Source organism: Halomonas sp. GD1P12 (genome assembly GCF_025725645.1).
Lineage (GTDB): Bacteria > Pseudomonadota > Gammaproteobacteria > Pseudomonadales > Halomonadaceae > Vreelandella.
Window position 1 is genome coordinate 171,592 of the sequence record NZ_CP107007.1, and the last position, 54,979, is coordinate 226,570.

The 54,979-nt window shown below is 59.6% G+C and carries 65 protein-coding genes and 1 riboswitch (2 of these 66 running past the window's edge); of the genes, 45 read left to right on the forward strand and 20 right to left on the reverse strand.

Annotated elements, in window-relative coordinates:
• From rplL to OCT39_RS00985, 37 genes are all read left to right on the forward strand, one after another.
• Positions 1-27: the 3' end of a 50S ribosomal protein L7/L12 gene (rplL, locus tag OCT39_RS00805; protein ID WP_263585834.1), read on the forward strand. Its footprint begins 345 nt before the window's first position; only the last 27 of its 372 coding nucleotides appear in the window; the start codon falls outside the window, past its left edge; its stop codon occupies positions 25-27.
• A 329-nt stretch (positions 28-356) separates the two neighbouring features.
• Positions 357-4,433 carry a DNA-directed RNA polymerase subunit beta gene (gene rpoB, locus OCT39_RS00810; protein ID WP_263585835.1) on the forward strand — a complete coding sequence of 1,359 codons (4,077 nt, stop codon included), beginning with the start codon at positions 357-359 and terminating at the stop codon, positions 4,431-4,433.
• A 10-nt stretch (positions 4,434-4,443) separates the two neighbouring features.
• A complete protein-coding gene (gene rpoC, locus OCT39_RS00815; RefSeq protein ID WP_263585836.1) occupies positions 4,444-8,658 on the forward strand; it encodes a DNA-directed RNA polymerase subunit beta' in 4,215 nt (1,404 codons plus the stop codon).
• 199 nt (positions 8,659-8,857) lie between these two features.
• Positions 8,858-9,232, forward strand: a complete 375-nt coding sequence (rpsL, locus tag OCT39_RS00820; protein ID WP_263585837.1) for a 30S ribosomal protein S12 — start codon at positions 8,858-8,860, stop codon at positions 9,230-9,232.
• Between the two features lie 116 nt (positions 9,233-9,348).
• On the forward strand, positions 9,349-9,819 hold the full coding sequence (rpsG, locus tag OCT39_RS00825; protein ID WP_252105857.1) for a 30S ribosomal protein S7: 471 nt from the start codon (positions 9,349-9,351) through the stop codon (positions 9,817-9,819).
• Positions 9,820-9,970: 151 nt separating this feature from the next.
• Positions 9,971-12,094: an elongation factor G gene (gene fusA / locus OCT39_RS00830; protein ID WP_263585838.1), complete on the forward strand. Its 2,124-nt coding sequence runs from the start codon at positions 9,971-9,973 to the stop codon at positions 12,092-12,094.
• 29 nt (positions 12,095-12,123) lie between these two features.
• Positions 12,124-13,317: an elongation factor Tu gene (gene tuf, locus OCT39_RS00835; protein ID WP_252105859.1), complete on the forward strand. Its 1,194-nt coding sequence runs from the start codon at positions 12,124-12,126 to the stop codon at positions 13,315-13,317.
• 158 nt (positions 13,318-13,475) lie between these two features.
• A complete protein-coding gene (gene rpsJ / locus OCT39_RS00840) occupies positions 13,476-13,787 on the forward strand; it encodes a 30S ribosomal protein S10 (protein WP_009098983.1) in 312 nt (103 codons plus the stop codon).
• Between the two features lie 149 nt (positions 13,788-13,936).
• Positions 13,937-14,575 carry a 50S ribosomal protein L3 gene (gene rplC, locus OCT39_RS00845; RefSeq protein WP_252105860.1) on the forward strand — a complete coding sequence of 213 codons (639 nt, stop codon included), beginning with the start codon at positions 13,937-13,939 and terminating at the stop codon, positions 14,573-14,575.
• Between the two features lie 15 nt (positions 14,576-14,590).
• Entirely contained in the window at positions 14,591-15,196 is a 606-nt protein-coding gene (gene rplD, locus OCT39_RS00850) for a 50S ribosomal protein L4 (RefSeq protein ID WP_263585839.1), read from the forward strand.
• Positions 15,193-15,489, forward strand: coding sequence for a 50S ribosomal protein L23 (rplW, locus tag OCT39_RS00855; protein ID WP_252105862.1), 297 nt, complete (start codon positions 15,193-15,195; stop codon positions 15,487-15,489). The genes rplD and rplW overlap by 4 nt, the downstream gene beginning before the upstream one ends.
• Before the next feature lie 17 nt (positions 15,490-15,506).
• A complete protein-coding gene (gene rplB / locus OCT39_RS00860; protein ID WP_252105863.1) occupies positions 15,507-16,337 on the forward strand; it encodes a 50S ribosomal protein L2 in 831 nt (276 codons plus the stop codon).
• Positions 16,338-16,370: 33 nt separating this feature from the next.
• Positions 16,371-16,646 (forward strand): 30S ribosomal protein S19, encoded by a 276-nt coding sequence (rpsS, locus tag OCT39_RS00865; protein ID WP_027337511.1) that lies wholly within the window; start codon positions 16,371-16,373, stop codon positions 16,644-16,646.
• 18 nt (positions 16,647-16,664) lie between these two features.
• Positions 16,665-16,997, forward strand: a complete 333-nt coding sequence (gene rplV, locus OCT39_RS00870; protein ID WP_252105864.1) for a 50S ribosomal protein L22 — start codon at positions 16,665-16,667, stop codon at positions 16,995-16,997.
• Between the two features lie 11 nt (positions 16,998-17,008).
• A complete protein-coding gene (rpsC, locus tag OCT39_RS00875) occupies positions 17,009-17,713 on the forward strand; it encodes a 30S ribosomal protein S3 (RefSeq protein WP_263585840.1) in 705 nt (234 codons plus the stop codon).
• A 15-nt stretch (positions 17,714-17,728) separates the two neighbouring features.
• Positions 17,729-18,142, forward strand: coding sequence for a 50S ribosomal protein L16 (gene rplP / locus OCT39_RS00880; protein WP_252105866.1), 414 nt, complete (start codon positions 17,729-17,731; stop codon positions 18,140-18,142).
• Positions 18,142-18,333 carry a 50S ribosomal protein L29 gene (rpmC, locus tag OCT39_RS00885; protein WP_252105867.1) on the forward strand — a complete coding sequence of 64 codons (192 nt, stop codon included), beginning with the start codon at positions 18,142-18,144 and terminating at the stop codon, positions 18,331-18,333. Before rplP ends, rpmC begins: the two co-directional genes overlap by 1 nt.
• Before the next feature lies 1 nt (position 18,334).
• Positions 18,335-18,595: a 30S ribosomal protein S17 gene (gene rpsQ, locus OCT39_RS00890; protein ID WP_027337515.1), complete on the forward strand. Its 261-nt coding sequence runs from the start codon at positions 18,335-18,337 to the stop codon at positions 18,593-18,595.
• 49 nt (positions 18,596-18,644) lie between these two features.
• A complete protein-coding gene (rplN, locus tag OCT39_RS00895; protein ID WP_252105868.1) occupies positions 18,645-19,016 on the forward strand; it encodes a 50S ribosomal protein L14 in 372 nt (123 codons plus the stop codon).
• 14 nt (positions 19,017-19,030) lie between these two features.
• Positions 19,031-19,345 (forward strand): 50S ribosomal protein L24, encoded by a 315-nt coding sequence (rplX, locus tag OCT39_RS00900; protein ID WP_252105869.1) that lies wholly within the window; start codon positions 19,031-19,033, stop codon positions 19,343-19,345.
• Positions 19,346-19,363: 18 nt separating this feature from the next.
• A complete protein-coding gene (gene rplE, locus OCT39_RS00905) occupies positions 19,364-19,903 on the forward strand; it encodes a 50S ribosomal protein L5 (RefSeq protein WP_263585841.1) in 540 nt (179 codons plus the stop codon).
• Positions 19,904-19,913: 10 nt separating this feature from the next.
• Positions 19,914-20,219 carry a 30S ribosomal protein S14 gene (gene rpsN / locus OCT39_RS00910; protein WP_252105871.1) on the forward strand — a complete coding sequence of 102 codons (306 nt, stop codon included), beginning with the start codon at positions 19,914-19,916 and terminating at the stop codon, positions 20,217-20,219.
• 32 nt (positions 20,220-20,251) lie between these two features.
• Positions 20,252-20,644 (forward strand): 30S ribosomal protein S8, encoded by a 393-nt coding sequence (gene rpsH / locus OCT39_RS00915; protein ID WP_252105872.1) that lies wholly within the window; start codon positions 20,252-20,254, stop codon positions 20,642-20,644.
• 9 nt (positions 20,645-20,653) lie between these two features.
• Positions 20,654-21,184 (forward strand): 50S ribosomal protein L6, encoded by a 531-nt coding sequence (rplF, locus tag OCT39_RS00920; RefSeq protein WP_252105873.1) that lies wholly within the window; start codon positions 20,654-20,656, stop codon positions 21,182-21,184.
• Positions 21,185-21,193: 9 nt separating this feature from the next.
• Entirely contained in the window at positions 21,194-21,544 is a 351-nt protein-coding gene (rplR, locus tag OCT39_RS00925; protein ID WP_008959159.1) for a 50S ribosomal protein L18, read from the forward strand.
• A 12-nt stretch (positions 21,545-21,556) separates the two neighbouring features.
• Positions 21,557-22,057: a 30S ribosomal protein S5 gene (gene rpsE / locus OCT39_RS00930; RefSeq protein ID WP_252105874.1), complete on the forward strand. Its 501-nt coding sequence runs from the start codon at positions 21,557-21,559 to the stop codon at positions 22,055-22,057.
• A 6-nt stretch (positions 22,058-22,063) separates the two neighbouring features.
• A complete protein-coding gene (gene rpmD, locus OCT39_RS00935; RefSeq protein WP_252105875.1) occupies positions 22,064-22,246 on the forward strand; it encodes a 50S ribosomal protein L30 in 183 nt (60 codons plus the stop codon).
• 3 nt (positions 22,247-22,249) lie between these two features.
• Positions 22,250-22,684 (forward strand): 50S ribosomal protein L15, encoded by a 435-nt coding sequence (gene rplO / locus OCT39_RS00940; RefSeq protein ID WP_263585842.1) that lies wholly within the window; start codon positions 22,250-22,252, stop codon positions 22,682-22,684.
• Positions 22,685-24,016 carry a preprotein translocase subunit SecY gene (gene secY, locus OCT39_RS00945; RefSeq protein WP_263585843.1) on the forward strand — a complete coding sequence of 444 codons (1,332 nt, stop codon included), beginning with the start codon at positions 22,685-22,687 and terminating at the stop codon, positions 24,014-24,016.
• Positions 24,017-24,097: 81 nt separating this feature from the next.
• Positions 24,098-24,211, forward strand: coding sequence for a 50S ribosomal protein L36 (rpmJ, locus tag OCT39_RS00950; protein ID WP_031384759.1), 114 nt, complete (start codon positions 24,098-24,100; stop codon positions 24,209-24,211).
• 124 nt (positions 24,212-24,335) lie between these two features.
• The gene (gene rpsM / locus OCT39_RS00955) at positions 24,336-24,692 is read left to right on the forward strand and encodes a 30S ribosomal protein S13 (protein ID WP_252105878.1); all 357 of its coding nucleotides are present in this window, start codon (positions 24,336-24,338) and stop codon (positions 24,690-24,692) included.
• Positions 24,693-24,744: 52 nt separating this feature from the next.
• On the forward strand, positions 24,745-25,131 hold the full coding sequence (gene rpsK, locus OCT39_RS00960) for a 30S ribosomal protein S11 (RefSeq protein WP_009099028.1): 387 nt from the start codon (positions 24,745-24,747) through the stop codon (positions 25,129-25,131).
• Between the two features lie 12 nt (positions 25,132-25,143).
• A complete protein-coding gene (rpsD, locus tag OCT39_RS00965; RefSeq protein WP_252105879.1) occupies positions 25,144-25,764 on the forward strand; it encodes a 30S ribosomal protein S4 in 621 nt (206 codons plus the stop codon).
• A 123-nt stretch (positions 25,765-25,887) separates the two neighbouring features.
• Positions 25,888-26,883, forward strand: a complete 996-nt coding sequence (locus OCT39_RS00970; protein WP_252105880.1) for a DNA-directed RNA polymerase subunit alpha — start codon at positions 25,888-25,890, stop codon at positions 26,881-26,883.
• 39 nt (positions 26,884-26,922) lie between these two features.
• A complete protein-coding gene (rplQ, locus tag OCT39_RS00975; RefSeq protein ID WP_252105881.1) occupies positions 26,923-27,309 on the forward strand; it encodes a 50S ribosomal protein L17 in 387 nt (128 codons plus the stop codon).
• Between the two features lie 248 nt (positions 27,310-27,557).
• Complete coding sequence (locus tag OCT39_RS00980; RefSeq protein ID WP_263585844.1) at positions 27,558-28,937, forward strand: serine hydrolase; 1,380 nt, start codon at positions 27,558-27,560, stop codon at positions 28,935-28,937.
• Between the two features lie 93 nt (positions 28,938-29,030).
• Positions 29,031-29,906, forward strand: coding sequence for a DMT family transporter (locus tag OCT39_RS00985; RefSeq protein WP_263585845.1), 876 nt, complete (start codon positions 29,031-29,033; stop codon positions 29,904-29,906).
• A 63-nt stretch (positions 29,907-29,969) separates the two neighbouring features.
• Here OCT39_RS00985 and OCT39_RS00990 read toward each other — a convergent pair whose 3' ends face one another.
• The 6 genes from OCT39_RS00990 to OCT39_RS01015 form a co-directional block, all read right to left on the reverse strand.
• Positions 29,970-30,707 carry a DODA-type extradiol aromatic ring-opening family dioxygenase gene (locus OCT39_RS00990; RefSeq protein ID WP_263585846.1) on the reverse strand — a complete coding sequence of 246 codons (738 nt, stop codon included), beginning with the start codon at positions 30,705-30,707 and terminating at the stop codon, positions 29,970-29,972.
• 58 nt (positions 30,708-30,765) lie between these two features.
• Positions 30,766-31,212, reverse strand: a complete 447-nt coding sequence (locus OCT39_RS00995) for a DoxX family protein (protein ID WP_263585847.1) — start codon at positions 31,210-31,212, stop codon at positions 30,766-30,768.
• 86 nt (positions 31,213-31,298) lie between these two features.
• Positions 31,299-32,225 (reverse strand): LysR family transcriptional regulator, encoded by a 927-nt coding sequence (locus tag OCT39_RS01000; protein WP_263585848.1) that lies wholly within the window; start codon positions 32,223-32,225, stop codon positions 31,299-31,301.
• On the reverse strand, positions 32,222-32,833 hold the full coding sequence (thiE, locus tag OCT39_RS01005) for a thiamine phosphate synthase (protein ID WP_263585849.1): 612 nt from the start codon (positions 32,831-32,833) through the stop codon (positions 32,222-32,224). The genes OCT39_RS01000 and thiE overlap by 4 nt, the downstream gene beginning before the upstream one ends.
• Positions 32,830-33,657, reverse strand: a complete 828-nt coding sequence (thiM, locus tag OCT39_RS01010; protein ID WP_263585850.1) for a hydroxyethylthiazole kinase — start codon at positions 33,655-33,657, stop codon at positions 32,830-32,832. Before thiM ends, thiE begins: the two co-directional genes overlap by 4 nt.
• A 23-nt stretch (positions 33,658-33,680) precedes the next feature.
• Positions 33,681-33,771, reverse strand: a riboswitch (TPP riboswitch).
• A 68-nt stretch (positions 33,772-33,839) separates the two neighbouring features.
• Positions 33,840-34,214, reverse strand: coding sequence for a DUF2237 family protein (locus tag OCT39_RS01015; protein WP_252105889.1), 375 nt, complete (start codon positions 34,212-34,214; stop codon positions 33,840-33,842).
• Positions 34,215-34,379: 165 nt separating this feature from the next.
• Between OCT39_RS01015 and gloA the strand changes: the two genes are divergently transcribed.
• The gene (gloA, locus tag OCT39_RS01020) at positions 34,380-34,913 is read left to right on the forward strand and encodes a lactoylglutathione lyase (protein WP_263585851.1); all 534 of its coding nucleotides are present in this window, start codon (positions 34,380-34,382) and stop codon (positions 34,911-34,913) included.
• Between the two features lies 1 nt (position 34,914).
• Positions 34,915-35,283: a DUF6164 family protein gene (locus OCT39_RS01025; RefSeq protein WP_263585852.1), complete on the forward strand. Its 369-nt coding sequence runs from the start codon at positions 34,915-34,917 to the stop codon at positions 35,281-35,283.
• A gap of 3 nt (positions 35,284-35,286) precedes the next feature.
• Here OCT39_RS01025 and OCT39_RS01030 read toward each other — a convergent pair whose 3' ends face one another.
• From OCT39_RS01030 to OCT39_RS01065, 8 genes are all read right to left on the reverse strand, one after another.
• Positions 35,287-35,952 (reverse strand): cupin domain-containing protein, encoded by a 666-nt coding sequence (locus OCT39_RS01030; protein WP_263585853.1) that lies wholly within the window; start codon positions 35,950-35,952, stop codon positions 35,287-35,289.
• 84 nt (positions 35,953-36,036) lie between these two features.
• Entirely contained in the window at positions 36,037-37,203 is a 1,167-nt protein-coding gene (gene ampC, locus OCT39_RS01035) for a class C beta-lactamase (RefSeq protein WP_412031129.1), read from the reverse strand.
• Positions 37,204-37,342: 139 nt separating this feature from the next.
• Positions 37,343-38,476, reverse strand: coding sequence for a metal ABC transporter solute-binding protein, Zn/Mn family (locus tag OCT39_RS01040; RefSeq protein ID WP_263585855.1), 1,134 nt, complete (start codon positions 38,474-38,476; stop codon positions 37,343-37,345).
• Between the two features lie 51 nt (positions 38,477-38,527).
• Positions 38,528-39,421 (reverse strand): metal ABC transporter permease, encoded by an 894-nt coding sequence (locus tag OCT39_RS01045; protein WP_263585856.1) that lies wholly within the window; start codon positions 39,419-39,421, stop codon positions 38,528-38,530.
• A complete protein-coding gene (locus OCT39_RS01050; protein ID WP_263585857.1) occupies positions 39,405-40,139 on the reverse strand; it encodes a metal ABC transporter ATP-binding protein in 735 nt (244 codons plus the stop codon). Before OCT39_RS01050 ends, OCT39_RS01045 begins: the two co-directional genes overlap by 17 nt.
• On the reverse strand, positions 40,136-40,285 hold the full coding sequence (locus OCT39_RS01055) for a hypothetical protein (RefSeq protein ID WP_252105911.1): 150 nt from the start codon (positions 40,283-40,285) through the stop codon (positions 40,136-40,138). The genes OCT39_RS01050 and OCT39_RS01055 overlap by 4 nt, the downstream gene beginning before the upstream one ends.
• Positions 40,286-40,418: 133 nt before the next feature.
• A complete protein-coding gene (locus tag OCT39_RS01060) occupies positions 40,419-42,161 on the reverse strand; it encodes an HD domain-containing phosphohydrolase (RefSeq protein ID WP_263585858.1) in 1,743 nt (580 codons plus the stop codon).
• Positions 42,162-42,292: 131 nt separating this feature from the next.
• Entirely contained in the window at positions 42,293-42,946 is a 654-nt protein-coding gene (locus tag OCT39_RS01065; protein ID WP_263585859.1) for a hypothetical protein, read from the reverse strand.
• A 160-nt stretch (positions 42,947-43,106) separates the two neighbouring features.
• On the opposite strand from OCT39_RS01065, the gene OCT39_RS01070 reads away from it, so the two are divergent.
• On the forward strand, positions 43,107-43,268 hold the full coding sequence (locus OCT39_RS01070) for a hypothetical protein (protein ID WP_263585860.1): 162 nt from the start codon (positions 43,107-43,109) through the stop codon (positions 43,266-43,268).
• 613 nt (positions 43,269-43,881) lie between these two features.
• Here the strand turns inward: OCT39_RS01070 and OCT39_RS01075 are convergent.
• Together OCT39_RS01075 and OCT39_RS01080 are read right to left on the reverse strand one after the other, a co-directional pair.
• Positions 43,882-44,766, reverse strand: coding sequence for a HEPN domain-containing protein (locus OCT39_RS01075; protein WP_263585861.1), 885 nt, complete (start codon positions 44,764-44,766; stop codon positions 43,882-43,884).
• Positions 44,767-45,863: 1,097 nt separating this feature from the next.
• Positions 45,864-46,169, reverse strand: coding sequence for a hypothetical protein (locus OCT39_RS01080; protein WP_263585862.1), 306 nt, complete (start codon positions 46,167-46,169; stop codon positions 45,864-45,866).
• A 609-nt stretch (positions 46,170-46,778) separates the two neighbouring features.
• Between OCT39_RS01080 and glnA the strand changes: the two genes are divergently transcribed.
• The 4 genes from glnA (at position 46,779) to ntrC (ending at position 51,505) form a co-directional block, all read left to right on the forward strand.
• Entirely contained in the window at positions 46,779-48,185 is a 1,407-nt protein-coding gene (glnA, locus tag OCT39_RS01085) for a glutamate--ammonia ligase (RefSeq protein ID WP_263585863.1), read from the forward strand.
• Positions 48,186-48,262: 77 nt separating this feature from the next.
• On the forward strand, positions 48,263-48,808 hold the full coding sequence (locus tag OCT39_RS01090) for a DUF4124 domain-containing protein (protein ID WP_263585864.1): 546 nt from the start codon (positions 48,263-48,265) through the stop codon (positions 48,806-48,808).
• 211 nt (positions 48,809-49,019) lie between these two features.
• Complete coding sequence (gene glnL, locus OCT39_RS01095; RefSeq protein WP_263585865.1) at positions 49,020-50,078, forward strand: nitrogen regulation protein NR(II); 1,059 nt, start codon at positions 49,020-49,022, stop codon at positions 50,076-50,078.
• Positions 50,075-51,505 carry a nitrogen regulation protein NR(I) gene (gene ntrC / locus OCT39_RS01100; RefSeq protein ID WP_263585866.1) on the forward strand — a complete coding sequence of 477 codons (1,431 nt, stop codon included), beginning with the start codon at positions 50,075-50,077 and terminating at the stop codon, positions 51,503-51,505. Before glnL ends, ntrC begins: the two co-directional genes overlap by 4 nt.
• Positions 51,506-51,556: 51 nt before the next feature.
• Here the strand turns inward: ntrC and OCT39_RS01105 are convergent, their stop codons facing one another.
• Both OCT39_RS01105 and OCT39_RS01110 read right to left on the reverse strand, forming a co-directional pair.
• A complete protein-coding gene (locus OCT39_RS01105; protein ID WP_409365784.1) occupies positions 51,557-52,072 on the reverse strand; it encodes a YqiA/YcfP family alpha/beta fold hydrolase in 516 nt (171 codons plus the stop codon).
• Between the two features lie 2 nt (positions 52,073-52,074).
• Positions 52,075-52,209 (reverse strand): entericidin A/B family lipoprotein, encoded by a 135-nt coding sequence (locus OCT39_RS01110; RefSeq protein ID WP_263585868.1) that lies wholly within the window; start codon positions 52,207-52,209, stop codon positions 52,075-52,077.
• A gap of 854 nt (positions 52,210-53,063) precedes the next feature.
• Between OCT39_RS01110 and OCT39_RS01115 the strand changes: the two genes are divergently transcribed.
• A complete protein-coding gene (locus OCT39_RS01115) occupies positions 53,064-53,198 on the forward strand; it encodes a hypothetical protein (protein ID WP_263585869.1) in 135 nt (44 codons plus the stop codon).
• Positions 53,199-53,284: 86 nt separating this feature from the next.
• Here the strand turns inward: OCT39_RS01115 and OCT39_RS01120 are convergent, their stop codons facing one another.
• Both OCT39_RS01120 and OCT39_RS01125 read right to left on the reverse strand, forming a co-directional pair.
• Positions 53,285-54,742: a sodium/glutamate symporter gene (locus OCT39_RS01120; protein WP_263585870.1), complete on the reverse strand. Its 1,458-nt coding sequence runs from the start codon at positions 54,740-54,742 to the stop codon at positions 53,285-53,287.
• A 101-nt stretch (positions 54,743-54,843) separates the two neighbouring features.
• Positions 54,844-54,979, reverse strand: the final stretch of a protein-coding gene (locus OCT39_RS01125; protein WP_263585871.1) for a phosphatase PAP2 family protein. Its footprint extends 404 nt past the window's final position; only the last 136 of its 540 coding nucleotides appear in the window; its start codon lies beyond the right edge, outside the window; the stop codon is at positions 54,844-54,846.

Consider the following 54,979-nt stretch of genomic DNA (forward strand, 5'->3'; position numbering starts at 1 on the left):
GCAGGCGCATCCGTCGAGCTCAAGTAATTCTTGTGCCGGTGGCTTTACGCGCGGCGTAAGCTTCCACGGCTGGCGGCGGGCCCTCCCGCTGCCGGCCTTTTTCTGTTGTAGCTGGCATCAAACGCGCTGCCGTGTTATGCAGAAAGGCTGCCATAAGGGCAGCCACACAGTAAGACCGGTGTTTGGTATCGTCGTTAAAGGGTCTTATACCCGAATGAGCGTCCGATAACACTGTTATCTATCAAGATTTTTGACGGCGAGCTACCGATTTAGGAGCTTGCTGTCTGCGTCTGAAACGCCCGCGGGGCAGATGACCACGCATCGGCCACCCATGGTGAACAAGCTGGGGAATACAGATGGCTTACTCATATACTGAGAAAAAACGCATCCGCAAGGATTTCGGCAAACTGCCCCAAGTGATGGATGTGCCTTACTTGCTGGCGATCCAGCTTGATTCCTACTACGACTTTCTCCAGCAGGACCGTTCGCCTGACGAGCGTCACGAGGTCGGTCTGCATGCGGCGTTTAAGTCCGTCTTTCCGATCGAGAGCTTTTCCGGCAACGCCGCGCTCGAGTATGTCAGCTACCGCTTCGGCACGCCGGCGTTCGACGTAAAAGAGTGCCAGCTGCGCGGTGTCACCTACTCGGCACCGCTGCGTGTGAAGGTTCGCTTGATCATTTATGATCGCGACTCTTCCAATAAAGCCATTAAAGATATCAAAGAGCAAGAAGTCTACATGGGGGAAATCCCCCTGATGACCGAGAACGGTACCTTCGTCATCAACGGTACCGAGCGGGTAATCGTTTCCCAGCTCCACCGCTCACCCGGTGTGTTCTTCGATCACGACAAGGGCAAAAGCCACTCTTCTGGCAAGCTCCTTTACTCTGCTCGCGTGATTCCTTACCGCGGCTCCTGGCTCGACTTCGAGTTCGACCCGAAAGACAACGTGTTCGTGCGTATCGACCGTCGCCGCAAACTGCCGGCGTCGGTACTCATGCGTGCGCTTGGCATGAGCACCGAAGAGATCCTCGACGAATTCTTCGAGACCAGCAAGTTTCACATCGAGAAGTCCGGCTTCTCCGTGGAGCTCGTGCCGTCGCGTCTGCGCGGTGACACCGCCACCTTCGACATCAAGGATGGCAACGGTGAGCTGATCGTCGAGGAAGGCCGTCGTATCACCCAGAAGCACATCCGCCAGCTGGAAAAGGCCGGACTCGAGCGTCTGGAAGTGCCGATGGAGTACCTCTACGGCAAGACCCTGGCCAAGGATCAGATCGACGCCAAGACCGGCGAGCTGATCGTCAACTGCAACACCGAGATCACCCCGGAAGTGCTCGAGCGCATGGCCCAGGGCGGCATCACGCAAATCGAGACGCTCTACACCAACGATCTCGACTGCGGTTCGTTCATCTCCGACACCCTGAAGCTCGACACCACCGGGTCGCAGCTCGAGGCGCTCGTCGAGATCTACCGCATGATGCGCCCCGGCGAGCCGCCCACCAAGGAAGCCGCCGAGACGCTGTTCCACAACCTGTTCTTCACCGAAGATCGCTACGATCTCTCCGGTGTCGGTCGGATGAAGTTCAACCGCCGCCTGCGTCGCGACTCCGACACCGGCTCCGGCGTGCTGGATCGCAAGGACATCCTGGATGTACTGCGCGAGCTGATCAACATCCGTAACGGCTTTGGTGACGTCGACGATATCGATCACCTGGGCAACCGCCGTATCCGCTGTGTCGGCGAGATGGCCGAAAACCAGTTCCGCGTGGGCCTGGTGCGTGTCGAGCGTGCGGTCAAAGAGCGTCTGTCCATGGCGGAAAGCGAAGGCCTGATGCCGCAGGATCTGATCAACGCCAAGCCGGTCGCGGCGGCGGTGAAAGAGTTCTTCGGTTCAAGCCAGCTGTCACAGTTCATGGATCAGAACAACCCGCTTTCGGAAGTTACCCACAAGCGTCGTGTGTCTGCACTCGGCCCGGGTGGTCTGACCCGTGAGCGTGCAGGCTTCGAAGTACGTGACGTACACGCCACGCACTACGGTCGTCTGTGCCCGATCGAGACGCCGGAAGGTCCGAACATCGGTCTGATCAACTCGCTGGCCACCTACAGCCACACCAACAGCTACGGTTTCCTCGAGACGCCGTACCGCAAGGTGAACGCGGGTCAGGTGACGGACGATATCGTCCACCTGTCGGCGATCGAAGAGGGTGATTTCGTCATCGCCCAGGCATCGGCGGCGGTTGACGAGTCCAACAAGCTCAGTGATGACCTGGTTCAGGTGCGTCACCGCGGCGAGACTACTTTCATGCGTCCTGAGCAAGTGACGCTGATGGATGTGTCCCCGCGTCAGGTTGTATCGGTGGCCGCGGCCCTGATCCCGTTCCTCGAGCACGATGATGCCAACCGCGCCCTGATGGGTGCGAACATGCAGCGTCAGGCCGTTCCCACTCTGCGCGCCGACAAGCCGCTCGTGGGTACCGGCATGGAGCGCTTCGTTGCACGCGATTCCGGCGTGTGCGCCGTGGCGCGTCGTGGCGGTGTGATCGATTCCGTCGATGCGCGTCGTGTGGTGGTTCGGGTCAATGAAGACGAGATCATCGGCGGTGAAGCCGGGGTCGATATCTACAACCTGACCAAGTACACGCGTTCCAACCAGAACACCTGCATGAACCAGCGCCCGATCGTGCGCCCCGGCGACAACGTCGCCCGCGGCGACATCCTCGCCGACGGCCCGTCCGTCGACATGGGTGATCTGGCACTCGGTCAGAACATGCGCATCGCGTTCATGCCCTGGAACGGCTACAACTTCGAGGACTCCATCCTGCTTTCCGAGCGGGTGGTCCAGGAAGACCGTTTCACCACGATCCACATCCAGGAGCTGACCTGTGTGTCGCGCGACACCAAGCTCGGCCCGGAAGAGATCACCTCGGACATCCCCAACGTCGGCGAGTCGGCGCTTGGCAAGCTGGACGAGGCGGGTGTCGTCTACATCGGCGCCGAAGTGGGCCCTGGCGACATTCTGGTCGGCAAGGTGACGCCGAAGGGTGAAACCCAGCTGACGCCGGAAGAGAAGCTCTTGCGTGCCATCTTCGGTGAGAAGGCAAGCGACGTTAAAGACACTTCCCTGCGTGCCCCGACCGGCATGAAGGGTACCGTCATCGACGTTCAGGTCTTCACCCGCGACGGCGTCGAGAAGGACTCCCGCGCGCTCTCCATCGAGCAGGAGCAGCTCGACGAAGTCCGCAAGGATCTTCAGGAGACCTACCGGATCGCCGAGGACGCCACGTTCGAGCGTCTCAAGCGTACCCTGGACGGCCAGGCGGTCAACGGCGGCCCGCAGCTCAAGAAGGGCGACGTGCTCGACGAGGCCTACCTGGAAGAGCTTCCGCGTCAGCAGTGGTTCAAGCTGCGCATGCAGGACGAGTCGTTCAACGAACTGCTCGCCCAGGCGGATGAGCAGCTCGAAAACCGTCGTAAAGAGATGGACGAGCGTTTCGAAGACAAGAAGCGCAAGCTCACCCAGGGCGACGACCTCGCGCCGGGCGTGCTCAAGATCGTCAAGGTCTACATGGCGGTCAAGCGTCGCATCCAGCCGGGTGACAAGATGGCCGGCCGTCACGGTAACAAGGGTGTCATCTCGGCGATCATGCCGATCGAGGACATGCCGTTCGACGAGAAGGGCGAGCCGGTCGATCTGGTGCTGAACCCCTTGGGTGTACCGTCGCGCATGAACGTGGGTCAGATCCTCGAAACCCACCTGGGGATGGCGGCACGCGGGCTTGGCGTGAAGATCGACGCGATGCTGCGCGATGCGCGCGGTCAGCAGCTGGCGGAAATTCGTGACTTCCTCGGCCAGGTGTACAACACCCCGGGTACGCGCCTCGAGGACATCGATTCGCTTTCTGATGACGAAGTCATCGCGCTGGCGAAGAACCTCAAGGGCGGTGTGCCGATGGCAACGCCGGTGTTCGACGGTGCCAAGGAGCACGAGATCAAGCACCTGTTGAAGCTTGCCGACATTCCCGAGTCCGGCCAGATGACGCTGTACGACGGACGTACCGGCGACAGCTTCGACCGTCCGGTGACCGTGGGCTACATGTACATGCTGAAGCTTAACCACCTGGTCGACGACAAGATGCACGCCCGTTCCACCGGTTCGTACTCGCTGGTGACCCAGCAGCCGCTGGGTGGTAAAGCGCAGTTCGGTGGCCAGCGCTTCGGTGAGATGGAAGTGTGGGCTCTGGAAGCCTACGGCGCGGCGTACACGCTACAAGAGATGCTCACCGTCAAGTCGGACGACGTCGAAGGCCGCACCAAGATGTACAAGAACATCGTGGATGGCGACCACACCATGCAGGCAGGCATGCCGGAGTCCTTCAACGTACTGGTGAAGGAAATCCGCTCGCTGGGCATCGATATCGAGTTAGAGAGCTAGGAGCTGTCCAATGAAAGATTTGGTGAAAGTACTCAAATCGCAGTCTCAGTCCGAAGAGTTTGATGCGATCAAGATTACCCTTGCGTCGCCGGACATGATTCGCTCCTGGTCGTTTGGCGAGGTGAAGAAGCCCGAGACCATCAACTACCGGACGTTCAAGCCCGAGCGTGATGGTCTGTTCTGCGCCAAGATCTTTGGCCCAGTGAAGGACTACGAGTGCCTGTGCGGCAAGTACAAGCGCATGAAGCACCGCGGCATCATCTGCGAGAAGTGTGGCGTCGAAGTGACCAAGGCGGCCGTGCGCCGTGAGCGCATGGGCCACATCGAGCTTGCGAGCCCGGTGGCGCACATCTGGTTTCTGAAGTCACTGCCCTCGCGCATCGGCATGTTCCTGGACATGACCCTGCGTGATATCGAGCGCGTGCTCTACTTCGAATCCTTTGTCGTGATCGACCCGGGTATGACAACGCTCGAGCGTGGTCAGCTTTTGAATGACGAGCAGTACTTCGAAGCCCTCGAAGAGTTCGGTGACGACTTCGATGCCCGCATGGGTGCCGAAGCCGTGCAGGAACTACTCAAAGACATCGATCTGGAAGAAGAGATCAATACGCTGCGTGAAGAGATTCCGCAGACCAACTCCGAGACCAAGATCAAGAAGCTTTCCAAGCGTCTGAAGCTTTTGGAAGCGTTCTACCACTCCGGCAACGCGCCGGCGTGGATGGTCATGGAAGTGCTGCCGGTGCTGCCGCCGGATCTGCGTCCGCTCGTCCCGCTGGACGGTGGCCGCTTCGCGACCTCGGATCTCAACGATCTGTACCGTCGCGTGATCAACCGTAACAACCGCCTGAAGCGCCTGCTCGACCTGAACGCGCCGGACATCATCGTGCGCAACGAAAAGCGTATGCTTCAGGAAGCGGTCGACGCGCTGCTGGATAACGGCCGTCGCGGCCGGGCGATCACGGGCTCCAACAAGCGCCCGCTGAAATCCCTTGCCGACATGATCAAGGGTAAGCAGGGTCGTTTCCGTCAGAACCTGCTGGGTAAGCGTGTCGACTACTCCGGTCGTTCGGTCATCACCGTCGGCCCGACCCTGCGTCTGCACCAGTGCGGTCTGCCGAAAAAGATGGCGCTCGAGCTGTTCAAGCCGTTCATCTACTCCAAGCTTCAGTCGCTGGGCCATGCGTCCACGATCAAGGCCGCGAAGAAGATGGTCGAGCGGGAGCTTCCGGAAGTGTGGGACATCCTGGCCGACGTCATCCGCGAGCACCCGGTACTCCTGAACCGCGCGCCGACGCTGCACCGTCTGGGTATCCAGGCGTTCGAGCCGCTGTTGATCGAAGGCAAGGCGATCCAGCTGCACCCGCTGGTATGTGCGGCCTACAACGCCGACTTCGACGGCGACCAGATGGCGGTCCACGTACCGCTGACGCTGGAAGCCCAGCTCGAAGCCCGTGCGCTGATGATGGCGACCAACAACGTGCTGTCGCCGGCCAACGGCGAGCCGATCATCGTACCGTCGCAGGACGTTGTTCTGGGTCTTTACTACATGACCCGCGAAAAGATCAACGCCAAGGGCGAGGGCATGGTGTTCTCCGGCCTCAACGAGGTCGAGCGCGCTTTCGGTACGCAAACCGTTTCGCTGCACGCCCGCGTCAAGGTACGCCTTGATGAAGTCGTGATCGACGAAGAGACCGGCGAGCGCAGCGACAAGCGCTCCATTTACGACACCACCGTCGGGCGTGCGCTGTTGTTCCGCATTCTGCCGGAAGGCGTGCCGTTCGAGCTCATCGACAAACCGATGAAGAAAAAGGCGATCTCCGGGCTGATCAACGAGGTGTATCGTCGCTCCGGGCTCAAGCCCACGGTCATTTTCGCCGACCAGCTGATGTACACCGGTTTCCGCCTGGCGACCTGGTCGGGCGCGTCCATCGGCGTCAACGACTTCGTCATTCCGGATGCCAAGACCGAGATCGTCGACGCGGCGGAAGCCGAGGTCAAGGAGATCGAAGACCAGTTCTCCTCCGGTCTTGTGACCGCGGGCGAGAAATACAACAAGGTCATCGACATCTGGTCCAAGGCCAACGATAAAGTGGCCAAGGCGATGATGACGGGTATCTCGAAAGAGACCGTGATCGACCGCGACGGCAACGAAGTCGAGCAGGACTCGTTCAACAGCGTCTTCATCATGGCCGACTCCGGCGCCCGTGGTAGTGCCGCCCAGATCCGTCAGCTCGCCGGTATGCGTGGCCTGATGGCCAAGCCGGATGGCTCGATCATCGAAACACCGATCGTGGCCAACTTCCGTGAAGGCCTGAACGTACTGCAGTACTTCATCTCGACCCACGGCGCGCGTAAGGGTCTGGCGGATACGGCTCTGAAAACGGCCAACTCCGGTTACCTGACCCGTCGCCTGGTCGACGTGGCCCAGGATCTGGTGATCACCGAGACCGATTGCGGCACCGAAAACGGTCTGACGCTGCACCCGATCATCGAGGGTGGCGACATCATCGTACCGCTGTCTCAGCGCGTACTGGGTCGTGTCGTGGCGCTGGACGTCATCGATCCGAGCACCGAGGAAGTGCTGATCGCGCGTAACACGCTGCTCGACGAGAAGTGGTGCGCGGCCCTCGACACCATGGGTGTCGATGAAATCGTGGTGCGCTCGACCATTACCTGTGACACGCCGCACGGTGTGTGCTCGTCCTGTTACGGGCGCGATCTGGCCCGCGGTCACCAGGTCAACATCGGTGAGTCCGTCGGCGTCATCGCCGCGCAGTCCATCGGTGAGCCGGGTACCCAGCTGACCATGCGTACCTTCCACATCGGCGGCGCGGCCTCGCGTTCGTCTGCCGTGGACAGCGTTCAGGTCAAGCATGGCGGTAAGGTACGTCTGCACAACATCAAGCACGTCGAGCGCGCCGACGGCAAACTGGTCGTGGTGTCACGCTCCAGCGCCCTGGCCGTCGCCGACGACCACGGTCGCGAGCGCGAGTACTACAAGCTGCCCTACGGTGCCGAGCTTTCGGTACGCGACGGTGAAGTCGTCGACGCCGGCGCGACAGTGGCCAAGTGGGACCCGCACACGCATCCGATCGTGGCCGAGGTGGAAGGTAAAGCGCAGTTCATCGACCTCGACGAGGGTGTCACCATGCACCGCTCCGTCGACGAGATGACTGGCCTTTCTTCCATCGAGGTAATCGAGTCCGCGGCGCGCCCGATGGCCGGCCGCGACAAGCGTCCGATGGTCATGCTGCAGGACGCCGCTGGCGAGTACGTGTCGGTCTCCGGTTCCAACACGCCGGTGCAGTACCTGCTGCCGGGTAACTCGATCATCTCCGTCGACGATGGTACCGCCATCGGCGTGGGTGAAGTCGTTGCCCGTATTCCGGTCGAGGCGTCCGGTAACAAGGACATCACCGGTGGTCTGCCGCGCGTAGCGGATCTGTTCGAAGCGCGTAAGCCGAAAGAGTCGGCGATTCTCGCCGAGATCAGCGGCGTGGTGAGCTTCGGCAAGGAGACCAAGGGCAAGCGTCGTCTGACGATCACCCCGGAATCCGGCGACCCCTTCGAGGCGCTGATTCCCAAGTGGCGTCAGATCGCCGTGTTCGAAGGCGAGACCGTCGAGAAGGGCGAGGTCATCTCCGATGGCCCGAGCAACCCGCACGACATTCTGCGTCTTCTGGGCGTGGCAGAGCTGGCCAAGTACATCACCGCCGAGGTGCAGGACGTTTACCGTCTGCAAGGTGTTGGCATCAACGACAAGCACATCGAAGTCATCGTGCGTCAGATGCTGCGCAAGGTCGAAATCACCGACTCCGGTGACTCCGACTTCATCACCGGTGACCAAGCGGAGCTTGTACGCGTACTCGAGCAGAACGAGCGCCTCGAGAAAGAGGGCAAGTTCCCGGCCAAGTACACGCGTCTGCTGTTGGGTATCACCAAAGCGAGCCTGGCGACCGAGTCGTTCATTTCGGCGGCCTCGTTCCAGGAAACCACGCGGGTACTCACCGAAGCGGCGGTCACCGGCAAGCGCGACTACCTGCGCGGCTTGAAAGAAAACGTCGTGGTGGGGCGTCTGATTCCGGCGGGTACCGGTTTGACCCACCACGCCGAGCGTCGTCGCAAGCGCGAAGACGTCGAGCGTCTGTTCAATCCCTCGGCGACCGAGGTCGAACAGGAGCTGGGTGCTCAGCTCACCGCTCTCGACACCGATGACGAGCTGTAATCAGCGTTAAGGTGGCGAGTCACGCGGTCGAGTGATTCACCAGGCGGTTGGCCTTGGGTACGCGGTTCTGCCGGCAAAACGCCGGCGGGACTTGACGAAACCCAGGGTCAGCCATTAGAATGCGCAGCCTTTAACAGTGGGGTGGGTGCGCCCGCACCGCGAAAAAGGCCAAGGCAACCATTGGAGTCAGCTAAACACCATGGCAACGATTAATCAGCTAGTGCGCAAGCCGCGCAAGCGCCCCGTCACGAAAAGTGACGTGCCCGCGCTTCAGGCCTGCCCGCAAAAGCGCGGCGTTTGCACCCGCGTTTACACCACCACCCCGAAGAAGCCGAACTCGGCCCTGCGTAAGGTTTGCCGTGTGCGCCTGACCAACGGGTACGAAGTCTCTTCCTACATCGGTGGTGAAGGTCACAACCTGCAGGAACACTCCGTTGTTCTGATCCGCGGCGGTCGTGTAAAAGACTTGCCCGGTGTGCGTTATCACACCGTTCGCGGCGCGCTCGACACCTCCGGCGTTCAAAACCGTCGTCAGGGTCGTTCCAAGTACGGTACCAAGAAGCCGAAGTCCTAAGACTCGCGGTCTCTTTAATACGAATTTGCTGGTCTGATAAGAGTAAGGTCGGGCAACGCCAAAAGGCGACCGTAAGCCCCGGGTTTACCTGAAGGATCCTTAATTGAGGGCTTATCATGCCTAGAAGAAGAGTTGTAGCCAAACGCGAAATCCTGCCGGATCCGAAGTTCGGAAGTGACCGCCTGGCGAAGTTCATGAACCACCTGATGGTCAGCGGCAAAAAGTCCGTAGCTGAGCGCATCGTATACGGTGCGTTGGACAGGGTTGCCGAGCGTAGTAATGAAGAGCCGCTGGAAATCTTCGACAAAGCGCTGGAAACCATTCAGCCGATGGTCGAAGTTAAATCGCGCCGCGTTGGCGGTGCGACCTATCAGGTGCCGGTTGAAGTTCGTCCGTCTCGCCGCCAGGCGCTGGCTATGCGCTGGCTGGTAGACGCTGCGCGTCGCCGCGGTGAAAAAACGATGGTTCAGCGCCTTGCAGGCGAAATGCTGGACGCCGCCGAAGGCAAGGGCTCCGCTGTCAAGAAGCGTGAAGACGTGCATCGTATGGCTGAAGCCAACAAGGCCTTCTCTCACTATCGTTTCTAAGCTCGGCGTTGCTGAGTGGGTTTCTTTTAACCCGTTGCGTGCGTTGTGCTTAAGCCGCGCCGCAACCCACCGCCGCTATCCACTGATGGCGGCGGTGGCATAAAAGAAGTCGCAGGATCCAATAGCATCGCCAACTAACGGGAGTTTCACCGTGGCACGCAAGACTCCACTAAAGCGTTATCGCAATATCGGTATCGTCGCTCACGTTGACGCGGGTAAAACCACGACAACCGAGCGCGTACTGTTTTACACCGGCCTTTCCCACAAGGTGGGCGAAGTGCACGACGGTGCGGCGACCATGGACTGGATGGAGCAGGAGCAGGAGCGTGGTATCACTATCACCTCAGCTGCGACCACCTGTTTCTGGCAGGGCATGAACAAGCAGTTCGACGAGCACCGCATCAACATCATCGACACCCCCGGGCACGTTGACTTCACGATCGAAGTCGAGCGTTCCTTGCGTGTTCTCGATGGTGCGGTCGTCGTTCTGTGTGGCTCCTCCGGTGTTCAGCCGCAGACCGAAACCGTATGGCGTCAGGCCAACAAGTACGAAGTTCCGCGTATGGTGTTCGTCAACAAGATGGACCGTACCGGCGCTGACTTCTTCATGGTCGTCGAGCAGCTGAAGGATCGTCTGGGCGCCAACGCCGTGCCGATCCAGATCAACTGGGGCACCGAGGAAGACTTCAAGGGCGTTATCGACCTGCTGCAGATGAAAGCGATTCTGTGGGACGAGGCGAGCCTGGGCATGAACTACGACCTCGTGGACATTCCGGACGATCTCATGGAGACCGCCGAGAAGTACCGCGAAGAGATGGTCGAGTGTGCCGCGGAAGCGTCCGAAGAGCTGATGGACAAGTACCTCGAAGAGGGCGACTTGACCATCGAAGAGATCAAGGCCGGCCTTCGTGCGCGTACACTCGCCAACGAAGTCGTACTGGTCACCTGTGGCTCTGCGTTCAAGAACAAGGGCGTACAGGCGGTTCTCGACGGCGTTATCGAATACATGCCGTCGCCGACCGAAGTTAAAGCGATCGAAGGTGAACTGGACGATAAAGACGGCACCATCGCGACCCGCGAAGCCGACGATAACCAGCCCTTCGCGGCGCTGGCGTTCAAGATCGCGACCGACCCCTTCGTCGGTACCCTGACCTTCATCCGCGTTTACTCGGGCGTTCTGAAGTCCGGCGACGGCGTGTACAACTCCGTCAAGGGCAAGAAAGAGCGTGTGGGTCGTATCGTTCAGATGCACTCCAACTCGCGTGAAGAGATCAAGGAAATTCTGGCCGGCGATATCGCCGCCTGTATCGGTCTGAAGGACGTCACCACGGGTGACACGCTGTGCGACATCGATAACAAGATTATCCTTGAGCGCATGGAATTCCCGGATCCGGTTATTTCGGTCGCCGTCGAGCCGAAGTCGAAAGCCGACCAGGAAAAAATGGGCGTGGCACTGGGCAAGCTGGCCCAGGAAGATCCCTCTTTCCAGGTGAAAACCGACGAAGAGACCGGCCAGACCATCATTTCCGGTATGGGTGAGCTGCACCTGGACATCATCGTTGACCGCATGCGTCGCGAGTTCAAGGTTGACGCCAATATCGGTAAGCCGCAGGTCGCTTACCGCGAAACCATTCGCGGCAGCGTCGAGCAGGAAGGCAAGTTCGTACGTCAGTCCGGTGGTCGTGGTCAGTTCGGTCACGTTTACCTGCGTATCGAGCCGCTGACCGCTGAAGAGAAGGGTGAAGGCGAAGACGAAATCTTCTTCAAGTTCGCTTCTGAAATCGTGGGCGGCGTGGTTCCGAAGGAATACGTGCCGGCGGTAGAAAAGGGTGCTTACGAGCAGCTGAAAAACGGTGTCATCGCGGGCTACCCGATGATCGACGTTAAAGTGACGCTGTTTGACGGTTCCTACCACGACGTGGACTCGAACGAGACCGCGTTCAAGATTGCTTCTTCCATGGCCGTGAAAGAAGGTGCCAGGAAGGCCAAGGCCGTGCTGCTGGAGCCGGTGATGAAGGTCGAGGTCGTGACTCCCGAAGACTTTATGGGTGACGTCATGGGCGACCTGAACCGTCGTCGCGGCTTGGTGCAGGGCATGGATGACTCCTCTGCAGGTAAGGTCATCCGTGCAACGGTGCCGCTGGGTGAGATGTTCGGTTATGCAACCGATCTACGCTCTCAGACCCAGGGCCGTGCGAGCTACTCCATGGAGTTCGCGAAGTACGATGAGGCGCCCTCCAGCGTCGTTGAAGCCGTCATCAACCAAAACGGTTAACCGTTAGCTAACGTAAAGAGGTTATAGCAGTGGCTAAGGAAAAATTCGAACGTTCCAAACCGCATATCAACGTCGGCACCATCGGTCACGTCGACCACGGTAAAACGACTCTGACTGCGGCCCTGACTCGCGTGTCTGCCGAAGTATTCGGTGGCGACTGGCGTGAATTCGATACCATCGATAACGCTCCGGAAGAGCGCGAGCGCGGTATCACCATCGCAACGTCTCACGTTGAGTATCAGTCTGAAGTGCGTCACTACGCGCACGTCGACTGCCCGGGACACGCTGACTACGTCAAGAACATGATCACCGGTGCTGCCCAGATGGACGGCGCGATCCTGGTATGTTCTGCCGCTGACGGCCCGATGCCGCAGACTCGCGAGCACATCCTGCTGTCTCGTCAGGTTGGCGTTCCGTTCATCGTTGTCTTCCTGAACAAGGCAGACATGGTCGATGACGAAGAGCTCCTCGAGCTGGTCGAAATGGAAGTTCGTGAACTTCTGTCTCAGTACGACTTCCCGGGTGACGACACCCCGATCATCACGGGCTCTGCTCTGATGGCGCTGGAAGGCAAGGACGACAACGGCATGGGTACGACCGCCGTTGCCAACCTGATCAAGGCGCTGGATGACTACATCCCGGAGCCGGAGCGTGCGATCGACCAGCCGTTCCTGATGCCGATCGAAGACGTATTCTCTATCTCTGGTCGTGGTACTGTTGTTACCGGTCGTGTAGAGCGCGGTATCGTTAAAGCGGGCGAAGAAGTTGAAATCGTCGGCATGAAGGACACCACCAAGACCACCGTTACCGGTGTCGAAATGTTCCGTAAGCTGCTCGACGAAGGTCGTGCCGGTGAGAACGTTGGTGCTCTTCTGCGTGGTACCAAGCGTGATGACGTCGAGCGTGGTCAGGTACTGGCCAAGCCGGGCACCATCAAGCCGCACACCGTCTTCGAAGCCGAAGTCTACGTTCTGTCCAAGGAAGAGGGTGGTCGTCACACGCCGTTCTTCAAGGGCTACCGTCCGCAGTTCTACTTCCGTACCACCGACGTAACCGGTACTTGTGAACTGCCGGAAGGCGTTGAAATGGTTATGCCGGGCGACAACATTCAAATGGTTGTTACCCTGATCGCGCCGATCGCCATGGAAGACGGCCTGCGTTTCGCGATTCGCGAAGGCGGCCGTACCGTTGGTGCCGGCGTCGTAGCCAAAATCGTTCAGTAAGTTAGTCACTGAATGACGAAGGGGGCTCCAAGGAGCCCCCTTTTCTGCGCATCATGAGCAAATGTTTGACACGTGCTTTTGACGTGCATATAATGCGCATCCTTTGAATGCGTGGGTAGACGGCTCGCGCCGTCGACATCCATTGGAGTTTAGGGCAAATGCAGAACCAAAAGATTCGCATTCGGTTGAAAGCGTTCGACCATCGCCTGATCGATCAGTCCACAGCGGAAATCGTTGAAACCGCTAAGCGTACTGGTGCTCAGGTTCGTGGACCGATCCCGCTGCCGACCAACCGCGAGCGCTACACCATCCTGATTTCTCCGCACGTCAATAAGGACGCGCGCGATCAGTATGAGATCCGTACGCACAAGCGTGTGCTCGACATCGTCGAGCCGACCGAGAAAACCGTTGATGCGCTGATGAAGCTCGACCTCGCCGCCGGCGTTGACGTGCAAATCAAGCTCGACTAATCACACTAGACACTTGCGGCCCAGCGTTCATTAACGTTTTTTTGATCAGCAGCCGCCGCGTCGTGAGACGCCATACAATGTGCTAGTGGAATGCTCTGGAAAGGGCAGCCATAGCGGGTGATAGCCCCGTACACTATAGGAGACTGAGTATGACTATCGGTTTAGTCGGTAAAAAGGCCGGGATGACCCGTGTCTTTACCGAAGACGGCTCATCCGTGCCCGTAACCGTTATTGAAGTGGATCCTAACCGTGTCACGCGCGTTAAAACCGTCGAGTCCGACGGCTACGCAGCGGTACAGGTCACCACAGGCTCTCGCAAAGCCAAACACCTCACCAAAGCGCAAGCTGGACAGTTTGCCAAGGCGGGGGTTGAGGCTGGTCGTTCACTGATGGAATTCCGTCTTGCAGAAGGCGAAGAAGCTCCGGAAGTGGGTGGCGAACTCACCGTATCCCTCTTCGAAGCTGGTCAAATGATCGACGTGACCGGCACCTCCAAGGGTAAAGGCTTCCAGGGTGCTGTTAAGCGCTGGAATTTCCGTACCCAGGACAACAGCCATGGTAACTCCCTGTCGCACCGCGCGCCGGGTTCTATCGGCATGTGTCAGACCCCGGGTCGCGTATTCAAAGGCAAGAAAATGGCCGGTCAGATGGGCAACGTCCGCTGCACCGTGCAAAGCCTTGAAATCGTCCGTGTCGATGCCGAGCGTAACCTGCTGCTAATCAAGGGTGCTGTTCCGGGTGCAACCGGTAGCGACGTCATCGTTCGCAGCGCCGTGAAAGCTGGCTGAAGGGGATAATTACCAATGAATCTGAATCTTGCTGCAGGCACGGGTACCGTTGAAGTAGCCGACGCCACTTTTGGCAAAGAATTCAACGAAGCGCTCGTTCACCAGGTCGTCACTGCCTATTTGGCCGGTGCACGTCAGGGTACTCGCGCTCAAAAGAACCGTTCTGAAGTTCGTGGTGGTGGTAAGAAGCCGTGGCGTCAGAAGGGTACCGGTCGCGCACGTGCCGGCACCATCCGCTCGCCGCTATGGCGCAGCGGCGGCGTAACCTTCGCGGCTCGCCCGCAGGATCACTCCCAGAAGGTTAACCGCAAGATGTACCGTGCGGCGATGCGCTCCATTCTGTCCGAGCTCGTTCGCCAGGAACGTCTGGTGGCGGTTGAAGAGTTCACCGTGGACGCGCCCAAGACCAAGCAGGTCGCTGCCAAGCTGAAAGAGCTCAACCTTGAGAAAGTGTTGATCGTCACCGAAGAGATCGACGAAACGCTCTATCTGGCCGCTCGCAACCTTCCCCACGTCAACGTGGTAGACGTCGCGGCAGCCGATCCGGTGAGCCTGGTAGCCTATGACAAGGTCCTGATCACCGTCTCCGCCCTGCGTAAATTCGAGGAGAAGCTGGCATGAACCAGGAACGCGTATTCAAGGTTCTGCTTGGACCGCACGTGACCGAAAAGGCCGCGATGGCCGCCGAGCGCAACCAGTACGTCTTCAAGGTAGCGAGTGACGCTACCAAGCCCGAGATCAAGAAAGCCGTCGAAGCACTGTTCGGCAAGAAGGTCGGCAGCGTTCAGACTCTGAACGTCAAGGGCAAGACCAAGCGTACTGCTCATGGCGTTGGCCTGCGTAAGGGTTACCGCAAAGCGTATGTGACCCTGGCTGCGGGTGAAACGCTCGAAGACTTCTCTGGCGCCGAATAAGGGCAGGAGTACGGATAATGGCAATCGTCAAGACCAAACCCACATCCGCCGGTCGTCGCCACGTCGTCAAGATCGTTGGTGAGGAACTGTACAAGGGCCGCGCTTACGCGCCGCTTTTGGAAAAACAGTCCAAGTCCGGTGGCCGTAACAACTACGGTCGCATCACCACCCGCCACGTGGGCGGTGGTCACCGTCAGCACTACCGTCTGATCGACTTCAAGCGCACCAAGGATGGCATTCCGGCCACCGTTGAGCGCCTCGAGCACGATCCGAACCGCAGCGCCCACATTGCGCTGTTGAAGTACGCCGATGGCGAACGTCGTTACATCATCGCACCGAAAGGTGTCAGCGCGGGTGACGTGCTGGAATCCGGTGTCAACGCCGCCATCAAGAAAGGCAATGCCTTGCCGCTGCGCAACATTCCGCTGGGTTCGACCGTTCATGCGATCGAGCTGAAGCCGGGTAAAGGCGCGCAGATTGCTCGCAGTGCCGGTACTAGCGCACAGCTGGTTGCGCGTGAAGGCAACTACGCCACCTTGCGTCTTCGCTCTGGCGAAATGCGCAAGATCCTGGCCGAGTGCCGCGCGACCCTGGGCGAAGTGAGCAACTCCGAGCACAGCCTGCGTCAACTTGGCAAGGCCGGTGCGAAGCGCTGGAGAGGCGTGCGCCCGACTGTTCGCGGTGTCGCGATGAACCCTGTCGATCACCCGCACGGTGGTGGTGAAGGCCGCACCAGCGGTGGCCGTCACCCGGTATCCCCGTGGGGTATGCCGACCAAGGGTCACAAGACGCGTAAGAACAAGCGCACCGACAAGCTGATTATCCGTCGCCGTAACAAGACGCGTTAATCGAAATTGCCAAGACATTAAGAGGTAACGGCTGTGCCACGTTCACTAAAGAAAGGTCCCTTCATTGACCTTCATCTTTTGAAGAAGGTAGAGGCTGCAGTGGAAAAGAACGACCGCAAACCGATCAAGACCTGGTCGCGTCGTTCGATGATCCTGCCCAACATGGTAGGTCTGACCATCGCAGTCCATAACGGACGCCAGCATGTCCCGGTGCACGTCTCCGAGGAAATGGTGGGTCATAAACTGGGCGAATTCGCTGCCACTCGCACGTATCGCGGGCATGTGGCGGACAAGAAAGCCAAACGGTAAGCCAGAGAGGATTGAGAGATGGAAGTCACAGCTAAGCTGCGTGGCGCTCGTTTATCCGCCCAGAAGGCCCGTTTGGTGGCTGACCAGGTGCGCGGTAAACCGGTCGCCGAAGCTATTGACCTGCTGACCTTCTCACCGAAGAAGGCTGCCAAACTGGTCAAGAAAACGCTTCAGTCCGCCATCGCGAATGCGGAAGAAAATAACGGCATGGACATCGACGAGCTGCGTGTCTCGACCATCTGCGTCGATGAGGGCATGACGCTCAAGCGTATCAAGCCGCGCGCCAAGGGCCGCGCAGATCGTATCTTGAAGCGCACCTGCCACATCACCGTCAAGGTAGCCGAGAAGTAGGAGTCGACCAGATGGGTCAGAAAGTCAATCCAATAGGCATTCGACTGGGCATTGTCAAAGACCATGCTTCTGTCTGGTATGCCGAGCGCGGCGCTTACGCCGACAAGCTCAACAACGATCTCGCAGTGCGCAGCTTCCTGGAAGAGCGTCTGAAAAATGCCTCCGTGAGCCATATTCACATCGAGCGCCCTGCGAACAATGCCCGCATCACCATTCATACTGCCCGTCCGGGTATCGTGATTGGTAAAAAAGGTGAAGATGTCGACCGTTTGCGTCGCGACCTCACCGAGATGATGGGCGTTCCGGTTCACGTGAACATCGAAGAAGTTCGCAAACCGGAACTCGACGCCAAGCTGGTTGCCGCCAACGTTGCGGGTCAGCTGGAGCGTCGCGTGATGTTCCGTCGTGCGATGAAGCGCGCGGTACAAAACGCAATGCGTTTGGGCGCTGGTGGCATCAAGATCCAGCTGTCCGGTCGTCTGGGTGGCGCCGAAATCGCCCGTACCGAATGGTACCGTGAAGGTCGCGTTCCGCTGCACACCCTGCGTGCGGACATTGACTACGCCACCTTCGAAGCTCACACCACCTACGGCGTCATCGGCGTCAAAGTGTGGATCTTCAAGGGCGAAATCCTCGGCGGTATCGAGGAAGTACGTGCCAAGGCGAAGCAACAACAGCCTGCCGGCAACGCGCCCAAGAAGAAAGGTTCCAGGTAAGGGGAGAGCGAGTCGATGTTACAGCCCAAGCGTATGAAATTCCGTAAGATGCAGAAAGGCCGCAACCGTGGTCTGGCGCATCGCGGAAGCAAGATCAGCTTCGGGGAGTACGGCCTGAAAGCTACCGGTCGCGGCCGCATCACGGCCCGTCAGATCGAAGCCGGCCGTCGTGCGATCACACGTCACGTCAAGCGTGGCGGTAAGATCTGGATCCGCGTATTCCCGGACAAGCCGATCTCCAAGAAGCCACTCGAAGTTCGTATGGGTAAAGGTAAGGGTTCCGTTGAGTACTGGGTAGCCCAGATCCAGCCGGGTCGGGTCCTGTATGAAATTGAAGGCGTATCCGAAGAGCTGGCCCGTGAAGCATTTGACCTGGCCGCCCAGAAGATGCCCTTGTCCACCACCTTTGCAAAACGGACGGTGATGTGATGAAAGCCCAAGAAATTCGTGAAAAGTCCGCAGGAGAGCTCCAAGAGCAGCTCCTCGAGCTCCTCCGCGAGCAGTTTAACCTGCGCATGCAGAAGGCCTCCGGCCAACTGAGCCAGACTCATCTGCTCAAGCAGGTCCGTCGGGATATCGCCCGCGTGAAGACTTTGCTCAACGAGAAGGCAGGTGATTGAGATGGCCGAAGAGAAAAAAGCACGTACGCTCACCGGTAAGGTGGTGAGCGACAAGATGGAGAAATCCATCGTCGTCATGATCGAGCGTCGTGAGCGTCACCCGATCTACGGAAAATACGTTAAGCGCTCCACCAAGCTGCACGCCCATGATGAGGCGAACCAGGCGAAGGCAGGCGACACGGTTTCCATTCAGGAGTGCCGTCCGCTTTCCAAGAAGAAAGCCTGGACGCTGGTCGAGGTGGTCGAGCAGGCCAAGGGTTAAACCCTGGGTCTTCCAACCAGTGCAGTCAGATTAGGTTTGGAGAAAACCGATGATTCAGACTCAGACAATGCTGGATGTCGCCGACAACAGCGGAGCGCGCCGGGTGCAGTGCATCAAGGTGCTGGGCGGTTCACACCGTCGCTACGCTCGCGTAGGTGATGTCATCAAGGTAACGGTGAAAGAAGCCATTCCGCGGGGCAAGGTCAAAAAAGGCCAGGTCCTGAAAGCGGTGGTCGTTCGCACCCGTAGCGGTGTCCGTCGTAACGACGGGTCGCTTATTCGTTTCGATGGAAATGCGGCGGTTTTGTTGAACAACACCAACGAACAGCCGATCGGCACCCGTATTTTCGGTCCGGTCACTCGTGAGCTGCGTAACGAGCGGTTCATGAAGATCATTTCCTTAGCGCCTGAAGTGCTGTAAGGAGCGAGGCGAATATGCAAAAGATCAAACGTGACGATGAAGTCATCGTCATCGCCGGGAAGGATAAAGGCAAGCGTGGCACTGTTAAGCGGGTAATGGAAAACCGCTTCGTGGTGTCCGGTGTGAATATGATCAAGCGTCACACCAAAGCCAATCCCATGGCGGGAAATCAGGGCGGTATCGTCGAGCGTGAGGCTCCGATTCACGCGTCCAACGTAGCCATCTTCAATTCGGAGACCGGTAAGGCGGATCGCGTCGGCTTCCAGGTGAAGGAAGACGGTACCAAGGTACGTATCTACAAGTCGACGCAGACGCAGATCGACGCCTAACGCGAGTCGGGTAGCACAATGGCGAACTTGAAAGAACGTTATCAAAACGAGGTGGTGGCTCAACTCAAAGAGCAGTTTAGCTACGCCAACGTAATGCAGGTACCCCGGATCACGAAAGTGACTCTGAACATGGGTATCGGCGAGGCGGTCAGCGATAAAAAGCTGATCGACAATGCCGTCGGCGATCTGGAGAAGCTCTCTGGTCAAAAGCCGCTGGTGACCAAGGCACGTAAGTCCATCGCGGGCTTCAAGGTGCGCGAAGGCTGGCCAATCGGTATCAAGGTAACGCTGCGCGCAGAGCGCATGTGGGACTTTTTGGACCGTCTGGTGAACATCGCGATTCCTCGCGTGCGTGACTTCCGTGGTCTCAACCCGAAGTCCTTCGACGGTCGTGGCAACTACTCCATGGGTGTGCGTGAGCAGATCATCTTCCCGGAGATCGAGTATGATAAGATCGATCGTATCCGCGGGTTGGACGTCACCATCACCACTACCGCCAACACCGACGAGGAAGGCCGTGCGCTCTTGAGCGCGCTGAACTTCCCGTTCAAGAAATAAGGGTGGGATCATGGCTAAGAAAAGCATGGTAGAGCGTGAACAAAAGCGTGCAGAGCTGGTCGAGAAGTACGCGGCCAAACGCGCTGAGCTCAAGAAGATCATCTCGGACGTGAACACGACCGATGAAGACCGCTTCGAGGCGACGCTGAAACTGCAGCAACTGCCGCGTGACTCGAGCCCGGTGCGTCGGACTAACCGCTGCCGCATCACTGGCCGTCCGCACGGTTTTTACAACAAGTTCGGCCTTGGCCGTAACAAGCTGCGTGAAGCCGCCATGCGTGGCGACGTCCCTGGACTCAAGAAGTCCAGCTGGTAACGCCACGTAGATTCATCAGGAGCGCACATTAAATGAGCATGCAAGATACTCTGGCGGATATGTTTACCCGTATCCGTAATGCGCAGATGGCCACCAAGGAGACGGCAGTCATGCCGTCTTCCAAGTTGAAAGTGGAAGTGGCCCGCGTGCTAAAGGAAGAAGGCTACATCGCCGACTTCACGGTTGCTGAAGGCGTCAAGCCCGAGCTCACCGTTACCCTGAAATACTTCGAGGGTAAGCCGGTCATCGAGCACATTCAGCGGGTTTCCAAGCCGTCTCTGCGTCAATACAAGGGTAAGAGCAATCTGCCCAAGGTCGCCGATGGTCTGGGTATCGCGATTGTCACCACCTCCAATGGTGTCATGACCGATCGTGCCGCGCGCCAGGCTGGCGTCGGTGGCGAAGTCATCTGCACCGTATTCTAGGAGGCTGGAATGTCCCGCATAGCGAAATATCCGGTTAAAGTGCCTGCCGGCGTTGACGTTAAAATCAACGACGATCAGCTGACCGCCAAAGGCGGTTTGGGCACGCTGTCCATGCCGATTCACCAGGACGTGGTGGTCGGTCAGGAAGACGGCCAGCTGACCTTCGCCCCGAGCGAATCTGCCAAGAGCTGGGCAATGGCCGGTACTACCCGCGCCCTGGTTCAGAACCTGGTCACGGGCGTATCCGAGGGTTTCACACGAACTCTCGAAATTGTTGGCGTCGGTTATCGCGCGCAAGCGAAAGGCCAGACGCTCAATCTTTCACTGGGCTTCTCGCACCCGGTCGACTACGAACTGCCTGAAGGTGTCACAGCGGAAACGCCGAAAAACACCACCATCGTGCTGAAAAGCGCGGACAAGCAGAAGCTCGGTCAGTGCGCCGCGGAAATCCGCGCCTTCCGTCCGCCCGAGCCGTACAAAGGCAAGGGTGTTCGTTATGGCGACGAGCAGGTCCGCCGTAAAGAAGCCAAGAAGAAGTAAGGCAGGGTTATGAACGCGAAGAAAGAATCTCGTCTCCGTCGTGCCCGCCGCGCTCGCGCCAAGATCCGCGAGCTGGGCGTGTATCGCCTGTGCGTCAACCGTACCCCGCGTCACATCTATGCGCAGATTATCTCGCCGGATGGTGGCAAAGTGTTGGCCAGCGCTTCCACGCTGGACAAGGCTCTGCGCGAGGGTGCGACCGGTAACTCGGACGCCGCCTCCAAGGTGGGCGCTCTGATCGCCGAACGCGCTAAAGAAGCAGGCATCACCCAGGTGGCCTTCGATCGTGCTGGCTTTAAGTATCACGGTCGCGTCAAGGCTCTGGCCGACGCCGCTCGTGAAGGCGGCCTGGAATTCTAAAGGGTTTTTACGATGGCGAAGAACGAACAGCAAAGCGGTGATCTGCAAGAGAAATTGGTGCAGGTCAACCGCGTCGCCAAGGTGGTCAAGGGTGGTCGTATTTTCGGCTTCACCGCGCTGACCGTCGTTGGTGATGGTAAAGGTCGTGTCGGTTTTGGTCGTGGCAAGGCGCGTGAAGTGCCGGTCGCGATTCAAAAAGCGATGGACCAGGCGCGTCGCAACATGGTCAAGGTCAACCTGGCAGGCCAAACGCTGCAGTACCCGGTCAAGGCCCGTCACGGCGCCTCCAAGGTGTACATGCAGCCGGCTTCCGAAGGTACCGGCATCATCGCCGGTGGCGCCATGCGCTCCGTACTGGAGCTTGCCGGTGTCCACGACGTACTGGCCAAGTGCTACGGTTCCACCAACCCGGTAAACGTGGTGCGTGCGACCGTCAATGGTCTCGCCTCCATGCAATCACCGGACGACGTGGCCGCCAAGCGCGGTCTGTCTGTCGAAGCGATTACGGGGTAAGACACCATGGCAGCTTTGATCAAGGTTACCCAGGTCCGCAGCACCATCGGCGTTTTGCCCAAGCATAAGGCGACCATGAAAGGTCTGGGCCTGCGTCGCATCGGTCATACGGTTGAACTGGAAGACACCCCGGCCGTACGCGGCATGATCCACAAGGTGACCTACCTTGTGCGCGTTGAGGGAGAGTAATCCATGAAACTTAATACCTTAAGCCCGGCTCCGGGCTCCAAACACGCTGAAAAGCGCGTGGGTCGTGGTATCGGTTCCGGTCTGGGCAAGACCGGTGGCCGTGGCCACAAGGGTCAGAAATCGCGCAGTGGCGGTAGCGTCAAGCCCGGTTTCGAAGGCGGTCAGATGCCGCTGCAGCGCCGTCTGCCGAAGTTCGGCTTTACGTCGGCGAAGTCGCTGGTCTCTGAAGAAGTACGCCTGGCCGAGCTTGCCAAGGTCGCGGGTGACGAAGTCACCCTCGAGACTTTGAAAGAGGCCAACGTGCTGAAGGACTCGACGCAGTTTGCGAAGATCATCCTTTCCGGCGATTTGAACAAGGCGGTTACCGTTCGCGGTCTCAAGGTCACCAAAGGTGCCCGTGACGCGATCGCAGCCGCTGGCGGCAAGGTAGAGGACTAAATGGCCAAGTCAGGAAACATGCCGGCGACGGGCAGCGGTCTGAGTGAACTGTGGGCGCGTTTGCGCTTCGTGCTCCTCGCCATCGTGGTGTACCGTATCGGTGCCCATATCCCCGTTCCCGGTATCAATCCTGACCAGCTTGCTGCCTTGTTTAGGGAGCAGCAGGGCACCATCCTGGGCATGTTCAACATGTTCTCGGGTGGTGCGCTGGAGCGCATGAGTGTTCTCGCCTTGGGCATCATGCCCTACATCTCGGCGTCGATCATCATGCAGCTCATGACCGCGGTCTCGCCTCAGCTTGAGCAGCTCAAGAAAGAGGGCGAGTCCGGCCGCCGAAAGATCAGTCAGTACACCCGCTACGGCACGGTGATACTGGCGTTTATCCAGGCCACCGGCATGTCCGTGGGCCTGGCTAGCCAAGGCATCGCTTACAGCGCTGACTTTAGCTTCTACTTCACCGCCGTGGTGACCTTCGTCTCCGGTGCGGTGTTTATGATGTGGCTAGGTGAGCAGATCACCGAGAAGGGGATCGGCAACGGTATTTCGCTGCTGATCTTCGCCGGGATCGTCGCCGGGCTACCCAGCGCCGTGGGCCAGGCTTTCGAGCTTGCCCGCAACGAAGGGGCCTGGAATGTTCTTCCGCTGTTAGCGCTGTCAGTGCTAGGGATCGCCACCGTGGCGTTCGTGGTATTCATCGAGCGCGGCCAACGCCGGCTCAAGGTGAACTATCCGCGGCGTCAGGTCGGTAACAAGATGTATGCGGGTCAAAGCAGCTATCTGCCCCTGAAGGTGAACATGGCCGGGGTTATCCCGGCGATCTTCGCCTCCAGTATCCTCCTCTTTCCGGCGTCGATCGGTCAGTGGGTGGGTGCCGGTGAAGGGATGGAGTGGCTGCAGCGAGCCTCGCAGGCGCTCGGCCCCGGCCAGCCGCTCTACATCTTGCTTTTTGCGGCGGCAGTGGTATTCTTCTGCTTCTTTTACACAGCGCTGGTCTTCAACCCCAAGGATGTGGCTGACAATTTGAAAAAGTCAGGCGCGTTTTTGCCGGGTATTCGCCCCGGCGAGCAGACCGCTCGCTATATCGACAAGGTGATGACACGTCTCACGTTGTTCGGTGCCCTGTATATCACTGCAGTTTCCCTGATGCCCCAGTTCCTGATCGTTGCATGGAACGTCCCGTTCTTCTTTGGCGGCACGTCTCTATTGATCGTGGTAGTGGTCATCATGGACTTCATGGCCCAGGTGCAATCGCATCTCATGTCGCATCAATATGACTCGGTGATGAAGAAGTCCAACCTGAAAGGCTACGGTAGCGGCGGTATAGCGCGTTAAGCGCTCCCTCCCAGTGCTCTGGCCGATACGTGTGTTGGTCAGGCGCCGGGCGTGCCGCGAGCCGTTTTTGGAGAAAGAACGATGAAAGTTCGAGCTTCCGTAAAGAAGATGTGCCGTAACTGCAAAATCATTCGTCGCAATGGCGCCGTGCGCGTTATTTGCACCGAACCGCGGCATAAGCAGCGTCAGGGCTAAAACCCCGCGCTGTATTAAAGCGGGCGCCGGCATACCCCTTGCCTTCGGGCAATGAAAGGGGTATGCTGTTGCGCCTTTTAAAGATGAACAAACGAGCAAGCCGCTCAAATTTCGGAGTAAGCTGATGGCCCGTATTGCAGGCGTCAATATCCCGGACAACAAGCATGCGGCGATCTCGCTGACCTATATCTTCGGGATTGGCCGTACCCGCGCCGCTCACATCTGTGACGCTGCCGGCATCGCCCATAATGCCAAGATCCAGGACCTGTCTGCTGAAGAAGTCGACACCCTGCGTTCTGAAGTTGGCAAATACACCGTAGAAGGCGACCTTCGTCGTGATGTCACGCTTAACATCAAGCGTCTCATGGACCTGGGTTGCTACCGTGGTCTGCGTCATCGTCGTAGTCTTCCGCTGCGTGGTCAGCGGACCAAGACTAATGCGCGTACCCGTAAGGGCCCGCGTAAGCCGATCCGCAAATAACACGCAGGCTCTCTCATAGAGAGTCGGCGTTAAGACAGGAATAGACATCAACATGGCTAACCCGCGTAGTAACCGTAAAAAGGTTAAAAAGCAGGTAGTGGATGCGGTTGCGCATATCCACGCTTCTTTTAACAACACGATCGTGACGATCACAGACCGCCAGGGCAATGCTCTTTCCTGGGCAACTGCCGGTGGTTCGGGTTTTCGTGGTTCTCGCAAGAGCACCCCGTTCGCTGCTCAAGTGGCAAGTGAACGTGCAGCGACTGCTGCAGCCGAGTATGGTGTGAAAAACGTAGACGTGCTGGTCAAGGGCCCCGGTCCCGGCCGTGAATCCGCCGTGCGTGCACTCAACGCCGCCGGCTTCCGCGTGCAAAGCATCGTAGACGCGACGCCCATTCCCCATAATGGCTGCCGTCCGCCTAAGAAACGCCGCGTTTAAGGAGAAAGATTCATGGCTCGTTATATTGGACCGAAGTGCAAACTTTCTCGTCGTGAAGGTACCGACCTCTTCCTGAAGAGCGGCGTTACCCCCTTCGAGAAAAAGTGTAAATCCGAGCAGATCCCGGGTGTACACGGCCAGCGTCGTCAGCGTCTTTCCGACTACGGCTTGCAGCTTCGCGAGAAGCAGAAAGTACGCCGTATGTATGGCGTACTCGAGAAGCAGTTCCGCAACTACTACAAGGAAGCCGCTCGCCTGAAAGGCGCGACCGGTGAAGTCCTTCTGCAGTTGCTCGAATCCCGACTGGACAACGTCGTCTACCGCATGGGCTTTGGCTCGACTCGCTCTGAAGCGCGTCAGCTCGTTAGCCACAAGGCGATCGCCGTTAACGGTCGTAGCGTCAACGTGGCTTCCTACAAAGTGAAGCCGGGTGACGTCATCACCGTTCGTGAAAAGGCGAAGAACCAGGCTCGTATTCAAAACGCGTTGACCATTGCGGCCAACCGTGGCGACATCGCCTGGATCGACATCGACGCCAAGAAGATGGAAGGCACTTTCAAGGCTCTGCCTGAACGCGGTGACCTGACTGCCGACATCAACGAAAACCTGATCGTCGAGCTGTACTCCAAGTAAGCCGTTTGCTTGGCAAATCTGCTTCTTGAAGCCCGGGCGCGGCGTTTCACGCCTCGCCCGGATGCTCTTGAGTACACGCTCTAGAGTACTCAGTATCCGTTTGGCAGCCTGAAAGGTGTTCATATGCAGCGTTCAGTGACAGAGTTTCTTCGCCCGCGCGATATCAAGGTCGAAGAAATCAGCGCACATCATGCCAGGATCGTTCTCGAACCGTTCGAGCGCGGCTTTGGCCACACCCTGGGGAATGCACTGCGTCGCATTCTGCTTTCGTCCATGCCCGGCGCCGCCGTGGTAGAGGCCGAGATCGCAGGTGTCGAGCACGAATACAGTGCCCTCGAAGGGGTGCAGGAAGATGTCATTGAGATCCTCCTGAACTTGAAAGATGTTGCGATCAAGATGCACAGCCGCGATGAGGCGGTGCTCTCGCTGAACAAGCAGGGCCCGGCCGTCGTCACCGCTGGCGACATTGCGCTTGATCATAGCGTCGAAATCGTCAACCCGGATCACGTCATTGCTCACGTCAATGAAGGTGCCGAGCTGAAAATTCAGCTCAAGGTGGCGCTGGGTCGTGGTTACGAACCGGCTGACGCTCGTGGCTCCGATGAAGAGACCCGCGCGATCGGTCGCCTGCAGCTGGATGCCACCTTCAGCCCTGTCCGCCGCGTTTCCTACTCGGTCGAAGCCGCTCGTGTCGAGCAGCGTACCGACCTCGATAAGCTGATTATCGATCTGGAAACCGACGGTACTCTGGATCCGGAAGAGGCTATCCGCCGCAGTGCGACCATCCTGCAAGAGCAGCTGGCCGCCTTCGTCGACCTGGAAGCCGATAAGGAACAGGAAGTCGAAGAGGAAGAGGATCACATCGATCCGATCCTGTTGCGCCCCGTAGACGATCTCGAGTTGACCGTTCGCAGCGCGAACTGCCTGAAAGCCGAGAATATTTACTACATCGGTGATCTGATCCAGCGCACGGAAGTGGAGCTGTTGAAGACCCCGAACCTCGGTAAGAAGTCCTTGAACGAAATCAAGGATGTTTTGGCAGCGCGCGGTCTTTCCCTTGGCATGCGGCTGGAGAACTGGCCACCCGCGAGCCTGAAGGACGACAAGGCCTCCGCGTAAGCGTCGACTTGAGTCCCAGTTTGGTAAGGAATCACAACCATGCGTCATCGTAAGAGTGGTCGTCAATTAAACCGCAATAGCTCGCACCGCCATGCCATGTTCAAGAACATGTCCGTGTCGCTGGTCGAGCACGAAGTAATCAAGACAACCCTGCCCAAGGCCAAAGAGCTGCGCCGCGTCATCGAGCCGCTGATCACTCTGGCCAAGCAGGACAGCGTCGCGAACCGTCGTCTGGCGTTTGCCCGCACCCGTTCCAAGGATGCGGTCGGCAAACTGTTCAACGAATTGGGTCCGCGTTACGCCGAGCGTCCGGGTGGCTACATCCGTATTCTCAAGTGTGGCTTCCGTCCCGGTGACAACGCGCCCATGGCGTACGTCGAACTGGTCGACCGCCCGGCAATCGAAGACGCCGCCGCGGAAGAGTAAGACGCGCCACCAAGGCCACGCCGCGTTTGAGACCGGTGTTCGAATCACGTATTCGTAGCACGGGCTCTCAAGACACAGCGAAAACCGACCCTCCGGGGTCGGTTTTTTTATGTCTGCACCAGAGGAAATGCGTTTTTCCGGTTTTAGAAGGCGTTTACTGCGGCCCCCGACGTGCTAACCTGAGCGCCTGGGGCGAAGCCCGCGTAGGGCGGTTTCTGGACAACTCAAGGCGATTGAAAGGGGCAAGTATGGCAGCGAGGGACGTGACTTCACACACCGCCCTGCGGTGGTGGCTTGTGTGCGCCGTGACCATCATGGTGCTGGTACTGGGAAACAGTGCACAGGCTGACGGCAACCCGCGCTACGCGGGCATCGTGGTCGATCTGGAAAATGGCGAAGTGCTCTACTCGGAAAATGCCGATGCCCCGCGCTATCCCGCCTCGCTCACCAAGATGATGACCATCTATCTGGCGTTGGAAGCGGTCGAGCGGGGTGAGTTGAGCTTCAACCAGCCGCTGGCGGTGTCCGCGCAGGCTTCCGCCATGCCCGCGACCAAGCTTTGGCTCTCGGCGGGCAGCACCATCGATCTGGACACGGCCATTCGTGCATTGACCGTGCGCTCGGCCAATGACGTGGCCGTGGTGGTGGCCGAGGCGCTCGGTGGCAGCGAGCAGCGCTTTGCCAGCCTCATGACGGCCAAGGCGCGCGAGCTTGGCATGAACAACACCACCTTTCGTAACGCCTCGGGCTTGCCGGATAGCGGCCAGATCACGACTGCTCGCGACATGCTGATCCTTTCGACTCGCGTGATGCAGGACTTCCCCCAGTATTATCACTATTTCGGCCTGCAGGAGTTCAGCTACAAGGGCACGCGTCATACCAGCCATAACCGGCTGGTGCGCGACTATCCCGGCGCCGACGGGCTGAAAACCGGCTTCATTCGCGCCTCCGGCTTCAATGTGGCGACCACCGCGGTGCACGACGGCCGTCGCATGATCGCGGTCGTGATGGGCGGTTTCAGCTCCTCGTCTCGCGATGCCCACATGGCGGATCTGCTCGATCGCAGCTTCGCCCGCGCCAGGCTGCGCGACAACACCAGCTGGATGGCCGATACCAATTTCTCGCGGGAGTTCATGTCCTTTGGCCGGGCACCGGTGCCCTTGAGTTCCCCGCCGCCAAGCACGCCGCCCTCGCCAATTCTGGCCAACATCGATACCACCACGATGTCACCCTCGGCTACCGCTGGGGCCAACATGGCGCCCACCGCGGCACCGGTGGCCCAGCCCGCGCGCCCCTCGCCGGAGGCCGCACCGCGCGACCCGCTACGCGCGCTGATCAACGAGCAGCAGGGCATTAGCGCTCCGGCACTGGCCGTGGCAGGAAGTGGCGGCTGGGGTATCCAGGTCGGCGCGTTCAGTCAGGCAAGCCATGCCGAGCAGCTCGCCCGTCAAGCCGCCCAGCATCTGCCCAATAACGTCGGCGGGCGCGTGGCGGTGGACGCCATCGATGGCCAGACACCGGTGTTTCGCGCTCGCGTGGTAGCGCTCGACGAAGCGCGCGCCATCGCTGCCTGTCAGACGCTTCACGCCCGCGGTATGGACTGCATGGTGGTCAACGCAAGCCTTTAGCGTGGTCAGAAACGTGGCCCCGCCGGCGGATCGTCGGCGGGGCTTTTTTTATGGGCGTGGCCACGGTCGCCGCCCAATGGAGGAGAAGCGGTCGTGTCGACGTCGCTAAAGGGAATCCTGAGCATGTGTCTCGGGGTGCTGTTTCTGGCACTCGGCGACGCCGTCTCGAAATGGCTGGGCGAAACCCACTCGCCGGTTCAAATCATCTTCTTTCGCAGCCTGGTATCGCTGCCGCTGATCGCACTGCTCGCCCACTTCGCCGGCGGGCTAAGAAAGCTCGCCACGCGTCGCCCGGGCGTACATTTACTTCGTGGGTTGATTCATACCGCCACCATGACCTGCTTCATCATTGGCCTGATTCTCATGCCGCTGGCAGAAGCCACGGCGATCGCCTTTGTCGCACCGCTGTTCGTCACGCTCTTGTCGGTGCCGCTGTTGGGTGAGCGCATCGACCGCCCGGTCTTGGCCGCTTCGCTGCTGGGCTTTGCCGGCGTGCTGGTCGTGGTGCGTCCTGGCGGCGACGCCTTTCACATCGGCGCGCTGGTATTGATCGGTGCCGCGCTGTTCTACGCCCTGACGATGATTACCGCCCGGCGCTACGGCTCGCGGGAGTCCTTTTGGGCGCTGGTGTTCTACATGACGCTGGTACCCATGCTACTCACTGGCGCCATGGTGCCGTTTGTCTGGACGACGCCGGAACCGATTCACTGGCTGGGCTTTTTGGCCTCTGGCCTACTGGGGGTAGCGGCGACCGCATTTATTACGCTGGCGTTTCGCCATGCGCCGGCGGCGATTGCTGCCCCCTTCGACTATACGGCGCTTTTATGGGCAGTGCTGCTGGGATGGTGGTTCTGGGGCGAGCTTCCGGATCGCTGGGTATGGATCGGCAGCGCGCTGATCATGGCAAGCGGGCTCTGGATCGCTTATCACGACCGCCGCACGACGCTCAAGCGCCGCCCGACGGCGTAAGCCCACTCGTGTAACGGGGGACCGTTCGCTCAGAAACACGTGCCAGGCGATGTGGACGAGCGTTTAGTCGAAGGCGTAAACGTCCATCGCCAGCACGCCGTGCTCGACGCTGTGGTGAAGCTGCCTGGCATTGCCGCCGGCACCCATGGCCACCAGCAAGGGTAGAAAATGCTCTGGCGTGGGGTGATTGCGCTGCGCTTGCGGGGCGCTCTGCCACGCCAGCAATGCGTCGCGATTGTTCGTTTCGAACTGCGTGTTCACCCAGTCCGAAAACTCGCCGACCCACGGCGGCATCCGGCTGCCCATCGCCATGGTTTCGTACAGGTTATGCGTCAGGCTGCCCGAGCCCATGATCAGCACGCCCTCTTCGCGCAGGGGAGCGAGCTGTTCCCCCAGCGCTTTGAGCTTTTCGCTCGACCAGCGAAGCGGTAGCGACAGCGAAACGACCGGAACGTCGGCATTTGGAAACATCAGCGACAGCGGCACCCAGGCGCCGTGGTCGAAGCCACGATCGACGATAGTGGCGCCCAATAGGTCACCCAGCCGCCTGGCCAGTACGGGCTCGCCCGGGGCGGGATACTGGCAATCGAACAGCTCGCGGGGGAAGCCGCCAAAGTCATGAAGGGTTTCCGGCCACGCACTCTGGCTGACCTTGAGCGTTAAACTCTCCCAGTGGGCGGAGATGACGATGACCGCTTTGGGGGTCAGGGTTTGCCCCAGCTCGCGCAGAAAACGGTGGGCGGGCGTGGCGTTAAGCGCAAGCATCGGGGAGCCGTGGGAAACAAACAGGCTGGGTAGCATGGTCGATCTCCTTCAAAAGGCCCCATCAACCGGGGCCTGGCATGGCGTCGTAACGTGATTAGCGAGAGCGGTCGGTCAGGCTGAAACGTCCACCCCCAAGCCCTGCCTGTACCAGCAGCGCGAGTGCCCAGAAGACCGGGAACTCCCAGCCGCCGCCAGCGTTGGAGAACATCCAGCCGTTGCCCAGGTGCACCGAGGCCGCCCCCAGCAGCAGCGGAATCATTGCCAGGCTCACCCAGCGGGTATAAACGCCGAGGATCAGCGCCAGGCCGCCGCCGATTTCACCGGCGATGGTCAGATAAGCCAGAAAACCGGGTAGCCCCAATGATTCGAAGTAGGCCACGGTGCCGGGCAGGGTGAATACCAGCACTTTCAAAAGGCCATGGGCCAGCGCCATGACGCCGAGCGCTACGCGCAGCAGCGTCGTGGCGTAGGGTTGGAAAACGTAGGGTTGGAAAACATCGGGTTGGAAGGCGTTGGTGGATGTCGGTTGCGCGGTGTTCATGAGGGTCTCTCCAGAAGGGGCAGAACGTTACCGATGGAGAGACTTTAGCGCGGCCGGAGTCGAAGATAATCTGCGCTTTTTCCACTTCACTGTTGCGTCAGGCGCGATAGTCCCATGGCCTCTTCCCAGCAGGGTGGATTACCCCAGGCCTGCTGCAGCCGGTCGATGAAGCGCTCGACCTTGGCCGGCAGGTAGCGCCTGGCCATATAGAGCGCGTGAATATCGAGCATGACCGGCGGCTGGTCGGTCAGAAGCGGCACCAGCCGGCCCGCCAGAATGCTCTCGGTGACCAGAAAGCTTGGCTGCTGAGCGATGCCAAGCCCGGCTTCGGCCATGTGGGTCAGCACGTCGCCGTTATTGCTTTCAAGCGGGCCCTGCGGGGTCAGCGTGGTCGCGTTACCCAGCACCCAGTCGGCGCTGGCTTGGCCGCTTCGATAGCGAAGGCAGCGGTGCTTTGCCAGGTCCGCCAGGCGTTCAGGCGTGCCCCAGCGCTCGAGGTAGTCCGGCGAGGCGCAAAACAGCATCCGACACCGGGTGAGGCGCCGCGCGATCAGGCTGGAGTCCGCCAGTTGGCCGATACGGATCGCCACGTCATACCCCTCTTCGATAAGATCCACCCGGCGGTCGTTGAGATCCAGGCGCACCTCGAGCTCGGGATGCTCGGTCATGAACTCCGCCACCAGCGGTGCCAGGTAGCGCACGCCGAAGCTCATCGGCGCGTTGATGCGCATTTCACCGCGTACCGCCTGGGTGGTGCTGCCCACGTCGCTGGCCGCGTCATCCAGCGCGCGCAGTATCGATTGGGCGTGGGCCAAGTAGCGCTCGCCTTCCGGCGTCAGGTGAATGCGGCGCGTGGTACGCTGCAAAAGTCGCGCGCCCAGCGTCTCTTCCAGCGCCATCACCTGGCGCGATAGCCTGGTACGGGAAAGATCCAGCGCTTCGGCGGCGCGGGTGTAGCTGCCAAGCTCCGCCACCTTCACAAAGGCGCTGATATGCTCGAGCTGATGCTTCACCGCTTGAACGCCTGCGCGGCACGGCAAGGGTCCGGTGTGCCGCAAATCGCGGAGATCACTGCCAGCCCGTTGGCGCCGGCGGCGAGCACGTCGTCAGCGTGTTCCGCCTTGAGCCCGCCGATCGCCACCGTTGGCAAGCGGCTGGCGCGGGCAAGCTCGGCCAAGCCCTTCAGGCCCAGCGGCGCGGCGTGATCGCTCTTGCTGGCGGTGGCAAACACGGGGCCGAGGCCGAAGTAGCTGAGCGCTTCGCGCGGCGCGCGCGCAAGCTCTGCGAGGGTGTTGATCGAAAGCCCGATGATCGCATCATCACCCAGCGCCTGGCGCGCCTCAAGCGCGGCGGCGTCGCTTTGGCCGACGTGCAGGCCGTCGGCGCCGCTTTCGAGCGCCACGGTGAGTCGATCATTGATGATCAACGGCACGCCGGTGCCGGTGAGCAGCGCCATCAGGCGTTTGGCTTCGTCGACCATGGCGGCGTCACTGGCGTGCTTGTCGCGAAGCTGCACCACGCTCACCCCGCCACGCACCGCGGCCTCGACGGTACGCTCGAGCCCGTAGTCGCGGCAAAGCACGGCGTCGGTCACCAGATAAAGCGAAAGATCGAGCGTCATGGTTGATCTCCTTCGCGGCCCTTGGACGTCACGCACGTCGATCCCGCTTGGGAGAGCGCCGCTGGCGTGAGCCGGTAGAGCGCATCGATCAGCTCGACCTGAAAGCTGCCCGGCCCCCGAGCGCGCTCGCCGGCGTCACGCCCGGCCTCGGCGAAGGCGGCCAGGGCCGCCGTGCTCGCCTCGAGCGCGGCGCTTGGACTGGCCGCCACAAAGCCCGCCACGATGGCGCTAAGCCCGCAGCCAAGGGTGGTAACGCGCGGCATCAGGGCGTGTCCGCCATCGATATGAAGATGGCGCGTACCGTCGGTGACGACATCGCGCTCGCCGGTCATGGCGACCACGCAGCGCTGACGTTTGGCGAGCGCCATGGCGGCTGCCTCAACGTCGTGGGTCGTGGGGGCGGCGTCCACGCCGCGTCCCTGGCTTTCGAGCCCGGCAAGCGCCAATACTTCCGAGGCGTTGGCGCGAATCACCGTGGGCTCGAGTGCCAGTAACTGCTCGCAAAGCTCACGGCGGTAGGCGGTCGCGCCCACCGCCACCGGGTCCAGCACCCAAGGGATCGAGCGGCGTCTCGCCACGTCGGCGCAGGCCAGCATCGCTTTGGCCCAGCTCGGTGATATGGTGCCGATGTTGATCGACAGCGCCCCGGCAAGTTCGGTGAACGCCGGCGCCTCTTCGATCGCGTGAAGCATCGCCGGCGACGCGCCGACGGCCAGCACCAGGTTCGCGCTGGAGTTCATGGCGACGAAATTGGTCATGCAGTGAACGAGCGGGGTGCTTTCGCGAAGCGCGCCAAGGTAGTGGCCAAGCGGGGGTAGGGTCATGACGTCCTCCCGGCGAGAGAGGTGGTGCGAACACCACGACTCCCTACGCCGGTACTATCCGGTTCAGGTTCAAAGGGTGCATCTCAGCCCAAACGGGCGCCCCTGTCGTGAGTGCTACTATCCGGATACGGCGGCGGCTTGTAAAGCCGTCGAGAGTGATCCATCGAGCCTGGTCAAATCGACTAGTGTACCGCGTCCATGGCGTGCTGCTGGAGCGTGACCAGGGGAATGATATCGAGGGTTTTCTGGTTGGTGCCGGACAGAATCACCGGCGGCGCCAGGCCTACTTCCGACGCTTCAAGCCAGCGCTTGGCGCACAGACACCAGCGATCACCGGGGGCGAGCCCTGGAAAGCCGAACTCCGGGCGCGGCGTGACCAGGTCGTTACCCTGGGCCTGGGAAAAAGCGAGAAACTCTTCGGTGACGATGGCGCACACGGAGTGCACACCGGCATCGTCAGGGCCGACACGGCAAAAACCGTCGCGATAGAAACCGGTTTTAGGGCTGTGGCAGCAGGGCGTTAAAGGCTCACCTAAAACATTACGGTCACGAGACATGATGCCTCCGGAAGCCGGGGCTGGAATTAGTGGGCCACCGACCTCATTGTTAAGGTTGGATGTGGTTGATAGGGGTAAATGCGCGTCATACCTGTATCAAGTAGAGTACATCCTTGTACACGGCCTCGGTTTCGTCAAAGTTTATCGGCCTTAAAGGAGCATTTCATGAGTTTTCAAGGTGAGCAGCATCCCGGCGTGGTCGCCGCCCCGGCCAACACCCAGGGGTTTCGTTTGAATCACACCATGCTGCGCGTCAAGGACCCGGAAACGGCGCTGGCGTTTTACTCTCGCGTATTCGGCATGCGCGTGTTGCGCCGACTCGATTTCGAGGAGATGCAGTTTTCGCTCTATTTTCTCGCCAACGTCGAGCAGGGCGAGCCAATCCCGGAAGATACGCGCGAGCGCACTGCCTGGACCTTCGCGCAAAAGGGGCTTCTTGAGCTGACTCACAACTGGGGCACCGAGGAGCAGACGGATTTCGCCTACCACGACGGCAACGCCGAGCCCCAGGGCTTTGGCCATATCTGCTTTAGCGTGCCGGATCTCAACGCCGCCCAGGCCTGGTTCGACGTGTGCGAGGTGACCTTCGTCAAGCGCGCCGATCAGGGCAAAATGAAGGACGTGATCTTCGTCAAGGACCCGGACGGCTACTGGATCGAGGTGATCCAGGCCGACCTCATGGCCGGTATGGGCGACTAGGGTGGCGCACCTGCTGTTTCGCCTGCGCCACGTGACCGATGAAGAGGCGCTGGAAGTGCGAAGGCTGCTGGATGAGCGCGGCTTCGACGTTTATGAGACCCAGGCCGGCTTTTTCCGCCTTGGGGTCGATGCAATTTGGCTGCGCGACTCGAGCCAGCGCGAGGCCGCCGAGGCGGCGCTGGCCGAGTATCAGCAAGCGCGCCGGCAGCGCGAGCGCGAGGCGTTCGAGCAGGCCCGCGCTCGGGGCGAGGCGCCCACGCTCTGGCGGCGCTTTCTGGCCCACCCCCTCCAGGTGGTGCTGACCATCGTCGCGGTGCTGCTGGTCGCGCTGCTGACCCTGCTGCCGTTTCTCGGGCTCAACGCGCTTTGAGCATTACGCCGCAGAGAGATGCCCGCGCTTGAGATAGAGCCGAACGCCGCGGGCGCCGGCCTCGAGCGTGGGCAGAGCGCCATAGGGGTAGCGACACCAGCTGCCCGTCGGGTACTCGGTCTCCCCGTCCCAAAGCGTCCCTTCCAGCACGAAAATCTCGAGCCCCTTGCTGAGCTGTGGGTAGCGGGCGACGACGCCCGTGTCCCACTTCTCCAGGCTTACGCGCTCCTGGCCATGGGTGTGCAGCATCTTGTAGGCCACGCCTTCGCGCTGGTCCGGCTGCCAGGGCAAGCGGTGGGCGGGCACCGCGATCTTGAGCGTATCGGTGTGCTCGAACTGGTGGAGCTTGACCAGAATCAGCGCGCCCTCTTCGCCGATTTGCGGCGCGTGGTCGGTACCGATCGGGTTGCGCAGGTAGCTGCCCGCCGGGTAGCGGCCGTGCTCATCACCGAACACGCCCTCGAGCACCAGAATCTCCTCGCCGCCGCCGTGCACGTGGCGCTCGAACTGGCTATGAGGCGCGTAGCGCACCAGACTCGTGGCCCGGGCGACCTCGTCGCCGATACGATCCAGCATCATGCGCTGTACCCCGGCGCTGGGGGAGTCGACCCACTCGTACTCGCCGGGCGTCACGCTGGCAAACCGGGAAAAATCGGCGTTCAGGTGCATGGTTCCACTCATGTTCACTGGTAGGAGACGCCAAGTCTCCGCATCCGGCGGCCAAAATGCAACGCCGAAGCGCCAGCGCGTGGGTTACGGCGCCTCATTAAGCCGTTCGATCAGTGTGTGAGCGGCTCCGATACGTGCCTGAGTGGGGTAGTTACGGTTGGCCAGCAGCACCACGGCGATCCCCGCCTCGGGCACCAGTGCCACGTAGTTACCAAACCCGTTGGTTGCACCGGTCTTGTTGAAAAATGCCGGGCTCTCGGCGGAGAGCACGGGCTCTTCCCGTTTCACCGGGTTCGCTTCGAGTACGACGTCCAGCGCGTTGCCCGCTTTTAACGCGTCAAGCGTCGTCGGATAGGCGTAGCGCTCCCAGCCAAGCCCCTGGGTCATTTCACCCAGACTGACGTACCCTTCGCGAGTGGTGGCGAGCGCTTGCTGGAGCGCAGGCGCAAACGCGCCGCTGTCCAGATGCGCCTCCAAAAAGCGCAGCACGTCGCTGGCGGTGGCCTTGAGCCCGTAGGCCTGGGCGTCCAGCACGCCAGGGTTGACCTGACGCGGCGTGTCGTCCGCCGAATAGCCCCAGGCGTAGTGTGCCCGCTCGCTTTCAGGCACATCGTAAAAGCTGTGTTCGAGTGCCAGCGGGGTAAAAACGTGATCGTTCATCGCCGCCTCGAACGTGTCGCCCAGGCGGCGGGCGACGACGACCCCCAGCAGGCCGATACTCGGGTTGGAGTAGAGGCGGTGAGTGCCCGGCGCGAAGGTCGGGGTCCATTGCCGGAAGAAGTCGAGCACGGCCGGCTCCTCGACCGTTTCCGGAACCTGAAGCGGCAGTCCGCCGGCGGTGTAGGTGGCAAGCTCAAGCAGGGTGACATCATCGAAGGTACTGCCCTCGAGCGTGGTCAGGTGGCGGCTGACCGGATCGGTCAGTGCCAGCGCGCCGCTGGCCTCGGCGTAGGCGGCCAGCAGGCCGGTGTAGAGCTTGCTGAGCGAACCCAGTTCGAACAGCGTCTGCGCATCCACCGCCACGCCCGTCTCGCGATCGGCCAGGCCGTAGTCGAACAGGTAGCGCTCGCCGTTGACGTGAATGGCGACTGCCATGCCGGGAATGCGGTGCTCGGCCATCAGGGGCACGATGGTTTCGTCTACCAGTGCATTCATGTGCGGTTCCGGCATCGCGTGGGCCGCGCTCGTGAGCAGTAGCGCAGTGCCAAGCAGAGTAGGCGTGAAACAGATGTTTAGGCGCATAAATGACATCCTTTTGAGGCGAGGCGGCTACCGCAGCGCCGAGCGCTTTAGTATGCGGCGCCTGAAAAACCATCGCCAGACAAAATCTTGAGCAACAAAAAGCGCCCGCAAGGGGCGCTCGGTAGACCGTCAGGCGCTCGGCCGTTCGTCAGTGGCTGTGCTCATGGTCATGCTCATGAGCATGGTCGTGGCTGTGCTCATGCGCTTGCTCGGCGTTGCCCGCGTGAGCCAGGGCGTCGTGCAGCAGCTCGGCGTTGTGGCGCATCATGCCCAGATACGTACTGGCCGGGCCGTCGCTTGAGAGGGCGTCGGCGTAGAGCGTGCCCTTGATCTCAAGGCCGGTCTCTTCGGCGAGCTGCTCGATCACCGAGGGGTTGGTCATGTTCTCGTGAAACAGTGCCTGCACGTTTTCGTCGTTGATCACATCGACCAGGCCCGCCATGCTGGCGCCGCTCGGCTCGACTTCCGTCGACAGCCCGTAAGGCGACAAAAAGCGCACGCCGTAGGCGTTGGCGAAGTAGCCGAAAGAGTCGTGGCCGGTGATCACGGTGGCGGAACTCGGCACGTCCTCGAGCAGCGCACGAAGCTCACCGTCGAGCTCGGCCATCTCTTCCAGATAGCGTTCGGCGTTGGCGCGGTAGTCATCGGCGTTCGCCTCGTCGGCGTCGATCAGGCCATCACGAATGTTGGTGATATAGACCTCGGCCTGGGCCATGTCCTGCCACGCGTGCGGGTCCTGGTCGCCGTGCGCATGGTCATGCTCGTCGTGGCTGTGATCGTCAGCGGCGTCGCTGCCGTGGTCATGCTCGTGACTGGGATCGTGGGCCTCATCGCTGTCGTGGGCGTGTTCGTGGCTGTGGTCGTGGGCCTCGCCGCTGTCGTGGGCGTGATCATGCTCATGCGCGTGTCCATGATCATGGCCGTGATCGTGCGGGTGGTAGTCCAGCGCTTCGATACCGTCGGTGGCGGTGACCAGCCGGCCCTGGTAGTCGCTGGCGTCCAGCAGGCGGTCCATCCAGCCTTCAAGCAGCAGGCCGTTGAACACGACCAGATCCGCCTCGGCAAGTGCCCGGGCGTCGCCCGGGCGCGGCGAGTAAACGTGGGTGTCACCGTCGGGGCCGACCAGCGAGCTGACCTCGACGTGCTCACCGCCGACGTTTTCGACCATGTCGGCCAGAATGGAGAAGCTCGTGACCACCTGAACGCGCTCGGCGGCCATGGCGGCGGGCAGGGCCAGCAGCGTGGATACGCCGACCACTAGCGGGGTAAAACGTAACGACATAACGACTCCTGATACGTGGTTGATGAGCGGCTGCTGCCGGGCGCCTGTGCGCTAGGGCAGCTCGGACGCCGCCTCGAGCGGCGCCGTTTTACGCCGCAGCCTGGCCGCCAGGCTGTGATAGCGGCCAAACAGTGCCGAGAAAAAGTACGCTGAGCCTGCCAGCAAAATGATGCTCGGCCCCGACGGAATATCCAGGTGGTAAGAGAGCAAGAGCCCACCGGTGCTGGCGAGCATGGCCAGCACCACCGCGATGCCCATCAGCCCTTCCAGGCGCTTGCTCCAAAAGCGCGCGGCGGTGGCGGGCAGCATCATCAGGCCCACTGCCATCAGCGTGCCCAGCGTTTGGAAACCCGCGGTGAGGTTGAGCACCAAAAGCCCCAAAAATACGCTGTGCACCCAGCCGTTTCGCCGGCTTTGGCCGCGCAGAAACAGTGGGTCCAGACACTCGACCACCAGCGCGCGGAAAATCCAGGCCAGTGTGACGACGATCAGCGTGCTGATGCCGGCAATGAGCAGCAGGGCCGTCGAGTTGATCGCCAGAATCGAGCCAAACAGCACATGGGTAAGATCCACGCTGCTGCCGCCAATCGAGATCAGCATGACCCCGGCGGCCAGCGAAATGATGAAGAAGCTCGCCATGGCGGCGTCCTCACGCTGGCCGCCCATTTTCGATACCGCCCCGGCCAGCAGCGCCACCATGAGCCCGAACAGCACGCCGCCAATACTCATCACCGGCAGCGAAAAGCCGGCCAGCAGAAACCCGAGCGCCACGCCCGGCAGGATGGCGTGGGCCATGGCGTCGCCGATCAGGCTCATGCCGCGCAGCACCAGAAAGACCCCCAGCGGCGGGGCGGCGATCGAAAGGGCCAGCCCGCCCACGACCGCGCGGCGCATGAAGCCGTAGTCGAACGGGGCGACCAGCCAGGCGTTAAGCAGTTCCAGCATGCTGACCTCCCAGCGTGAAGGAGAGAGAATGCGTGGGCAGGTGCGGCTCGGCCATCGCTTCCGGCGCCATCCAGCGGCCATGCCCCTGGCTTATGATCAGGACCTCGTCGGCCAGGCGCTTGAGGTGATCCATGTCGTGCAGCACGATGATCAGCGTTACGCCGCTTTCTGCCATCTGACGAAAAATCGTGATCAAAATATCGACCGTCTCGCGGTCCACGTTGGCAAACGGTTCGTCGAGCAGCAAAAGCTCCGCTTCCTGCATCAGCGTGCGGCCGATCAGCGCGCGCTGGCGCTGGCCGCCGGAAAGCTCGCCCAGCGGCCGGTGGGCCAGGTGCGAAATGCCGAGCCGCCCCATGATGTCGCGCCCCTTGCGGTAGTGGGCCGCGCAGTACCCCTTGAGCGCCCCGTGGCTTGGCCAAGTGCCGGTCATCACCAGCTCTTCGACGCTCATCGGAAAGGTCAAGTCGAGCGCCAGCTGCTGCGGGAGCCAGGCGCGCCGCTCAGGGGCGATATCGCACTGTACGTGGCCGGACACCGGGCGCAGTTCGCCCATGATGGCCTGAATCAGCGTGCTCTTGCCCGCGCCGTTAGCGCCAACCAGCGCGGTGATCGCGCCGGGGAGAAAGTCGCCGTGCAGGTGCTCGAGCACCATGCGTCGACCCTGGGCCAAGTGCAGGTCGTCCAGCTTTAACCGCGTGTGATCGCGATGGCTCATTGCGCCCACCCGCCGGCCCAGAAAACCAGCAGCCACAGCGCCAGCAGCGGTACGGCGACCAGCAGCAGACGTTTGGTGGCGGATAGTGACATCAGTGAGAAGTGGCAGGGCCCTTCGCGATTGTGGCGGTGCGGGTGGTGGCTCAACGTCTCTCTCCTCGGCGACGGATTAGGTTATAACATAACATGCAAAAATGCCAAAAAATTGCCGAGTATTTTACCCGCTTGCAGGGGCGTGGCAATCTCCGCGTGCACTGCGCGGCTGGCAAGCAAAAACGATTTAAAGGTCGTGAAGGTGGGGCAGGGCGGCCCCGGTCAGCCGGCCGAGCTGTTCGAAATCCAGGCGACCGACCTCGTCGTCGTAGAACGCATCGTCCCAGCGCAGGTTGCGAATCACGCGCACCCGGTTGGGCTGGCCACGCTCGTCCACGCCCAGCACCCACGCCAGGTAGCCGTTGGAGAACTCGACCAGACTGCCCAGCGGGTAGAAACCATGGCGCTGCACGTAGCGGGTCACCCAGTGCTGATCGAACCGCGCCGGGCGATTGTAAAGATAGCGGTAGGCCTGAACGGCACTCAGCGGCGGTCGGTCGCCGCGGGCGCGCGTCATGGCATCGATTACGTCGATGACCGCTGCCATGCGGGCGATGGGCGAAAGCGCTTGCTCCTCGACACCGCGCGGATAGCCCGAGCCATCCAGCCGTTCGTTGATGGCGCCGATGATATCGCGCTCCAGCGCCTCGAACGGGTAGTTCGCCTTTGAAAGCGCGCTCATCAGCACCGTCACGTGGGCCTGCAGGCGCTGGCGCTGCGGCTCGCTCATCTCGCTTTCGAGCGACGGCAGGTTCTCGTCGATCAAAAGCGCCTTGCCCATGTCATGCATGAGCGCGGCGCGCACCGCCCGATGGGTATGCGCGGCAAAAGAGGGCTCCGCCAGCATCAGATCCGCCAGCTTGCCCGCCACGCCGAGCGAGTGCTGCAGCCAGCCCGGCTCGTGGGTCAGGCACGTCAGGCCATAAAAGAACGCCTGGCGGTCCTCGCCGTGCAGTTTGATGAGCCGGTTGGCGCTACGCTCCAGCCGCTCGATCGGCAGCGGCTGGCCGCTTTGCAGGGCCAGCAAAAAAAGGTGCAGATCGCGGGTGATCTTTTTGAGCAAGGCGACCACTGGCGTTGAGCGGCGCCGCTTTTCGCGCCGTGGTCGCTTTCGCGTGTCCGGCGCGGTGTAAAGCGCGGAAGGCGAGGCCAGCCGCGAGCCTTCGCCACTACGCCAGGCGATTTCCCGCTGCGTCGTGGACACGATATCCATGAGCTGCTGCTGATGGCCAAGATCGAGGGGCTCGAACGCCAGCCCGACCGCTGCGTCGTGCGTATCGACAACCGGTGTGACGTGGCGCACCGACGCGCCGATGGAGAAGCGCTCGCCGTTGGGAAAGGTCAGCGTCACGTGGGGAACGAGTGTTCCTTCGATTAACGGCACGCACTCGGCCAGCGGCAGTTGAACGAGGCACCCGCCGCCGGAAATGTCGCGCAGTGTCGACGCAAGAGGCGGCTGCCCTTCGAACAGCGTTAGCGCCGCCTCGACGCTCATGTCCCGGCGCAGCGCAATGCGTGTATGCCCCCGACGTGCGGCGGTCGTCAATCGCCCGGGAAGCGCTCCCCATAGCTTGAGCGCCTCGCCCGCACGCTCGCTTCGGTGCACCTCGATACGCTCGAAGCTCAGCTGCTGATCGTTTTCCGCCTTGAGTATGATGCCGTGCTGATCGAGCGTGGCGGGGCTCAAGCTGCCTGCATCGGTAATGGTCAGCAAAAGCTCCTCGTTTTCAAGGCTCACCGCCTCCAGGTGCGCCGGGTAGTCTGTTGCCTGATTACCAATGGCCACCGTGAGCGCGTGGCGACGATCATCCAACCCCACCAGCACCCGAGCGATATGCGCTTGATCAACGATCTGTACGTGCCCCGTATCGCTTTGCGCGCTACTGCCTGAACCGTTGCCTGTCACGCTTTCTGACACTACCGTTTCCATGGCCGTCTCGTTGTTTTATTGGCGCCTGTTGGATATCTGGCCGGCGCTCTTCTCTTTTCGTTACTCAGGACTTGTTTTCGTTACTAAGTACTCGTTTTCGTTGAGCAATACGCGTGATCGTTGACCAGGGCTCAGTAGCGCCAGGTCGCGCCGACCTGGTTCGGCGCCAGCGTAATGGCGTACTCGCCTTCCAGCGTGATGGGGCCCATCGACACCCGCGCCGGCTGAAAGCGATTGATGGCGGATGACGCCTGATTCGGCTGCGTCCAGATCTGCAGCTCGTTGACCAGCATGCCCGAGGCGAAGTTGAGCGCCGCGTCATCACCGCGCCCGTCGGCGGCGATCACCCCGGCGGCCAGCCCATTTACCACCAGCGACCCTACCCGCGCGCCCCAGCCGCGCCGCTCGCGCTCGGCGCGGGCAAGCTCGAGGCCCAGCGCCTGCACGCCGCTCAAATCACCGCTCGCCTTCAAGCGCTCGTAGCGCGCCAGCGCCGCCGGGTGCGGCTGACGATCGGTGAACATGCCGCCCAGCGCCAGCGCGGACTTCACCGCGCCCACCCGTGCATCGAACCGATCGTCGGAATCGCTGGCCTCACTCGACTGGTAAACGTTCACCGCCAGGCTTGTGGCGTAGATGCCGCTCCACCCCCACTGCCAAAGATTCGCCTGACGCGCACCGTTTTCGAACACGTCGTCATAGGCCGCCCAGTCACTGGAAGACTGCGCAAAAGCGGGAAGAGTGAACGCGCACGCAAACGCGCAGAGCCAGAGACGTAGCCGCATGATCGAAAGCCTATAAGGAGGAAAAAGTAACGCTAAGCGTAGCACGCCCGGCCTAAAGCGACGGTTGAAACGCCTCTTTTCCAGGCTTAAGTATGACGAGGATTAATGGCGTTCGAGCAGCGCGGATGGTTAGATGATGAAAAAGACTTAGGGGCGCCCCATGGATGACGTTTCGTCGAATGACCTGAAGACCATCCTGCACTCGAAGCGGGCCAATCTTTACTACCTGCAGCACTGTCGCGTATTGGTCAACGGCGGCCGGGTCGAGTACGTCACCGATGAAGGCAGCGAATCGCGCTACAAGAATATTCACCATTGCTAACATCACCTCGGGTCTGATGGGCGGGTAAATCATGTTTACGCCGAGTCCTTGGTCCCCTGTGAGCGCGCTTCGACACACCAGTTATTGTGCAAGAGAACGTACATTGGACGATACTGAAGCTTAGCGCAGTTCTTTGCTTGAGCTTTTGGGCTGCCGATTTTGCGCTTCACTCGCTTGACGAGCTTCTTGTAGGTATTGGTCCTAGTGAACCCTTTCTTATTTTTCATTTATATGCAGTAATTTAAGCGGAGTATATTCCGCCCCTTAGCGAAGGGGGCCTACCTTAAGCTGATCACATTTTGGCCGTAGACCAAGTGTGAAAAATATATGGGATAAAAAAGATAAGGGATTGGTTTTTCATGGGAGGCCCATCTTAAGCGTGACCATTGGAAGTGCTGAAGGGGGTTCAAAAGACGCCACAGAATCATTCTTACGGCCAGGCTAACTCTGCGGTCTCACTTTATAAGATGCCGATTTTCACAGGCCTGTATTTCTTCCACTAAAAGCTTGGTCAGTTATTGAGTCTCTTGGTTCCTAATGGCCATATCGAGAGTAACCTCCGCATCTAAGCAAAAAATATTAAGCTGACGAGTTGACCGTCCATATAGCTCTTTTAAATACTTGCTATGTTTTTAATTCTAAAATCACCATTTTCTGAAATCTCAATAATATGGGAAACATTTTTTTTATCAAATAATGCGTCATTGCCAAAATCACACTGAAGAATTTCCATTCCTTGAAATACAAAAGGACCTATGCTTGCTAGTTTCTTCTCGTCTTTATAGTGTTTAACTTTTTCGAATAACCCGCTTAATGATGGCTCTCCATGCATTAGGAAATGTCGCCAACACATTATTTTATACAAAGGAGCTTCAATTAGAACCTGTCCACTACTTGGTGTGTCATCAGTGCTTGCTAATGCACCAATTATAATTCCAGTGATTTGACCGAACATAAGTGCTGTTTTAAAAAGCTTAATGAAGTCATCATAATCTAAAGAGATTTTGTGGTTTGCGTTGTGAGTTATTTCATGCCTTTTATCATATAGTTTTTTCAGTGATGTCCTCCAAGATTTAAAGTAAGTAATCATAGATAGTTGTGCTAATTTTGTTTCATTTTCGAATATAAAAGCATGTGTGTTATATTCGTCAATAACCGTAAGAAAATTCTTTTTGTATAACGGATAAAAAGCTTTTTTAACTCCATCTAAGTTTTGAAAATTCTGTATCGAGGCTAAATATTCATGCAGAATATAAGGCTCACTTCTAAGTTCCTCGATATATTCTGTGTATTTTTCATGTGTTCTCTTTAAAATTTCTTCTTCGAAGCCGTCTATGTTTACTAAACAAGTTATGAAAGAATCTCTTGTGAAAGTTTCAAGTGCTCGTACAGTAAAAACAATAGATTGCATTAAAGCCAGTTCTGTCGAATCACTTTTAATTCTTGGTTGGTTATGTGAGAAATATATGAGAAGACAGTTTTTTCCAACATTGTGCATTGATCTTAAAAAAGAGAAGGTGTGTGAAGAGTAGTTGCTCCTGTCAAAATAAAGCTTGTTTTTTTACTGATATTAATTTTCATATATTTATATCCAGTAAGCGTGGTTGAGAATAGCATATACGCATGCAGAAGTAGGTGAGAGAATATTTTATTTAACGCAAAGTGCTGTAAGTGACTTACGACTCATTTCTTTTGCTTTTTTTAGCATGCTAAGTTGCTCGTGCCAATTCTTTGTCATTTCTACTTAAAGCGCGTCTTATTAATCCAAGTATCACTGCATCACAAAACGCCGATTATCAATGTATTGCGCTTAATTGTATACCCCCAGCCACCCCCGTCTCCTTATGAGCGAGCTGAGTCTCCATGAGTATAAAATTGAGATACAGCATGCCAAGCTTCACTAGCCTTCGTTCAAAGCCATCTTCAGGAGCGCCAGTTTAGTCATGTTCTCGCTCAATACGTAGTGGTGGAATTTTTGTCCTAAGAAGACTACACACTACTGACCTGTTTATGAACGAAATTCTTTCAACGATTCGAGGGTTTGAGTATCTAGCGAAATAACATGGACCTGGCGAGCATTCATTTTTATTCACCAGAGTGCGTCAGGTACTATCTTGAAGTAAAATTTAATGTCACTCGTCAAAACGAACCATGCTAGGTCTTGAAGCAGTGCTTAGTATCATTCAGATGGTTTTAAGGGTAGTGGTACGTGGTTTAGAATGGCTCAGTGATCATAAGAAGCTCGAAAAATTGAACCTCGACTAATGCGGACAGCGCTGAGAAAGTACCGTTTTACCTGATGTTTTTTTATGTGGCGTCGCTAATTATATGCCTAAAGTTAAGTATAAAAAATGGCATGCAGAAACGATGGATGCAAAATGTAATACGGTGGAAGCCAAGGCAATTAAAAAGTCGATAGTACTTGATCTAGAAAGCTTGAAACGAGGTAAGTAATCTAAAGTATTTAATTTAATACGGACAAGGACTTGAGTTTTTACTTTGGCTTGTAAAAACCTGTTAAAGGATTAACCCCACCGTTCAAGGAATCCAAGCACTCAAACGGTGGGGCCATACTAGCGAGAAGGAAGCTTAACGTTATTTCTCGCCCTCATCCCAGTGTTCCATCGCGCGCTTGTCATCGGGCAGGCGGACGATGTCGTCGAGGCTGAGTTTGCCGTGGGTTTTGAAGCGGTGGCCGTGGGCGTCGAGAATGGCGGCGACGCTGCCAACGCTGACGCCTTCGTCTTCCCGGTAGGTTTCCACCTTCACCCGCACGATACGGTTTTGGTAACGGGCGGAGAGGATGTCGCCGCGGCGGGGGGCGTCGTGGTTCGGGTCGTTCTTGAAGTATTCCGATACGCTGGTTTTGCCTGGGTCGTCCCATTCGATGTGTTGATGCATTCTGCGGGTCCTTTTACCGGGTGAATGATGAGCTTAGTGTAGTTTGTAATGTCGGCAATCGGCCACCTGTGCCCTTTTTCATTAGAGGCCCCGTGGAATCGCCTTATCGAAAGGCGGTGGCACGCATCATTTTTAGGCGCAAAGGCGTTTGATTGTTTCGTTCTGGCTATTTCATCAACAGCTATGCACTTTTTTGGTTCAAATTTTAACTGAGTGATCGTTTGTGGTGCGTTTTTCGCTTTGTGGGCGCAGGCTGGAAGCGAGCCAACCGCGTTATGCATCGAGGTTGCACCGCCAATAAATTGAAAAAACTTTTCAAAACAGTGTCTTGTTATAGGGCATGCCATATTGGTGCAAAGTTGGCACGCTACATGCTTACTAAAAGGCAACGGCTGGCGTCGTAGGCAAACGCTTTTGGGCGTGCTACAACGAGAGCCGGTTTACCTTGAATCGCAGGTGTCAGGGCGGGAGTCAGCGCCTATCACGCGAACAAACAACGAAGGCGTGGCTTACGCACGTTGCGTACGACGGCTTTGTTCAACAATACGTTTAATCGATCGCTTACAGTACACGCTTTAAGCCACGCTCATACCGGAGACGGAGAACAGTATGTCAGCCAAGACGCTCGCGCTAATCGAAGAAAATGAAGTCAAGTGGGTAGATCTGCGTTTCACCGATACGCGCGGTAAAGAGCAGCACGTCACCGTACCGGCACGGGACGTCGACGAAGAGTTTTTTGAAAACGGCCAAATGTTCGATGGCTCCTCCATCGAAGGCTGGAAAGGCATCAACGAATCCGACATGATTCTGCGTCCCGAAGACGGCACTGCCTTCCTCGACCCCTTCACCGAAGACGCGACCATCATCCTGCGTTGCGACATCATCGAGCCGGCCACCATGCAGGGCTACGATCGCGACCCGCGCTCCATCGCCAAGCGCGCTGAAGCCTACCTCGAGTCCACTGGCCTTGGCGATACCGCCTTCTTCGGCCCGGAGCCCGAGTTCTTCATCTTCGATCAGGTGCACTGGAAAACCGATATCCAGGGTTCCATGTTCAAGATCAGCTCTGAAGAGGGCGCTTGGGCGACCGACAGCGACGTCGAAGGCGGCAACCTTGGCCACCGCCCGCGCGTGAAAGGCGGCTACTTCCCGGTGCCGCCGGTCGACAGCTTCCACGACATCCGTGGCGCGATGTGTAACACCCTCGAAGCGATCGGCCAGAGCGTCGAAGTGCATCACCACGAAGTAGCGAACGCCGGCCAGAACGAAATCGGCGTGAAGTTCAACACGCTGGTGAAAAAGGCCGACGAAGTTCAGGAAATGAAGTACGTGATCCACAACGTGGCGCACGCTTACGGCAAGACCGCCACCTTCATGCCGAAGCCGCTGGTGGGCGATAACGGTTCGGGCATGCACGTGCACCAGTCGTTCTGGAAGGATGGTGAAAACCAGTTCGCCGGCGACGAGTACGCGGGTCTTTCTGAAATGGCGCTTTACTACATCGGCGGTGTGATCAAGCACGCTCGCGCCCTGAACGCGTTCACCAACGCGTCGACCAACTCCTACAAGCGTCTGGTACCGGGTTTCGAAGCGCCGGTCATGCTCGCCTACAGTGCGCGTAACCGCTCTGCCTCCATCCGCATTCCGTACACCGCGAGCCCGAAAGGCAAGCGTGTCGAAACTCGCTTCCCCGACCCGACTGCCAACCCGTACCTGGCGTTCGCGGCGATGCTGATGGCCGGTATCGACGGCATCAAGAACAAGATCCACCCGGGCGACGCGATGGACAAGAACCTGTACGACCTGCCGCCGGAAGAGGGCAAGGCCGTACCGACCGTCGCCAACAGCCTGGATCAGGCGCTGGAAGCGCTCGACGCCGACCGCGCGTTCCTGACCGAAGGTGGCGTGTTCACCGACGACATGATCGATGCCTACATCGAGCTGAAGATGGAAGAAGTCACGCGCATGCGCATGGCCACACACCCGATCGAGTTCGACATGTACTACAGCTGCTAAGCAGCGGCCCACCTCACCTTCGAGGTGTATTGGCTCCAAACCCCGCCTCGGCGGGGTTTTTTTATGGGGGAATCGCCATGAAAGCGACATTCGATCGGTGGGCGCGCCGGGCCAAAGCGCCAATGCTTTGCGTCCTGGCGGGGAGCCTGACGCTGTGGCTGGCAGAAAGCCCGGCCCAGGCGCAAACGGTGTACCGTGTGGTCGATGAGAGCGGCCGGGTGACCTACACCGACAACCCGGAAAGCGGTGGCGAGGCCGTGACGCTGGCGCCACTGCCGAGCGTGCAGGGCGCGCCGCCGCCTCCGCCGTCACGCAGCCAGGCGCGGCCCGGTCAGCCCTTCATGCCCTATGACCGGTTCGCGATCGAAAGCCCGGCGCCCGACACGCGGCTCGACGACACGATGACGCCGGTGGATGTGCGCGTTCAGCCGCCGCTGCGCGAGGATCACCAGATTCGGCTGCTGGTGAACGGCGAGATCAGCCAATCGGCGCTACACAGCGACGCCTTCTGGCTCACCGGGCTCACTCAGGGGGCGCATCGGCTGGAAGCCGAGCTGCTCGACAGCCAGGGGCGGGTTCAGCACCGCACCGAAGCGGTGAGTATCATCGTCGCGCCGCGATGATGTGCACTAAAATAGTGCATTGGCGTCGTGTGAATTTTACGCCGCGTTGCAATGGCGCATCGTTTTGCGCCGCCTTGAGGCGATTAATCCATCAGGGGCGCGATCGATGCGCGATTGGCGCGCTTTTTGCACTTTCAGTGCATGCGCTTGCGACCCAACGATTGAACCTCGCAGCACCACGCGACTTACCCAAGGCCCCTCAGGACACGCCATGTATCAGCGTTTACTCGAACATCTCACCACCGCCGTGCTGCTGCTGGATGGTGAACTGCGCGTTGGCTGGATGAACCCTGCCGCTGAAGCGCTGTTGGCCGTGAGTATCAGCCGCGTGAAGGGCATGAGCCTGGATACCCTTTTGGGCTGCGGCGAAAGCGTCGATAGCGTGTTGGCCAAGGCGCGCGACGCCTTTCATCCCTACACCCAGCGCGAGGCGCGCATTACGCCGCTCAACGGCGAGCCGCTCACGGTGGACTACACGGTCACGCCGCTCTCGGCGGATGAATTGCTGCTGGAAGTCGAACCCCGCGACCGTTTGATGCAGATCTCCCGCGAGGAGGCGCTGACGACCCGCCAGGAGACCATCAAGGTGCTGGCTCGGGGCCTGGCCCACGAGGTGAAAAACCCGCTGGGCGGTATTCGCGGCGCCGCCCAACTATTGGAGCGCGATCTTGATGATCCGGCGCTGCGCGAGTACACCCGTATCATCGTCGAAGAGGTCGACCGGCTGAAGGACCTGGTAGATTCGATGCTCGGCCCGAATCGTATGACTCGCCATGCCCCGGTCAATATTCACAAGATTCTGGAGCGGGTGCGGGCGCTGCTGCTGGCCGAACACCCGACGGTGACCATCACCCGCGACTACGACCCGAGCCTGCCAGAGCTCTCCGGCGACGAGTCGCAGATGATTCAGGCGGTGCTGAACGTGGCGCGCAACGCCGTGCAGGCGATGACCGAAGCCCAGGTCGAGGCGCCGGAGCTGGTGCTGCGCACCCGCGCCAAGCGCCAGTTCACCCTGGGCGCGGAGCGCCACCGGCTGGTCAGTGAGGTAGGCCTGATCGACAACGGCCCCGGCATTCCGGAAGCCCTGCGCGCCACGCTGTTTTACCCCATGGTCTCCGGGCGCGCGGAAGGCAGCGGCCTGGGCCTCTCGATCGCTCAGTCGATTCTGCATCAACATCACGGATTGATCGAATGCGACTCACACCCGGGACGGACTGAGTTTCGTCTTTTAATTCCGCTGGTTAATCCTCTTACCGGAGACGCGTCATGACTGAGACGACACACGCCGATGTTTCACGGGTCATCATCGTCGACGATGACCGCGCCATTCGCTGGGTGCTGGAGCGCGCCCTGGCGCAGCCGGACCTTGACGTGGAATGTATCGAACGCGCCGACACCGCCCTCGAGCGGCTTTTGAACGACCCGCCGGACGTGCTGGTCACCGATATCCGCATGCCGGGCATCGACGGGTTGGATTTGATGTCGCGCGTACGTGAAGCTCATCCGGATTTGCCGGTCATCGTCATGACCGCCCACTCGGATCTGGACAGCGCCGTGGCCTCCTACCAGGGCGGGGCGTTCGAGTACCTGCCCAAGCCTTTCGATGTGGACGAGGCGCTGGCGCTGGTGCGCCGCGCCGTGGCCCACGCCCGTGAGCGCCAGCGCCCGGTGAGCGTGCCGGAGGGGCTCAACGCCGAGATCATCGGCGAAGCGCCCGCCATGCAGGAGGTGTTTCGCGCCATCGGCCGGCTGTCGCACTCGCATATCACCGTCTTGATCAACGGCGAATCCGGCACCGGCAAGGAGCGAGTCGCCCAGGCGCTTCACCAGCACAGCCCTCGGGCCGGCAAGCCGTTCATCGCGCTGAACATGGCCGCCATTCCCCGTGACCTGATCGAATCCGAGCTGTTCGGCCACGAGAAGGGTGCCTTTACCGGCGCCAACGCCCTGCGCCAGGGGCGCTTCGAGCAGGCCAACGGCGGCACGCTGTTTCTCGACGAGATCGGCGACATGCCCGCGGAAACCCAGACGCGGCTTCTGCGCGTGCTGGCCGACGGCGAGTTCTACCGCGTCGGTGGGCACACCTCGGTGAAGGTGGACGTGCGCATCATCGCCGCGACGCACCAGAACCTGGAGTCGCTGGTTGACGAAGGGCGTTTTCGCGAGGATCTGTTTCACCGCTTGAACGTCATTCGCGTGCACCTGCCCAGGCTTTCCGAGCGCCGCGAGGACATCCCCAGGCTTACGCGCCACTTTCTCGCCGAGGCTGCCAAGGAGCTCGCCACGGACATCAAGGTGCTCACTTCTGATGCCGAAACGCACCTGACCAAACTGGACTGGCCGGGCAACGTGCGTCAGCTCGAAAATATCTGCCGGTGGCTTACGGTCATGGCGTCGGGCCGCGAAATTCTGATCGAGGATTTACCGCCGGAACTTCGCACCGTGGGCGCTTCGTCAGTCAGCGCGCAGGGCGACTGGCGCAGCGCGTTTCGTGGTTGGGCGGATCACGCGTTGGCCGAAGGCCATACGCACCTGCTGGAGGAGGCGGTGCCGGATTTCGAGCGGATCCTGATCGAAACCGCGCTCAAACATACCGGCGGGCGCAAGGGCGAGGCCGCCGAGCTTTTGGGATGGGGGCGCAACACGCTCACCCGCAAGCTGAAAACGCTGCTGCCGGCGCTGGCCGACGAGGCTTGAGGCGAGCCGCTTGGCATGCCGTCAGACCGATACGTGACGTAAGGTGAGGGCTTACGCTGTTTGGCAAAGCGCCAGAAACTGCTCGAAATCGCGCAGAATCAGCGGAAGGCTCGCGTGCAGGCGGTGGTCGTCGTCCACCATGCGAAGCGACAGCCGCTGGCGGTGGGCGTGCTCGATCACAGGCTCACAAGGCACCACGTCGTCACGCCAGCCGTGAATGATGTGAGTGTGGCGGGCGCCAAGCGTGACCGTGGTTTCAGGGTAGTCCGGCATGCCGAGCGCCGGCGCCAATAAAAAGCACCCGAGTATCGGGTGGCGCTGGCTGACGGCGGCGCTCAAAAAACCGCCCAGACTCGACCCGGCCATGATGCAGTGAGCCGGGTCGTCGCCGCGGGTTTCAAGCGTCGCCAGCAGGTGAGTAAAGCGCGCCTGATGACTTGGCTGGTCGCGATAGTCCATCACGACCGCCTCGCAATCCTCACGGGCTTCCACGACGCGCTTGAGCGCCTGTACTTTCAGCGCCTCGGGCCCGCTTTCGAGCCCGTGGGATAGATAGACATGGGTCAGCATTAATCCTCCGCCGCGTCCTGAACGACCTTGCCTCCCTGTTCGATATCGCGGCCCATTCCCTGAAACGTATTGCAGCCACTTACCATGAGAAGCGTCATCAACAGCGAAAGACCCAAAGCAATAGAGCGTTTCATTGGTGTGTATCCGTCGTTAAAAATCGTCGTTGTGCGAAAAGCCTTTACCGGCAGGCGCATGGAGCCGGGCGATGGCCGCCTCATTTGAAAGGCTGCCTTGGCTAACTTTAGCCAGCAATGCCCGCTTTGGTAAGCAAAACTTACGGCTTTCATGCATCGAAAAGCGCGGCTAAAACCGCTGCTTTTCGAGTCTGATCAGTAGAGGGACTGCCAAGTGAGCGCGCGGGCATCCATGCAACTTTGAGATCACGGCTTACTGCGAATAAATCGAAAGGCCGCTCGGCACTGAGCCAACGTGTCGTGCCGGGCCGTCGTTATTGTCGCATGTGCCACATCTATACAGATTAAAAGCCGTTATAGGCACTGTTGAGTTCGATGGTGTAAAGCAGTTCGATGCTTCAGGGTTATGATAAATAAGAGTTTTATTGTTTTTAATTCGATGTTGGCCCGCTCCCTGCAGTATCAAGTCAAGAGCTGCCGCAATGAGTTAGTGAAGCTTAATCGGTTTGAGCAGGCTACAGAAGAGACAGGATGGCATGGAGCCAAAGGGAAACGGATTTTTACGGACACTAGTCTGCTCACTCTTATCGGCGCAAGGCGGCGCCGACATCACGGCCAGGGAGCGGCGGCGATGCAAACTGGCCATTTCGTTTTTACGAGATGGCTTTTTTGCGTTCACAGGAAAGTGCTAATGATCTGATATTTATACGCATTTGTTCATCGAGTGGTGGTAGGGAAGTGTCTGTATAAAATTTTATACGGATGGGTATCCCGTTTTGGTCTATCCTCAGGGATAAACCAACCCAGCAGCTAGAAAACGTCAACGTTCAGCTGCCTACTCAGGGACAAGCGTCATGGCAATGGCTCTCATGTTCGTCATGTTTATTTTGTTTTTAGGGTTTTCCGGGGTGGGTGTTTACGTCATGGTCAAGACCTCATCCAGAACGGCTCAGGAAAAGCTCGACGACCTCCCGCCTGATCTCAAGTAAGCCTTCATTTTCTTTTATCCGCCATTACCCACTTTCAACGACTGGCGCCCGCGTTTGCGGGCGCCAGTCGTTTCGTTGGGCGCTTTTCAGCGCTGACTGCCTTGCCAGCGCCCCTTGCCGCGATCAGGTACCATGCGCCCGAAGTACAGAAGGCCAAACGCCAACCAGCCAAGCGTTAGCACGGTGGTAAGAATCAAGACGGCGAGCGCGCCGAATTCGGCGATCAGGGGCAGGGCGGCGGCGGTGAACAGCCCCCCACCCACGATCGGCTCGAACATCAGCTGCTTGTAACCAAAGCTTTCGAGGGCGCCGGATTCGTTTTTGGGGTCGGCCATACGCATGAGCAGAAGCCCCGTTACCGTGACCCCCATGGATTGGCCGAAGTCGCCGATGCCACGCTCGAACCAGTGGTGGGGAATGATGCGCGGCGCCAGCACGATCAGCACGAAAAGCCCCCAGGCGATGCCGGCAAAGGCCAGCAGCAAAAAGGGAATCAGGTACTCGCTGAGCGTGGTCAACGACAGCGTAGCCAGTGCCGCCACGATGGTGAAATCAAGCGCAGTGCCCGCGATACGCGACATGGTGCGGGTGGAGACATGGCGCTCCAGATTAAAGCGCATGACGATCAGCTGTACGATCACCCCGCCGATCATGGCGATGGGGAAAAGCGGTACGTGAGCCAGAATTTCGAGCCCGCCGTTTTGCGCCCAGGTCACCTGCTCGATCCATTGAAGCCCGGACAGCAGCAGCCAGCCGATCACGATCGCCACCCCGACCAGCCCGATATGCAGGCTCAGCGGGTCGGTGGTGCCGGCTTCCTGGGTCAGATCCTTTTTGAATTCGCTGAACTCACCGGCCGACGGGCGCTCTTCGTCGCGAAGGGTCTCGTCTGGCGCTCCCTCCTCTTGCTGCTTTTCTGGCGTCACGACGCCGCGGCGCGCGGCGATATTGATCATCAGCGTGCCGATCAGTACGCCAGAGACGATCCCGACCGTGGCAAGCCCGAGCGCGAGATCCGCGCCCTCCTCGAAACCCAGCTCCGCGAAGGTGTCGCCCATGCCGGCGGCGGTGCCGTGGCCGCCTTCGAAGCCGATTTCGATCAGCGCTCCGGCCATGGGGTTCATGCCAAACACCGGGGCCAGTACCAAAAGCGCAAGTGACAGCCCCACCACGTATTGCCCCCAGGCCATGGTCTGTCCCACCACGACCTGGGGGCCGGCGCGCATCCAGATCGTTTTAATGCCGGGAATGGTCTTGCCGATGAACAGCGCCGCGAACACCACGTTGATCAAAAGCCCGGGCAGCGATGCCCAGCTTTCCTGCACGTAAGCGGGAAAAAGCCCTGCGCTTTCTTCGAACACTTCGGGCATGAAGCGGCCGAGCACGTCCGGGCCCATCAGCAGGAGCAGCAGGCCGGCGATCACGGAGCTTGGAAGGAAAAGGCGTCTGAGCCAGCCGATTTTCAGACGAAGGGCGTTGCTGAGTAGAAGCGCCAGCCCAATGAGGACCAGCGCAACGAAGAGGTCACCGACGGTCATGGTCATGTCATCACTCCCTGATGAGCAGGAGGGGCGCCTTACGCCGCTAAAGAATACGTAAGCACTCCGAGTGAGTTAACCGTAGTGGTTTTTTAATCAAAGCGCTATCAGGGCACCAGATAAAGGCTGAGCAGCGCAAAGCCGTAGCCGATCAGCGCGCCCGCCAGCACATCGCTTGCGTAATGAAGCCCAAGCCCTACTCGCGAAATCGCGATCAGCGTGCTTAACGGCAACACGACGACC

Coding starts and splice junctions, on each gene's coding strand:
- OCT39_RS01080 (WP_263585862.1), bottom strand. CDS start 46,169: ATGCATCAACACATCGAATGGGACGACCCAGGCAAAACCAGCGTATCG.
- rpsC (WP_263585840.1), top strand. CDS start 17,009: ATGGGTCAGAAAGTCAATCCAATAGGCATTCGACTGGGCATTGTCAAA.
- rplX (WP_252105869.1), top strand. CDS start 19,031: ATGCAAAAGATCAAACGTGACGATGAAGTCATCGTCATCGCCGGGAAG.
- rplE (WP_263585841.1), top strand. CDS start 19,364: ATGGCGAACTTGAAAGAACGTTATCAAAACGAGGTGGTGGCTCAACTC.
- rpsE (WP_252105874.1), top strand. CDS start 21,557: ATGGCGAAGAACGAACAGCAAAGCGGTGATCTGCAAGAGAAATTGGTG.
- OCT39_RS01065 (WP_263585859.1), bottom strand. CDS start 42,946: ATGCGGCTACGTCTCTGGCTCTGCGCGTTTGCGTGCGCGTTCACTCTT.
- rplF (WP_252105873.1), top strand. CDS start 20,654: ATGTCCCGCATAGCGAAATATCCGGTTAAAGTGCCTGCCGGCGTTGAC.
- rpmC (WP_252105867.1), top strand. CDS start 18,142: ATGAAAGCCCAAGAAATTCGTGAAAAGTCCGCAGGAGAGCTCCAAGAG.
- rpsG (WP_252105857.1), top strand. CDS start 9,349: ATGCCTAGAAGAAGAGTTGTAGCCAAACGCGAAATCCTGCCGGATCCG.
- ampC (WP_412031129.1), bottom strand. CDS start 37,203: ATGTCATTTATGCGCCTAAACATCTGTTTCACGCCTACTCTGCTTGGC.
- rpsJ (WP_009098983.1), top strand. CDS start 13,476: ATGCAGAACCAAAAGATTCGCATTCGGTTGAAAGCGTTCGACCATCGC.
- rplP (WP_252105866.1), top strand. CDS start 17,729: ATGTTACAGCCCAAGCGTATGAAATTCCGTAAGATGCAGAAAGGCCGC.
- glnA (WP_263585863.1), top strand. CDS start 46,779: ATGTCAGCCAAGACGCTCGCGCTAATCGAAGAAAATGAAGTCAAGTGG.
- OCT39_RS01030 (WP_263585853.1), bottom strand. CDS start 35,952: ATGCACCTGAACGCCGATTTTTCCCGGTTTGCCAGCGTGACGCCCGGC.
- OCT39_RS00990 (WP_263585846.1), bottom strand. CDS start 30,707: ATGCTACCCAGCCTGTTTGTTTCCCACGGCTCCCCGATGCTTGCGCTT.
- OCT39_RS01050 (WP_263585857.1), bottom strand. CDS start 40,139: ATGAGCCATCGCGATCACACGCGGTTAAAGCTGGACGACCTGCACTTG.
- rplC (WP_252105860.1), top strand. CDS start 13,937: ATGACTATCGGTTTAGTCGGTAAAAAGGCCGGGATGACCCGTGTCTTT.
- rplB (WP_252105863.1), top strand. CDS start 15,507: ATGGCAATCGTCAAGACCAAACCCACATCCGCCGGTCGTCGCCACGTC.
- rpsN (WP_252105871.1), top strand. CDS start 19,914: ATGGCTAAGAAAAGCATGGTAGAGCGTGAACAAAAGCGTGCAGAGCTG.
- rpsH (WP_252105872.1), top strand. CDS start 20,252: ATGAGCATGCAAGATACTCTGGCGGATATGTTTACCCGTATCCGTAAT.
- rpmD (WP_252105875.1), top strand. CDS start 22,064: ATGGCAGCTTTGATCAAGGTTACCCAGGTCCGCAGCACCATCGGCGTT.
- OCT39_RS01075 (WP_263585861.1), bottom strand. CDS start 44,766: ATGCACAATGTTGGAAAAAACTGTCTTCTCATATATTTCTCACATAAC.
- OCT39_RS01090 (WP_263585864.1), top strand. CDS start 48,263: ATGAAAGCGACATTCGATCGGTGGGCGCGCCGGGCCAAAGCGCCAATG.
- secY (WP_263585843.1), top strand. CDS start 22,685: ATGGCCAAGTCAGGAAACATGCCGGCGACGGGCAGCGGTCTGAGTGAA.
- rplQ (WP_252105881.1), top strand. CDS start 26,923: ATGCGTCATCGTAAGAGTGGTCGTCAATTAAACCGCAATAGCTCGCAC.
- rplW (WP_252105862.1), top strand. CDS start 15,193: ATGAACCAGGAACGCGTATTCAAGGTTCTGCTTGGACCGCACGTGACC.
- rplN (WP_252105868.1), top strand. CDS start 18,645: ATGATTCAGACTCAGACAATGCTGGATGTCGCCGACAACAGCGGAGCG.
- rpsK (WP_009099028.1), top strand. CDS start 24,745: ATGGCTAACCCGCGTAGTAACCGTAAAAAGGTTAAAAAGCAGGTAGTG.
- OCT39_RS00970 (WP_252105880.1), top strand. CDS start 25,888: ATGCAGCGTTCAGTGACAGAGTTTCTTCGCCCGCGCGATATCAAGGTC.
- OCT39_RS01045 (WP_263585856.1), bottom strand. CDS start 39,421: ATGCTGGAACTGCTTAACGCCTGGCTGGTCGCCCCGTTCGACTACGGC.
- thiE (WP_263585849.1), bottom strand. CDS start 32,833: ATGACGCTCGATCTTTCGCTTTATCTGGTGACCGACGCCGTGCTTTGC.
- ntrC (WP_263585866.1), top strand. CDS start 50,075: ATGACTGAGACGACACACGCCGATGTTTCACGGGTCATCATCGTCGAC.
- OCT39_RS01070 (WP_263585860.1), top strand. CDS start 43,107: ATGGATGACGTTTCGTCGAATGACCTGAAGACCATCCTGCACTCGAAG.
- rplO (WP_263585842.1), top strand. CDS start 22,250: ATGAAACTTAATACCTTAAGCCCGGCTCCGGGCTCCAAACACGCTGAA.
- OCT39_RS00995 (WP_263585847.1), bottom strand. CDS start 31,212: ATGAACACCGCGCAACCGACATCCACCAACGCCTTCCAACCCGATGTT.
- rplD (WP_263585839.1), top strand. CDS start 14,591: ATGAATCTGAATCTTGCTGCAGGCACGGGTACCGTTGAAGTAGCCGAC.
- rpoC (WP_263585836.1), top strand. CDS start 4,444: ATGAAAGATTTGGTGAAAGTACTCAAATCGCAGTCTCAGTCCGAAGAG.
- OCT39_RS01015 (WP_252105889.1), bottom strand. CDS start 34,214: ATGTCTCGTGACCGTAATGTTTTAGGTGAGCCTTTAACGCCCTGCTGC.
- OCT39_RS00980 (WP_263585844.1), top strand. CDS start 27,558: ATGGCAGCGAGGGACGTGACTTCACACACCGCCCTGCGGTGGTGGCTT.
- OCT39_RS01115 (WP_263585869.1), top strand. CDS start 53,064: ATGGCAATGGCTCTCATGTTCGTCATGTTTATTTTGTTTTTAGGGTTT.
- rpsL (WP_263585837.1), top strand. CDS start 8,858: ATGGCAACGATTAATCAGCTAGTGCGCAAGCCGCGCAAGCGCCCCGTC.
- gloA (WP_263585851.1), top strand. CDS start 34,380: ATGAGTTTTCAAGGTGAGCAGCATCCCGGCGTGGTCGCCGCCCCGGCC.
- rpsM (WP_252105878.1), top strand. CDS start 24,336: ATGGCCCGTATTGCAGGCGTCAATATCCCGGACAACAAGCATGCGGCG.
- OCT39_RS01040 (WP_263585855.1), bottom strand. CDS start 38,476: ATGTCGTTACGTTTTACCCCGCTAGTGGTCGGCGTATCCACGCTGCTG.
- OCT39_RS01110 (WP_263585868.1), bottom strand. CDS start 52,209: ATGAAACGCTCTATTGCTTTGGGTCTTTCGCTGTTGATGACGCTTCTC.
- rplV (WP_252105864.1), top strand. CDS start 16,665: ATGGAAGTCACAGCTAAGCTGCGTGGCGCTCGTTTATCCGCCCAGAAG.
- thiM (WP_263585850.1), bottom strand. CDS start 33,657: ATGACCCTACCCCCGCTTGGCCACTACCTTGGCGCGCTTCGCGAAAGC.
- OCT39_RS01120 (WP_263585870.1), bottom strand. CDS start 54,742: ATGACCATGACCGTCGGTGACCTCTTCGTTGCGCTGGTCCTCATTGGG.
- rplR (WP_008959159.1), top strand. CDS start 21,194: ATGAACGCGAAGAAAGAATCTCGTCTCCGTCGTGCCCGCCGCGCTCGC.
- rpsD (WP_252105879.1), top strand. CDS start 25,144: ATGGCTCGTTATATTGGACCGAAGTGCAAACTTTCTCGTCGTGAAGGT.
- rpsQ (WP_027337515.1), top strand. CDS start 18,335: ATGGCCGAAGAGAAAAAAGCACGTACGCTCACCGGTAAGGTGGTGAGC.
- rpmJ (WP_031384759.1), top strand. CDS start 24,098: ATGAAAGTTCGAGCTTCCGTAAAGAAGATGTGCCGTAACTGCAAAATC.
- rpoB (WP_263585835.1), top strand. CDS start 357: ATGGCTTACTCATATACTGAGAAAAAACGCATCCGCAAGGATTTCGGC.
- OCT39_RS01060 (WP_263585858.1), bottom strand. CDS start 42,161: ATGGAAACGGTAGTGTCAGAAAGCGTGACAGGCAACGGTTCAGGCAGT.
- glnL (WP_263585865.1), top strand. CDS start 49,020: ATGTATCAGCGTTTACTCGAACATCTCACCACCGCCGTGCTGCTGCTG.